50 protein-coding genes (1 of these 50 cut by a window edge) are annotated in these 56,428 nt (G+C 65.2%); 14 read left to right on the top strand and 36 right to left on the bottom strand.

Annotation, left to right across the window (positions count from 1 at the left end; all coding sequences use genetic code 11):
- Positions 1-145, top strand: the 3' portion of a protein-coding gene (locus tag ACP7BL_RS07040; RefSeq protein WP_426257965.1) for a tRNA-binding protein. The gene continues 203 nt to the left of window position 1, outside the view; only the last 145 of its 348 coding nucleotides appear in the window; the start codon falls outside the window, past its left edge; its stop codon occupies positions 143-145.
- Here the strand turns inward: ACP7BL_RS07040 and ACP7BL_RS07035 are convergent.
- The 10 genes from ACP7BL_RS07035 to ACP7BL_RS06990 form a co-directional block, all read right to left on the bottom strand.
- The gene (locus tag ACP7BL_RS07035) at positions 137-1,621 is read right to left on the bottom strand and encodes a hypothetical protein (RefSeq protein ID WP_137902703.1); all 1,485 of its coding nucleotides are present in this window, start codon (positions 1,619-1,621) and stop codon (positions 137-139) included. The two genes, ACP7BL_RS07040 and ACP7BL_RS07035, sit on opposite strands and share 9 nt — an antisense overlap.
- Positions 1,622-1,731: 110 nt before the next feature.
- Positions 1,732-2,151, bottom strand: coding sequence for a hypothetical protein (locus tag ACP7BL_RS07030; protein WP_126845437.1), 420 nt, complete (start codon positions 2,149-2,151; stop codon positions 1,732-1,734).
- Between the two features lie 14 nt (positions 2,152-2,165).
- Positions 2,166-2,702: a demethoxyubiquinone hydroxylase family protein gene (locus tag ACP7BL_RS07025; protein ID WP_137902704.1), complete on the bottom strand. Its 537-nt coding sequence runs from the start codon at positions 2,700-2,702 to the stop codon at positions 2,166-2,168.
- Positions 2,699-3,172, bottom strand: a complete 474-nt coding sequence (locus ACP7BL_RS07020) for a disulfide bond formation protein B (RefSeq protein WP_126845435.1) — start codon at positions 3,170-3,172, stop codon at positions 2,699-2,701. Before ACP7BL_RS07020 ends, ACP7BL_RS07025 begins: the two co-directional genes overlap by 4 nt.
- Positions 3,173-3,175: 3 nt before the next feature.
- A complete protein-coding gene (locus ACP7BL_RS07015) occupies positions 3,176-4,516 on the bottom strand; it encodes a S41 family peptidase (RefSeq protein WP_288045397.1) in 1,341 nt (446 codons plus the stop codon).
- A 93-nt stretch (positions 4,517-4,609) separates the two neighbouring features.
- Positions 4,610-5,791 (bottom strand): murein hydrolase activator EnvC family protein, encoded by a 1,182-nt coding sequence (locus ACP7BL_RS07010; RefSeq protein ID WP_126845433.1) that lies wholly within the window; start codon positions 5,789-5,791, stop codon positions 4,610-4,612.
- 4 nt (positions 5,792-5,795) lie between these two features.
- The gene (locus tag ACP7BL_RS07005; RefSeq protein WP_426257964.1) at positions 5,796-6,218 is read right to left on the bottom strand and encodes a 23S rRNA (pseudouridine(1915)-N(3))-methyltransferase RlmH; all 423 of its coding nucleotides are present in this window, start codon (positions 6,216-6,218) and stop codon (positions 5,796-5,798) included.
- 153 nt (positions 6,219-6,371) lie between these two features.
- Positions 6,372-6,773 carry a ribosome silencing factor gene (gene rsfS / locus ACP7BL_RS07000; RefSeq protein ID WP_126845431.1) on the bottom strand — a complete coding sequence of 134 codons (402 nt, stop codon included), beginning with the start codon at positions 6,771-6,773 and terminating at the stop codon, positions 6,372-6,374.
- Between the two features lie 8 nt (positions 6,774-6,781).
- Positions 6,782-7,447, bottom strand: a complete 666-nt coding sequence (locus ACP7BL_RS06995; protein ID WP_126845430.1) for a nicotinate-nucleotide adenylyltransferase — start codon at positions 7,445-7,447, stop codon at positions 6,782-6,784.
- On the bottom strand, positions 7,411-8,679 hold the full coding sequence (locus ACP7BL_RS06990; RefSeq protein ID WP_033964679.1) for a glutamate-5-semialdehyde dehydrogenase: 1,269 nt from the start codon (positions 8,677-8,679) through the stop codon (positions 7,411-7,413). Before ACP7BL_RS06990 ends, ACP7BL_RS06995 begins: the two co-directional genes overlap by 37 nt.
- A gap of 77 nt (positions 8,680-8,756) precedes the next feature.
- Between ACP7BL_RS06990 and ACP7BL_RS06985 the strand changes: the two genes are divergently transcribed.
- Positions 8,757-9,818 carry a DUF3667 domain-containing protein gene (locus tag ACP7BL_RS06985; protein WP_033964680.1) on the top strand — a complete coding sequence of 354 codons (1,062 nt, stop codon included), beginning with the start codon at positions 8,757-8,759 and terminating at the stop codon, positions 9,816-9,818.
- Positions 9,819-9,917: 99 nt separating this feature from the next.
- Here ACP7BL_RS06985 and ftsH read toward each other — a convergent pair whose 3' ends face one another.
- From ftsH to ruvB, 6 genes are all read right to left on the bottom strand, one after another.
- On the bottom strand, positions 9,918-11,882 hold the full coding sequence (ftsH, locus tag ACP7BL_RS06980; RefSeq protein ID WP_033964681.1) for an ATP-dependent zinc metalloprotease FtsH: 1,965 nt from the start codon (positions 11,880-11,882) through the stop codon (positions 9,918-9,920).
- An 81-nt stretch (positions 11,883-11,963) separates the two neighbouring features.
- Complete coding sequence (gene tilS, locus ACP7BL_RS06975; RefSeq protein WP_426257963.1) at positions 11,964-12,989, bottom strand: tRNA lysidine(34) synthetase TilS; 1,026 nt, start codon at positions 12,987-12,989, stop codon at positions 11,964-11,966.
- A gap of 7 nt (positions 12,990-12,996) precedes the next feature.
- On the bottom strand, positions 12,997-13,998 hold the full coding sequence (locus ACP7BL_RS06970) for a tetratricopeptide repeat protein (protein WP_033964682.1): 1,002 nt from the start codon (positions 13,996-13,998) through the stop codon (positions 12,997-12,999).
- A gap of 58 nt (positions 13,999-14,056) precedes the next feature.
- Positions 14,057-15,028 (bottom strand): helix-turn-helix domain-containing protein, encoded by a 972-nt coding sequence (locus ACP7BL_RS06965; protein ID WP_137902706.1) that lies wholly within the window; start codon positions 15,026-15,028, stop codon positions 14,057-14,059.
- Positions 15,029-15,137: 109 nt separating this feature from the next.
- Positions 15,138-17,408 carry a phosphoenolpyruvate--protein phosphotransferase gene (ptsP, locus tag ACP7BL_RS06960; protein WP_426257962.1) on the bottom strand — a complete coding sequence of 757 codons (2,271 nt, stop codon included), beginning with the start codon at positions 17,406-17,408 and terminating at the stop codon, positions 15,138-15,140.
- Positions 17,409-17,512: 104 nt separating this feature from the next.
- Positions 17,513-18,535, bottom strand: coding sequence for a Holliday junction branch migration DNA helicase RuvB (ruvB, locus tag ACP7BL_RS06955; protein WP_033964683.1), 1,023 nt, complete (start codon positions 18,533-18,535; stop codon positions 17,513-17,515).
- Between the two features lie 59 nt (positions 18,536-18,594).
- On the opposite strand from ruvB, the gene ACP7BL_RS06950 reads away from it, so the two are divergent.
- Positions 18,595-19,497, top strand: coding sequence for a 2-hydroxyacid dehydrogenase (locus tag ACP7BL_RS06950; RefSeq protein WP_137902708.1), 903 nt, complete (start codon positions 18,595-18,597; stop codon positions 19,495-19,497).
- Positions 19,498-19,517: 20 nt separating this feature from the next.
- On the opposite strand, the gene ruvA is transcribed toward ACP7BL_RS06950, so the two are convergent.
- The 5 genes from ruvA to ACP7BL_RS06925 all read right to left on the bottom strand — a co-directional run bounded on the left by ruvA (position 19,518) and on the right by ACP7BL_RS06925 (position 22,523).
- Entirely contained in the window at positions 19,518-20,111 is a 594-nt protein-coding gene (gene ruvA / locus ACP7BL_RS06945) for a Holliday junction branch migration protein RuvA (protein WP_426257961.1), read from the bottom strand.
- Positions 20,112-20,153: 42 nt separating this feature from the next.
- Positions 20,154-20,639 carry a crossover junction endodeoxyribonuclease RuvC gene (gene ruvC, locus ACP7BL_RS06940; protein WP_341204450.1) on the bottom strand — a complete coding sequence of 162 codons (486 nt, stop codon included), beginning with the start codon at positions 20,637-20,639 and terminating at the stop codon, positions 20,154-20,156.
- Between the two features lie 468 nt (positions 20,640-21,107).
- Positions 21,108-21,851: a YebC/PmpR family DNA-binding transcriptional regulator gene (locus ACP7BL_RS06935; RefSeq protein WP_033964702.1), complete on the bottom strand. Its 744-nt coding sequence runs from the start codon at positions 21,849-21,851 to the stop codon at positions 21,108-21,110.
- A 75-nt stretch (positions 21,852-21,926) separates the two neighbouring features.
- Positions 21,927-22,166: a DUF2312 domain-containing protein gene (locus tag ACP7BL_RS06930; protein ID WP_126845419.1), complete on the bottom strand. Its 240-nt coding sequence runs from the start codon at positions 22,164-22,166 to the stop codon at positions 21,927-21,929.
- A gap of 63 nt (positions 22,167-22,229) precedes the next feature.
- Positions 22,230-22,523, bottom strand: a complete 294-nt coding sequence (locus ACP7BL_RS06925; RefSeq protein WP_426257960.1) for a DUF1244 domain-containing protein — start codon at positions 22,521-22,523, stop codon at positions 22,230-22,232.
- Between the two features lie 83 nt (positions 22,524-22,606).
- On the opposite strand from ACP7BL_RS06925, the gene pyk reads away from it, so the two are divergent.
- Positions 22,607-24,061 (top strand): pyruvate kinase, encoded by a 1,455-nt coding sequence (gene pyk, locus ACP7BL_RS06920; protein ID WP_033964700.1) that lies wholly within the window; start codon positions 22,607-22,609, stop codon positions 24,059-24,061.
- 63 nt (positions 24,062-24,124) lie between these two features.
- On the opposite strand, the gene ACP7BL_RS06915 is transcribed toward pyk, so the two are convergent.
- Both ACP7BL_RS06915 and ykgO read right to left on the bottom strand, forming a co-directional pair.
- A complete protein-coding gene (locus ACP7BL_RS06915) occupies positions 24,125-24,781 on the bottom strand; it encodes an HAD family hydrolase (RefSeq protein ID WP_426257959.1) in 657 nt (218 codons plus the stop codon).
- Between the two features lie 9 nt (positions 24,782-24,790).
- On the bottom strand, positions 24,791-24,916 hold the full coding sequence (gene ykgO, locus ACP7BL_RS06910; protein WP_004210176.1) for a type B 50S ribosomal protein L36: 126 nt from the start codon (positions 24,914-24,916) through the stop codon (positions 24,791-24,793).
- A 190-nt stretch (positions 24,917-25,106) separates the two neighbouring features.
- Between ykgO and ACP7BL_RS06905 the strand changes: the two genes are divergently transcribed.
- Together ACP7BL_RS06905 and ACP7BL_RS06900 are read left to right on the top strand one after the other, a co-directional pair.
- On the top strand, positions 25,107-25,730 hold the full coding sequence (locus tag ACP7BL_RS06905; protein WP_033964698.1) for a DUF4136 domain-containing protein: 624 nt from the start codon (positions 25,107-25,109) through the stop codon (positions 25,728-25,730).
- Entirely contained in the window at positions 25,727-26,845 is a 1,119-nt protein-coding gene (locus ACP7BL_RS06900) for a M14 family metallopeptidase (RefSeq protein ID WP_426257958.1), read from the top strand. The genes ACP7BL_RS06905 and ACP7BL_RS06900 overlap by 4 nt, the downstream gene beginning before the upstream one ends.
- Before the next feature lie 177 nt (positions 26,846-27,022).
- Here the strand turns inward: ACP7BL_RS06900 and ACP7BL_RS06895 are convergent, their stop codons facing one another.
- Positions 27,023-27,853 carry a 23S rRNA (adenine(2030)-N(6))-methyltransferase RlmJ gene (locus ACP7BL_RS06895; RefSeq protein ID WP_033964696.1) on the bottom strand — a complete coding sequence of 277 codons (831 nt, stop codon included), beginning with the start codon at positions 27,851-27,853 and terminating at the stop codon, positions 27,023-27,025.
- Positions 27,854-28,083: 230 nt separating this feature from the next.
- Here ACP7BL_RS06895 and gpmA point away from each other — a divergent pair, with 230 nt between their 5' ends.
- Positions 28,084-28,770 (top strand): 2,3-diphosphoglycerate-dependent phosphoglycerate mutase, encoded by a 687-nt coding sequence (gene gpmA, locus ACP7BL_RS06890; RefSeq protein ID WP_033964695.1) that lies wholly within the window; start codon positions 28,084-28,086, stop codon positions 28,768-28,770.
- A gap of 18 nt (positions 28,771-28,788) precedes the next feature.
- On the opposite strand, the gene ACP7BL_RS06885 is transcribed toward gpmA, so the two are convergent.
- Complete coding sequence (locus ACP7BL_RS06885) at positions 28,789-29,439, bottom strand: hypothetical protein (RefSeq protein WP_137902709.1); 651 nt, start codon at positions 29,437-29,439, stop codon at positions 28,789-28,791.
- A gap of 119 nt (positions 29,440-29,558) precedes the next feature.
- On the opposite strand from ACP7BL_RS06885, the gene purE reads away from it, so the two are divergent.
- Positions 29,559-30,062: a 5-(carboxyamino)imidazole ribonucleotide mutase gene (purE, locus tag ACP7BL_RS06880; protein ID WP_052192586.1), complete on the top strand. Its 504-nt coding sequence runs from the start codon at positions 29,559-29,561 to the stop codon at positions 30,060-30,062.
- Between the two features lie 159 nt (positions 30,063-30,221).
- Positions 30,222-31,289, top strand: a complete 1,068-nt coding sequence (locus ACP7BL_RS06875; protein WP_126848987.1) for a 5-(carboxyamino)imidazole ribonucleotide synthase — start codon at positions 30,222-30,224, stop codon at positions 31,287-31,289.
- A 255-nt stretch (positions 31,290-31,544) separates the two neighbouring features.
- Here the strand turns inward: ACP7BL_RS06875 and ACP7BL_RS06870 are convergent, their stop codons facing one another.
- From ACP7BL_RS06870 to ACP7BL_RS06855, 4 genes are all read right to left on the bottom strand, one after another.
- Complete coding sequence (locus ACP7BL_RS06870) at positions 31,545-31,847, bottom strand: hypothetical protein (protein ID WP_126848988.1); 303 nt, start codon at positions 31,845-31,847, stop codon at positions 31,545-31,547.
- 23 nt (positions 31,848-31,870) lie between these two features.
- Entirely contained in the window at positions 31,871-34,681 is a 2,811-nt protein-coding gene (locus ACP7BL_RS06865; protein ID WP_426257957.1) for a M16 family metallopeptidase, read from the bottom strand.
- Between the two features lie 78 nt (positions 34,682-34,759).
- Positions 34,760-36,901, bottom strand: coding sequence for a penicillin acylase family protein (locus tag ACP7BL_RS06860; protein WP_426257956.1), 2,142 nt, complete (start codon positions 36,899-36,901; stop codon positions 34,760-34,762).
- Positions 36,902-37,067: 166 nt separating this feature from the next.
- A complete protein-coding gene (locus ACP7BL_RS06855; protein WP_426257955.1) occupies positions 37,068-39,389 on the bottom strand; it encodes a TonB-dependent receptor in 2,322 nt (773 codons plus the stop codon).
- Positions 39,390-39,605: 216 nt separating this feature from the next.
- Here ACP7BL_RS06855 and clpB point away from each other — a divergent pair, with 216 nt between their 5' ends.
- Positions 39,606-42,185, top strand: coding sequence for an ATP-dependent chaperone ClpB (gene clpB / locus ACP7BL_RS06850; protein WP_426257954.1), 2,580 nt, complete (start codon positions 39,606-39,608; stop codon positions 42,183-42,185).
- A 61-nt stretch (positions 42,186-42,246) separates the two neighbouring features.
- Here clpB and ACP7BL_RS06845 read toward each other — a convergent pair whose 3' ends face one another.
- The 5 genes from ACP7BL_RS06845 to xseA all read right to left on the bottom strand — a co-directional run bounded on the left by ACP7BL_RS06845 (position 42,247) and on the right by xseA (position 51,272).
- Entirely contained in the window at positions 42,247-45,276 is a 3,030-nt protein-coding gene (locus ACP7BL_RS06845) for a TonB-dependent receptor plug domain-containing protein (protein WP_033966642.1), read from the bottom strand.
- A 273-nt stretch (positions 45,277-45,549) separates the two neighbouring features.
- Positions 45,550-48,531, bottom strand: a complete 2,982-nt coding sequence (locus ACP7BL_RS06840) for a TonB-dependent receptor plug domain-containing protein (protein WP_137902713.1) — start codon at positions 48,529-48,531, stop codon at positions 45,550-45,552.
- 192 nt (positions 48,532-48,723) lie between these two features.
- The gene (locus ACP7BL_RS06835) at positions 48,724-49,662 is read right to left on the bottom strand and encodes a M23 family metallopeptidase (RefSeq protein ID WP_426257953.1); all 939 of its coding nucleotides are present in this window, start codon (positions 49,660-49,662) and stop codon (positions 48,724-48,726) included.
- Positions 49,659-49,859, bottom strand: a complete 201-nt coding sequence (locus ACP7BL_RS06830) for a DUF2093 domain-containing protein (protein WP_033966632.1) — start codon at positions 49,857-49,859, stop codon at positions 49,659-49,661. The genes ACP7BL_RS06835 and ACP7BL_RS06830 overlap by 4 nt, the downstream gene beginning before the upstream one ends.
- Before the next feature lie 30 nt (positions 49,860-49,889).
- Positions 49,890-51,272 carry an exodeoxyribonuclease VII large subunit gene (xseA, locus tag ACP7BL_RS06825; protein ID WP_426257952.1) on the bottom strand — a complete coding sequence of 461 codons (1,383 nt, stop codon included), beginning with the start codon at positions 51,270-51,272 and terminating at the stop codon, positions 49,890-49,892.
- Between xseA and purD the strand changes: the two genes are divergently transcribed.
- The gene (gene purD, locus ACP7BL_RS06820; protein WP_426257951.1) at positions 51,272-52,537 is read left to right on the top strand and encodes a phosphoribosylamine--glycine ligase; all 1,266 of its coding nucleotides are present in this window, start codon (positions 51,272-51,274) and stop codon (positions 52,535-52,537) included. The two genes, xseA and purD, sit on opposite strands and share 1 nt — an antisense overlap.
- A gap of 38 nt (positions 52,538-52,575) precedes the next feature.
- Entirely contained in the window at positions 52,576-53,154 is a 579-nt protein-coding gene (locus ACP7BL_RS06815; protein ID WP_033965132.1) for a helix-hairpin-helix domain-containing protein, read from the top strand.
- A gap of 21 nt (positions 53,155-53,175) precedes the next feature.
- Here the strand turns inward: ACP7BL_RS06815 and ACP7BL_RS06810 are convergent, their stop codons facing one another.
- The gene (locus ACP7BL_RS06810) at positions 53,176-53,673 is read right to left on the bottom strand and encodes a PIN domain-containing protein (protein ID WP_426257950.1); all 498 of its coding nucleotides are present in this window, start codon (positions 53,671-53,673) and stop codon (positions 53,176-53,178) included.
- Complete coding sequence (locus ACP7BL_RS06805; RefSeq protein WP_033965125.1) at positions 53,673-53,912, bottom strand: type II toxin-antitoxin system Phd/YefM family antitoxin; 240 nt, start codon at positions 53,910-53,912, stop codon at positions 53,673-53,675. Before ACP7BL_RS06805 ends, ACP7BL_RS06810 begins: the two co-directional genes overlap by 1 nt.
- A 198-nt stretch (positions 53,913-54,110) precedes the next feature.
- On the opposite strand from ACP7BL_RS06805, the gene ACP7BL_RS06800 reads away from it, so the two are divergent.
- Both ACP7BL_RS06800 and ACP7BL_RS06795 read left to right on the top strand, forming a co-directional pair.
- Entirely contained in the window at positions 54,111-55,475 is a 1,365-nt protein-coding gene (locus ACP7BL_RS06800) for a cation:proton antiporter (protein WP_033965123.1), read from the top strand.
- Positions 55,476-55,532: 57 nt separating this feature from the next.
- Positions 55,533-56,327 (top strand): alginate export family protein, encoded by a 795-nt coding sequence (locus ACP7BL_RS06795; RefSeq protein ID WP_426257949.1) that lies wholly within the window; start codon positions 55,533-55,535, stop codon positions 56,325-56,327.
- Positions 56,328-56,428: the final 101 nt, after the last annotated feature.

Here is a 56,428-nt window from a genome sequence, read left to right as displayed (position 1 = left end):
AGTGGCCGCGGTGGTGAATTTTCCACCGCGCCAGATCGGTCCGGTGATGTCCGAAGTGCTGACGCTGGGCTTTCCCGACGAGGATGGCGAGGTCGTCTTGATTCAGCCCACGCTGCCCGTGCCCAATGGCGGCCGCTTATACTGACCCCGTACGCTGCCGATCCCGCTCCGCGCGCCGCGTCCACCACAGGATCAGCGCCAGCGTCGGCAGCGCGACGTCGAGATACAGCGCAAAACCGAACCACGGCTGCCACCCCCAATAGACATTGGCCAGTGTATTGAACTTGCCGTGCGCGAACAGGCCGACAAAATTGCGCGTCCACACCGGCATCGCCATGTTTTCGGGCGCGAAGATGTCGGTCGATGCGATCACCAGATTGACGATCATCGACAGCGCGAGCAGTGCCGCCGCCGAGCGCTTGGCCGCGCGCGAGCGCAGCGATACCCAGAATGGAGCGAGGCCGAGCGCGAGAAAGGGAATCGCTGGCACCGAATGGCGCGGCCCGGTTGACGCGCCGCCATCCCAATAAGCGTAGGACGCATTGAGCGAGAGTACGATCACGATCACCGCGACCGCCAGCACGCCAAGGTCGCGCGTCGCGCGATCGCGCAGCAATAGGATCACGCCCGCCGCACCCATTGCGAGCGCGGGTGCCACCCAGAACAATCCACGCCGGAGTCCCAGGGTAATGCCAAGCAGCGCTTCCGGTTTTGGATAGGTCAGGCCGAACAGCCCCTGGTTCATCCCGCTAAACCCGACCACGCCGCGATAGCCGGTCATGAACGGGGTTCCGAAGGCAAACTGATTATAGGCCAACATCGGCAGCACCGCGACCACGGCCGCCGCGACCGCCAGCGCGTACAATCGCCACCGCATCGGCCACACCGCCCCCCGGCTGCGCCACAAGGCCCATAGCCCGATGGCAATGCCGCCCAAGGCCGCCTGAAATTCCACCGCAACCGCCCAGCCAAGCGCCAACCCGGCCATCACCGGATAGCGCCAGCGCCCAAGCTCCTTCGCGCCCGAAGTGCCGCGCCAGATCGCCCAGGTCGCGATCAGAAACAGCGCCGCGACCGAAGCGTGGCCGAACATCGTGGTCGACCAGCCCCATATCACCGATCCCAAGGCATAGCCCAGCGCCGCAAACAGCCCGGCGGCTGGGCTGCCAGTGAGTCCGGTGCCGAAATCGAACAGCAGCACGGTGGCAAAGGCCGTCAACACCGCCGCCCCGAATGCCACCGCCAGCCACAAGCGAAGCCGCAGGAAATTCGCGAGCCGGAGATTGGTGATGTCGATCACCTCGTCATAGGACTGCGCTCCCGCCAAATGGTCGGCCGCCCAAACCACCGGTGCCGCCATCAGCGTCATGCCGGGGGCCTTGTCCATATAGTAATGCGTGCCCGTCTTGGTCGCGAACTGCGCTTTGTCGATCGTCAGCGTCTCATAGCGATCGATCGTCGCCTCACCGCGTTCGACCAGCGCGAGTGCGCCAAACAGGCGTGTGGCGTTGTTGGGATTGAGCTCGAACGAGCCGAACCATATGCACGACAGCCACACCAGCGCGAACAGCAGAAGCGCCGCCGCATGGGGCGCGCGAACGGTCGTGTCAGGCTCTCTCATGTAATCAGGCGAACAGCCATTGGCCGAGCGAGCGGCCCAAGGGAAGTGCAGAGCAACTCCCAATCAGCGACGCCCCCGTTCGCATCTCGCGCACTTGCACGCTCAACCCATTACGGCAAAGAGGCTTCTATGGCGCGCTGGTCAGCTTTGGCGTCCTGCTTTTCGCGCTTATAGCGTTGGCCGGCCTGCGCGAAGCAGCCGGTCGATCCGCCGGCACCTACCGTCGAGCAACTGCCGATTCCCGTCGCACCAACCCGATCATTGGCCGCTGACTTGGCCGCCCAGCTCTCGTTTTCCGGCGTGACCTTCAATTCGCGCAATTCCTTGGGGATGCGGAACTGCTCGCCAGGCTTGCGGCGGACGCACACCACGATTTCATTGCCATCGGCATCGGTCGGGCACTTTTGCGTGCCGTAGATCACCAGCGTAGGTACCGGCACGTTCTGCGCCGCGAGCGGCGCGAAACCGCCCAGGCCAATGCCCGTAAGCAATGTCGCCGCCAGCGCTGTCTTCGTCGTCAGGTTCGCCATGATCCTGTCTCCCGTCAAATCCGTTTCGCGGTCGCGATGGCAACCTTGCACCCCAGCCGGATGGCCGCGCTGAGCAACGGATACCCGACAGCGTTTTCCGCACCTGCCGCCAGCGCCGTTTCGCGATGTTCGACCTCTTCGGCCTGAAAATCGCGGATGGCGGCCGAAAGCTCCGGATCGCTGTCACCTAGCACATCGAGTTGCTCGGCATAATGCTTGTCGATCTCGGTTTCGACGGCGGCAGTGCAGGCCATCGCGGCTTCAGGGCCCATCGCCGCCGTTACCGCCCCAAGCGCGAAACCGGCGACATCCCAAAACGGTTGCAGCACGGTCGGGCGCACACTGCGCCGCGCCATCATCGAATCGAAAAACGCACGGTGGCGTTCTTCCTGATTGGCCATGCCGGCAATCGCGCGCGCCGCCGGGCTGCGATCGCCCAGCACCGCAAGCTGACCCGCATAGATGCGCGTCGCGCCATATTCGCCTGCTTGATCGACCCGTACCATCGATGCGGTTGCACGCTTCGGGTCGCCAGGTTTCCAACGAGTCATGCTGCCTTCCTCCGCATCAGCGCGAAGATGGCGAGCGCGCCCGCACTCGAAAAGAGCGCATTGTATCCGGCGAGCGAAATATGGAACAACGTCCATTGCGCCACGTCGCAGCGGATGATCGGCGCGTTCATGATGCTGTCGAGCGTGATTGGGCCCGATACGGTGGAGGTGCAGGCAGTAACGCCCGCCCACCAATGATATTCGACCCCGGCATGATAGACGCCGATCAGGCCACTCAGCAAAATCGCCAAAGCTGCCAGCCCGACGAGCGCGGTCCGCGCCGCCCGTCCCGGCACGACGAACGCCAGCGCCGCCAGCACAAGCGCCGCGATGTGCGGATACCGCTGCCACCAGCACATCTCGCACGGATAGAGCTTGCCGATATATTGAAAGGCCAGCGCACCGCCGAGCAACGCCAGCGGAATCAGCAACGCGAGCAAGCGTGCGGCGCGAAAACGGTCCCGGATCATCGCTTATTTCGCCGCGGTCACGGATTGCTGGGTCGAGGACAGCCGCGCGAGCGTTTTCAGCGCGTAGCTAAGCTGGAAATCGTCGACCCCCTTGGCCTTCAACTCTTCCGCCGTCGCGGCAAAGCGCGGATCGACCTTGCCGTCCTCCTCCAGCGCCCCGTTATTGGCCTTCACCTCGTTGATGAGATGGCGCCGCAAATCATCCTCGCGGAACACCGGGCGCGATTTGTAATCGGGGTCGGAAAGCTGCGGCACCGCGATATCGGGCTCGATCCCGCCCTCCTGTACCGATCGGCCGGACGGGGTGTAATACCGCGAAGTGGTCAATCGCAGCGCGGCATTGTCGCCAAGATCGATCACCGTCTGCACCGACCCCTTACCGAACGAGCGTTCGCCCATCACCAGCGCGCGGTGGTGATCCTGCAGAGCCCCCGCGACGATTTCCGACGCGGACGCGGTCCCGGCGTTGGTCAGCACGATGATCGGCACGCCATGCGCCAGATCGCCCTTCACATAGGATTCGGCGTAAAACGGCTCGATATCGGCCTTGTCGCGACCGCGCTGCGAGACGATTTCACCGCTGCTGAGGAAGTTGTCGGCAACGGCGATCGACTCGTCGCGCAAGCCGCCGCCATTGTCGCGCAAATCGATGATGTAACCGAGCGGATCATGGCCGAGTTGCTTGACGATGCCCCGGATCGCGCCCGTAACCGCCTCCCCGGTATGTTCCGAAAAGGCGGTGATGGTGATGACGCCGACGCCGTCCTTTACGCTCCATTTGACCGGCTTCTGCACGATCTTCTCGCGCACCAGCGTGACCTGGATCGGCTTGTCGCGACCTGGACGCAACAGCGTCAGCGCGACCTTGGTGCCCGGCGCGCCGCGCATCTTCTGGATCGACTCATCAAGCGAATCGCCGAAGATCAACTTGCCATCGATGTGGGTGATATAGTCGCCCGACTTGATCCCGGCGCGCGCGCCCGGCGCATCGGGCTGCGGCGACATCACCTTGACCGCGCCATCCTCCATCGTGACGGTGAGCCCGAGCCCGCCATAGCTCCCCATCGTCTGGATCTTGAGGTTGTCATAGTCGAGCCCGGTCTCATAGGCGCTATGCGGGTCGAGCGCGGCGAGCATCCCCTGGATCGCCCCCTTGACCAGCACCTTGTCGTCGACCTTGTCGACATATTCCGCCTTCACGCGGTTGAACACGTCGAGGAACACCGACATTTCGCGGTACGTGCCGGTGTCGACCGCCGCCATCGCACTGGTGCCGATCGGCACCATGGCCAGCACCGCGGCAATCGCGGAGGCCTGAAACAGCGAGGTGGTAAAGCGCGACATCGTTTCGATACTCATACGAGCAAGAGGGTATCGCCACACCGTAGCGGGGTTTCGTCGCAGATCAAAGCATGCTGGCCCTGAACGCAGCGTGACTCAGCCGATCAGCGCGGTCATGTCCACCGCGCGATCGCGCCGCCGCAGTTCGACGGTCACGCGCGGAGCCTCGCCACGCTGGGCCTGACCGATCGGCGCGCCCTGCCCGACGGCTTCGCCGATCCGCACGCTGACGCTGCCGAGCCCTGCCACCAGCGACGTCCAGCCGCCGCCATGATCGATAATGACGATCGCCCCATAATCCCGAAACGGCCCGGCAAAGGCGATGCGTCCGGCAGCGGGCGCGACGACTTGCGCACCCGCGAGTGGCGCAAGCGTCAGCCCGCGCGACCGCACGCCCGCCGCCGACACTTCGCCAAGGCCGGTTACGATTTTGCCCTGGACCGGCAGACGATAAGGCGGGGCGGCGGACGACCAGTGCCCCTGGTCGACCGGTGCCGCGACTTCCCCCGGCCGCGGCGGACGCGGCAACGGTCCCGGGAGCGATTCCAGGCTCTCCCGCGTCGCCGCCTGATTGCCGATCGTATCCATCAGATCGACGATGTCGCGGGCCTTTTCGCCGAGCGCGATGGCCCGGTCGGATTCGAACAGCGCATCGCGCCCCAACGTGCGCGAGCGCAAGCGGTGTTCCGCCTCCAACCGCGTCAGCGCCAGCCGCTGTGCCTCCAGCCGTGTGCGACTTTCGGCCAGCGCGCGCGTCGCCAGCGCAGCCTGTTCCTGCAGCGCCCGCGTGTGCGCAAGATCGGCGCGGACATCGGCGGTGCGCGCGCGGATGACCGGCAGCGTGCTCGACAGCACCGCGCGGACGTGAACCAGATCGTCGACCGAACCGGGCTGGACCATGCTGATCACCGCGGGACGCCGCGCGAGCGATTGCAGCGCCGCCATCAGGCGCGCGACCGGCGCTTGCTTCGCGGCGAGCCGCGCGCGCTGATCGGCCAGCAACCGGTCAATGATCGCGATCCGCGCTTGACCGGCGGCGATGTCGGCCTCGGCCTGTTGAATCCGCGCGGCGACGGCGGCCTCCTGCGCGCGCGCCTGCGCGGCCTGGTCGCGTTCGATGGCGGCGGCGCGTTCCAGCCCGGCCGAACGCGCGGCAGCGGCAGCCGATTGCGCCTTGGCCTCGGCCAGTCGCTGGCGCTGGTCGGCGGTATCCTGCGCCGGTGCTACACTCGCACCCGCCAGCGCCAGCGCCCCGATCAAAAAACCCCGCCCCCGCATCCGCTCACCCCTCGCGGTGATAGGGATGGTTGGCGAGAATGCTGGTCGCGCGGTACAATTGCTCCGCCAGCATCGCGCGCGCCAGCAAGTGCGGCCAGGTCGCCCGCCCGAAGCTCAGCAACACATCGGCCTCGGCGCGCTGCGCATCGTCAAAGCCATCCGCCGCCCCGATCAGAAAGCGCGCCTCGCGCACGCCGCCATCGCGCCATTTTTCGAGCGTCCCGGCAAGATCGCGCGAGGGCAGCACCTGCCCGGTCTCGTCAAGCATCACGACGCGCGTGCCCGGCTCGACCGCAGGCATCTTGCCGCCGGTATCGGGCAGTTCGGTCATCTTGAACGGCCAGGCCAGCCGCTTGACATAGCGCTCGACCAATTCGGCCTCCGGCCCGCGCCCGATCCGACCACGGGCAACGATGTGGAGCAGCATTGTTGACTCCGTTGCGAGAGGTCTTAGCCCACGCCTGCCCCGGCGAAGGCCGGGGCCCAGTCGCAGAGACCGCTGCTCGTAAGCGCTGCGCGCACCATCTCACCGCTCACGACTGGGGCCCGGCCTTCGCCGGGGAGGCAGAAGATCGTGCGATCAATCCGCAATCGCCGGGGCGACCGGCGGCGTCGGCGCATCGCCAAACGCCCACATCCGTTCGAGATTGTAGAAGGTGCGCACTTCGGGACGGAACAGATGCACGATCACGTCGCCCGCATCGAGCAGCACCCAATCGGCGGTCGGCAGACCTTCGATGCGGGTCGGGCGGCCAAGCTCGGCCTTGATCTTTTCGGCGAGCTTCTGCGCCATCGACGCGACCTGGCGAGTCGAACGCCCACTGGCGATGACCATGTAATCCGCGATGCTCGATTTGCCCGCGAGCGGGATCGAGATGGTGTCGACCGCCTGATCGTCGTCGAGCGACGCGAGCACGAGCCGATGCAGCGCCTCGACCTCATCGGGTTCGGACGCGCGATAAACAGGAGAAGATGAGGCCAAGACGATTCCTATGCAGAAGGTGGGGACGGTTCATCTGGCAGGAAATGCCGCTGCCAGGCGGGGTCGGCAGCACGAAGCTGCGTCGCGGAGTGCGGGTCGGGGCGGAAGCGCAACAGCACGAGTGCCGGCAATCTCCACTGCGTCCAGTTCTTCGCCTGGTGTGCGGGCCGACGTGCGCGCCGCAACCAGCCCATCGCGGGAGCCGCGAGAGCAGCATGTTCATACCCCGGACGCGCGATAACCGCAATCGGAACCTCACGCGCGATCCGGCGCCACCCTTTCCACTGGTCGAACTGCGCGAGATTGTCCGATCCCATCAGCCAGATGAACTGCTTCTTGGGGAAGAGTCGCCGCAATTTGGTGACCGTATCGACGGTGTAGCGGGTGCCGAGACGCTGCTCGATCGCACTCACCCGGATCGGCGCATGCCGCGCCACGCGCGCCGCCGAGGCGAAGCGCGCCGCGAACGGTGCCATGTCCCCGCTCTTCTCCTTCAACGGATTGCCGGGCGACACCAGCCACCACACTTCATCAAGCGCGAGCGCCTCCAGCGCCGCCAAGCTGATCGCGCGGTGCCCCGCATGCGCTGGATTGAACGAACCGCCGAGAATGCCGATGCGCGTCCGTGTCGCCGTCTTCAACCGCGCACCTGCCCGGTGCCATAGCCGACCCATTTGTAGGTCGTCAGGCCCTCGAGCGCCACTGGGCCGCGCGCGTGCAAGCGCCCGGTGGCGATGCCGATTTCGGCACCGAGCCCGAATTCGCCGCCATCGGCAAATTGCGTCGAGGCGTTCCACAGCACGATCGCACTGTCGACTTCGGCGAGGAAGCGCGTCGCGACGCGTTCGTCATTCGCGACGATCGCGTCGGTGTGGTGCGAGCTGTGGCGCGCGATGAAACGCAATGCACCGTCGAGGCCGTCGACCAGCCCCGCCGAGGCAATCGCCTCGAGATATTCGGTGTCCCAGTCGGCATCGGTCGCGGACACCAGATCGGGCACCAGCGCGCGCAGGCCGGGGCCGCCGCGCACCTCGCAGCCAGCATCGCGCAAAGCGGAGACCAGCCCCACCGGATCGGGATAAGCGCGATCGATCAGCAACGTCTCCATCGCACCGCACACGCCGGTGCGCCGCATCTTGGCATCGACCACGATCGACCGGGCCATCGCCGGATCGGCCGAGGCATCGACATAGATGTGGTTGATGCCGTCGAGATGCGCGAGCACGGGCACACGCGCCTCGGCTTGGACGCGCGCTACCAGCCCCTTGCCGCCGCGCGGTACGATCAGGTCGATCGCGCCTGCGCCCGCCGATCCGTCGGCCGCCAGCATCGCGCCGACGGCGGCCCGGTCGGTGGTGGGCACCAGTTGCGCGGCATCGGCGGGGATGCCTTCGGCCACCAGGCCCGACACGAGCGCGGCGTGGATCGCGCGGTTGCTCTCGATCGCCTCCGAGCCCCCGCGCAGAATCACAGCATTGCCCGCCATCACCGCGAGCGCGGCGGCATCGGCGGTCACATTGGGGCGGCTTTCATAGATAATGCCGATCACGCCGATCGGCACGCGGACGCGGCGCAGGCGCAGGCCGTTGGGGCGCTCGCTCTCGTCGATGATCGCGCCGACCGGATCGGCCAGTCCCGCAACGGCGGCAACGCCGTCCGCCATCGCCGCCACGCGCCCGCTATCGAGCTTCAACCGGTCGAGCATCGCGTTCGACAGACCGGCTTCCGTCGCCTTGGCCATATCGGTGGCGTTGGCGGACAGGATCTGCGGCGCGGCATCGCGCAGCGCCTGCGCGGCCGCACGCAACGCAGCCGCCTTGGTCGCTGTCGGCAGCGTCGCCAGCGTGCGGGCAGCGGCGCGAGCGCGGTTGGTCATGTCGGCGAGCAGAATCGTGGCATCGTTCATGAAACCGTCGCTATCACGAGCAAGGCCGCCCCCGCAAAAGCTATCGCATTCGCAAAAGCCGCTGCTATGCTCCGCGCATGTCGGGGGAAATCGGGGCAGCGGGCGATATCGCAACGGGCATGCTGGTCGGCCGTGTGGCCGAACCGCATGCTGGCGAAATCGTCCATCGCGCACATGAGCATGGGCTTTGCCTGAATTGCGGAACGTCGCTGCACGGCGACTTTTGCCATGCCTGCGGCCAGGCCGGGCATGTCCACCGTTCACTGCACTCGATCGGCCATGATCTGCTGCACGGCGTGTTCCACTTTGAAGGCAAGATCTGGCGCACCTTGCCGATGCTGGCATTCCACCCCGGTGCACTGACGCGACGCTATATCGCGGGTGAGCGCGCACGCTTCGTCTCGCCGCTGGCGTTGTTCCTGTTTTCGGTGTTCCTGATGTTCGCGACGATCCACGCGATCGCGGGGGAACTCGGCATCGGCATGCCGCCCGAGGCGCGCACCAGGGCGGTGCAGAACATCGATGCCAATATCGCCAAGAACACGGCGCGGCTCGCCGAGCTGCAAGCAACGCCCAATGCGCCCGGTGCCGCGGAAAAAATCGCTGAGTTGAAGGACGATATGACCTCGCTCACCGCAGCGCGCAATGTGATGTCGGGCAAGGCAATGCAGGACATCCCGCTTAGCTTCGACGACGTTCACACCAGTTGGCACGCGCTCGACAAGGGGCTGGCCAAGGCGAGGGAGAACCCGGGACTGGTACTCTACAAACTGCAGTCGAGCGCGTACAAATATAGCTGGGCGCTGATCCCGATCTCAACGCCGTTCGTGGCGTTGCTGTTTCTGTGGCGGCGACGCTTCCAGATGTACGACCATGCGATCTTCGTGACCTATTCGATCGCCTTCATGATGATGCTGGTGGTGACGCTGACGCTGCTATCGACCGCAGGCGTATCGTCGTGGCTGATCGAGCGGGCGGCGCTGATCATTCCCCCCGTCCACATGTTCGCACAATTGCGCGGCGCTTATGGGCTGCGCAAGCGGTCGGCGCTGTGGCGCACTGTCGCCCTTCTGATCTTTGCCTGGGTCGCGTTGCTCGCCTTTGCCGCGATGCTGCTCGTTATGGGGCTGATGGAATAGCCGCTTGGCGGCAGCGGATTTCGGCTGCGGCTTATCCCATAAAAAAGGCCGCGCCCGATGCTTCGGACGCGGCCTTTTCTTGCCTCTTGGTGCCTGGCATCAGGCCCCGGCGGGTGCCGGATTGCCGAAGCCGCTGCCGCCCTTGGGCTTCCGCGTCTTGGGGATCGACGTGCCCGCCCCCGGCACCGATGGCGATTTGGGGCCGTCGTCGCGACTGATGCTGCCCTCGGCGACCAGCTTCAGGATCTCATCGCCCGACAGCGTCTCATATTCGAGCAAGGCCCCTGCCAGCAGGTGAAGCTGGTCGATATGCTCGGTCAGCAGATGCTTGGCACGGTCGAGACCGCCCTGGACGATCGCCTTGATCTCGTCGTCGATCAATTGCGCGGTCTGGTTGGACATGCGCACCGGTTGCGAATTCGAATAGCCAAGGAACGATTCGCCCTCGGGCTGGGCATATTCGACCGGGCCGACCTTGTCGGACATGCCCCATTTGGTGACCATGTCGCGCGCCAGGCCGGTGGCATATTGAATGTCCGACGAAGCACCCGACGACACCTTGTCATAACCGAAGATCACTTCCTCGGCGACGCGCCCGCCCATCGACACAGCGAGGTTGGCGTACATCTTGTCGCGGTGATAGCTGTACGAATCGCGCTCCGGCAGGCGCATGACCATGCCCAGCGCGCGACCGCGCGGGATAATCGTCGCCTTGTGGATCGGGTCGGAGGCGGCTTCGTGGATCGAGACGATCGCATGGCCGGCCTCATGATAGGCGGTCATGCGCTTTTCTTCGTCGGTCATCACCATCGAGCGCCGTTCGGCCCCCATCATGACCTTGTCCTTGGCTTCCTCGAACTCGCTCATCGCGACCAGCCGCTTGCCTTTCCGCGCAGCCAGCAGAGCGGCTTCGTTGACGAGATTGGCGAGATCGGCACCCGAGAAGCCGGGCGTACCGCGGGCGATGACGCGCGCATCGACGTCGGGTGCCAGCGGCACCTTCTTCATATGCACTTCGAGGATCTTGACGCGGCCTTCAATGTCGGGCCGGGGCACGACGACCTGGCGATCGAACCGGCCCGGACGGAGCAAGGCTGGATCGAGCACATCCGGCCGGTTGGTGGCGGCGATGATGATGATGCCTTCATTCGCCTCGAACCCGTCCATCTCGACCAGCAACTGGTTGAGCGTCTGTTCGCGTTCGTCATTGCCATTGCCGAGGCCGGCACCACGATGGCGGCCGACCGCGTCGATTTCGTCGATGAAGACGATGCAGGGGGCCGACTTCTTGGCCTGTTCGAACATGTCGCGCACGCGGCTGGCACCGACGCCGACGAACATCTCGACGAAATCGGACCCCGAAATGGTGAAGAACGGCACGCCCGCCTCACCCGCAATCGCGCGGGCGAGCAGCGTCTTGCCGGTGCCCGGCGAGCCGACCAGCAACGCGCCCTTAGGAATCTTGCCGCCGAGGCGGGCAAACTTGGTCGGGTCCTTGAGGAACTCGACGATCTCCTGCAACTCCTCGCGCGCTTCGTCGATACCGGCGACATCATCGAAGGTCACGCGGCCTTCCTTCTGCGTCAGCATCTTCGCGCGGCTCTTGCCGAAGCCCATCGCGCCCGAGCCGGTGTTCTTCTGCATCTGGCGCAGCACGAAATAGCCAAGGCCGAGGAACAGGAAGAACGGCAGCGAATTGACCAGCAGGATCTGCCAGATCGGCGCGCCCTCTTCGGGCTTGGCGCTGATCACGACGCCCTTTTCGCGCAGGCGATCGGTCAGGCGCGGGTCCTGCGGCGCGAAGGTGCGGAATTTGGTGGTGTCGTTGTACGTTCCGGTAACAACCTCGCCCGCGATATTGACGTCATGGACCGCACCGCTCTCGACCTTGTCGAGGAACGCCGAATAGGGGATCTGCGCCGCTGCGGGGCCAGGCTCGCGATTGCCGATCAGCGTGACGAACAACGCCAGCGCGACGAGGATGCCAACCCAGATGAGCAGCGACTTCATCCACGGGTTGGGCCCGCCAGTGTTGGAGCCGGGCTGCTTGTCGTTGTCGTTCATGCGGAAACGTACCTTTCTCGATCTCTCAAGATAGGCGCATGAGGATTAATGGCAATGGAATGCGCCAAGCAAATTCGCCGATCAGAGTGAGCGACGCGGCGGTTGCGGGGCGAAACGCCACACTTTTCCCCGCACCGACACCATGATTCCGGCCTGGGTCGTGGTCTTGCCCGCCGCAAGTGCGTCTAGCAGCGGTTCGATATTGGTCGAGTCGTCGAAGGACGGGCGGACAATGCCATTCACCGCGCGCACCGAATGGATTGCGGAGCGGCACATCCGGCGTTGCACCTCGCGCGGAAGATCGGTCAGGTCGAGCCAGCTTTGCAAGTCTGGATCGTCAACCCCTTCGGGCGTGACCTTTCGCGTCGTCCACAGCCACGCCTCGATCTCGCGCAGCGTCGCATCGGCCTCGGCGACGTAGCCAGCCGACCGTGCAAGCTGCGCAGGATCAAGCCATGGCGTGTCGCGGAGCAGCGCGCGAAAACGCGTGCGGTCATAATGCGGATCTGCATTGCTGGGGTCATCGACGAAGGGCATCGCCGCTGCGACCACCAAAGCCCGCAATTCCGCCACGCGCCATCCGAGGAGCGGGCGGACCAAATCGACCCCGCCGCATCGGCCGGGAGCAACCACTTCGCGCCGCTGTCGTGCGCGGATGCCCGCCAGCCCTGCCACACCCGACCCGCGTGCGGCGCGCATCAGGAAGGTTTCGGCCTGATCGTCGGCATGATGCGCGGTAGCAAGGCAGCTCGCGCCGATCTCGGCCGCCCAGCGCAGCAGCAGCTCATAACGTACAGCCCGGGCGCGCGCCTGCACCGACCCGGGTCCAATCGGCTCTGCCACCACGAGTGTGGTGTGTGGCACCCCGGCGTTGGCACACCAGGCGGCGACCATCCGCGCCTCGGCGGCAGCGGCGGCGCGCAAGCGGTGATCGACCGTGGCCGCGTGAACTTGCCCCGGAAACGCCGCAGCCGCGAGCGCGAGCATCGCCATGCTGTCGGGCCCGCCCGACACCGCCAGCGCGATCGGCGCATCGGGCGGGACGGCACCCCCCAGCACATGCGCAAGATCACCGCCGAACCGCTCGACCGCTGCCCGGTCGAGCATGCTCATCTCACGAACAATTGGCCGCCGCGCGGCCCTTGGCGACGCCGGCCTTCATCTTGGGGTCGGCATCGACCTTGGCACCGTAGGTCCGCGTAAGCTCGGTATAGACCTTGCACACTTGGGCGGCGGGCTTGTCGAGTTTCACCAGTGCCTGGGCCAGATAATAAAGGCTTTCGGGCGCGCGGTCGCCATCGGGCCATTTCTTGTAATTGTCGTAAAAGGCAAGGCTGGCAAGCGACGGCTTGCCATCTTCCAGATACGACCGGCCCAGCAGATTCTGCGCATAGCTCGCGCGCTTGTGGGTCGGGAATTTGGTGGTGACGATGGTGAACTGCGCCTCGGCCTCGGGGTAGAGCTTCGCCGCCCACAGCCGATAGCCGTAGAGATAGGTGTCTTCGGCAGCGTCCCCAGTGTCCGGCCGATCGATCGCGGCGAGCTTCGCCCCACGTTCGGGGTCCTTCGCAACAACCGTGCGCACGACCGGCGGCGGGGTCACGCCGCCCTTGGTCGGGGCCGGCTTGGCCGCCGTCGGCTTGTCGGAGGGCCGGTCCGCTACGGGGCGTACCGGAGTGGGGCGATCATCGGCACCGGGCGACTGGATCGGTGCGGGCTCTGCTGCGGCTGCGGCCGCCGCTGCCGCAGCCGCTGCATTCGCTTCGAGCGTCTTCAATCGCCCCTCGACCAGTTGCAGGCGATGCTGATTGGTTTCGATTTGCGCGGTCATGCCGCGCAACTGCGTTTCCAGCGAATCGACGCGCGCGGTCAGGTCCGCGACCGGGCTGGTGGGCGAGCCCGACAGGATCGTGTCCGGGTTGGTCGGCTGGTTCTCGGGCTGGACATATTGCCCGCTTCCGCCCGGAAACACCTTGCGCTGCACCGCGCGCATCTCGCCTTCGAGCCGGTCCACCCGCCCCTCAATTGCAGCGCCGGTCGTGCGCTGGGCAAATGCTGGCTGGGGGGCCAGGGCAGTTCCAGCCACGACCAGTGCAGAGATCAGATAAGTGCGCATTCGACACCCCCCGGTGTAAATAGAAATCGCGCAACGAACCTCGCCATTGCGCAGACGATCATGGTTTCGGCGTCGCGCCCGGCGTGGGCCCGGTCGGCTCCGGGGCGACGGGAGCGGCGATGTTGAGCGGCGGTTCGACCGAGGCCGAACCCGCACGATCGCGATGCGCGGCGGGGCTTGCCGTGCTCCGCGATGCCGCACGCGTCGGGGCGGCGGGCGTCGGGGGTGCGGCAACGGCCGGATTAGGCTGTGCTGCCCCGCGTGCCCCGAGCGTCGCCGCGTCGATCGGCACGTCCTTGATCGCAACCTTGCCGTCACCAAGCGGCGCGACCTGCGTTCCGCCCACCGTCACCTGCAATTTGTCGGGACGCCCGACATTGATCATCGGGCCGACAGCATCGCCGGGCACCGCATAGGTGTCCCCGGCCTTCATTGTGCCGATGAACAAGGTCTTTCCGGCCTTGTCATAGACTTTCAGCCACACCTCGTCGGTCGCGGTCAACACCACGGCACCCGTCGGCGCGGCAGGCGTGGGTGCAGCCGTCGGCGCGTCCGCGACCGGTGCGGTTGGCTCGGCAGCGGGCGTCGTGGCCACGCTCTCCTCGCCGCGAAACAGGTTGGTCCCGTAAAACACCCCGACCCCAACCAGCAGTATGATCGCCACCAGCAGCGTCACCATCGCCAGACCGCGCGTCGGCACGCGCGACGGCTCGTCGATCTGATAGGCCTCATATTCGGTTCGCCGGACCGCATTGGGCTGATCGCTGGCACCGCGCACCTCGCGCGCGATCGCGACTTCGTCGATCCCGACCGCACGGGCATAGGCTTTGGCGAAACCCACCGAATAGGTGATCGACGGCAAGGTCGCGTAATTGCCGAGTTCGATCGCTTCGAGCTGGCGCACCGGTACGCGAGTCCGCGCAGCGATCTCGGCGAGGGACAAGCCCTGCGCCTCACGCGCCTCGCGCAGCTTTTCCCCGGCAGTCTTGGGGAACAGCGTTGCCTCTTCGGACGGTAACGGATCGGTCATGCGTCTCTCCGGCAGGATGGGTGCGGCCCAATCTTTGTCCTGCCCTGCGATCGTGTCTCACAAAGGGGGGCAGACAAGTCAACGGCCTGTCGCATCCTCCATCGCCCGATCACGCCAGTTCAACGCCGTTTTCGGTCGCCCAAGCCGAAAGCGCGCCGCGCATATCGCGCGGAGGTGCCTTGAGCAGCGCTGCCATATGCGCCGTCAATGCCGCCCGATCGAGCGAGCGCACCATCGCCTTGATCGGCCCGACCGCCGCCGGCGTGATCGACAGACGATCGATGCCGAGCCCGATCAGCGCCATCGCTTCCAACGGACGCCCGCCCATTTCGCCGCACACCGTCAACTGCACGCCCGCCGCCCGCGTCGGTTCGACCAGCTTGAGCAGAAAGCGCAAGATCGCGGCGCTCAACCAGTCATAACGTTCGGCGAGCTTGGGATTGGCGCGATCGGCGGCGAAGAGAAATTGCGTCAGGTCATTGGTGCCGACCGACAGGAAGGCAATATTGGGCAGCAGCACGTCAAGCTGCTCGGCAAGCGCCGGCACTTCAAGCATCGCGCCATAGCGGATGTCGGTCGGCAGCTTCTTGCCGCGCGCGCCCAGCCAGTCGCGCTGCGCTTCGAACAGTGCACGCGCTTCGTCAAACTCCCACGGCTCGCTGACCATCGGGAACATCACGTTGAGCGTGCGCCCGGCCGCCGCCTCCAGCAGCGCGCGCGCCTGCACCTTCATCAGCCCGCCGCGTTCGAGTGCGAGCCGGATCGCGCGCCAGCCCATCGCCGGATTTTCTTCGTCGGCATCTTCCTTGTTGAGATAGGGCAGCGCCTTGTCGCCGCCGATGTCGACCGTGCGGAACACCACGGGCCGATCGCCCGCTGCGTCGAGCACATCGCGGTACAAACGCTGCTGGCGCTCGCGCGAGGGCAAGGTGGCGGAGACGAGAAACTGGAATTCGGTGCGGAACAGGCCGATGCCGTCGGCACCGGTCACATCGAGCGCCGAAACATCGTCGCGCAGCCCGGCATTGACCATCACCGTCAACCGGTGGCCGTCCTTGGTGACCGGGGCCTCGCTCTTCAGTGCAGCGAACACCGCACGGCGTTTCTGGCGCAATTCCAGCGCGGTCTGGAACGCTTCCTCCATCGCCGCCGATGGCCGCGCAAAGACGTTGCCTGCGGTGACATCGAGCAGCAGCAAATCGCCCTCGCCCACCAAACGCCGCACGTCGCGCACGCGGCCGAGCACCGGCACCCCCATCGCCCGGGCGACTATGGTGACGTGCGCAGTGAGCGACCCTTCTTCGAGCAGCACGCCCTTCAGCCGTCGCCGATCATATTCGAGCAGTTCGGCCGGCCCCAGATTGCGCGCGATCAGGATCGTGTCCTGCCGCAAGCCCATTTGCGCGGCGGTGCCCATTTGCCCCGACACGATCCGCAACAGCCGGTTCGACAGATCCTCGAGATCGTGCATCCGGTCGGCGAGCAAGGGATCGTCGATCTGGCGCATCCGCATCCGCGTGCGTTGCTGGACACGCTCGATCGCCGCTTCCGCCGTCAGCCCGGAATCGATCGCCTCGTTGATGCGCCGCGCCCAGCCCTCGTCATAGGCGAACATCTTATAGGTCTCGAGCACTTCCTCATGCTCGCCACCGACGCCGAATTCGGCTTGTGCGGCGATCCGCTCGATCTGTTCGCGCATCTTGTCGAACGCGGCGTAGACGCGGTGACGTTCGGCCTCGGTATCCTCGGCGACGATATGTTCGACATGCACGCGCGGCTGGTGGAACACGGCATAGCCGCTCGCCATGCCGTCGACGAGTTTCAGCCCGGCGATTCGCATCGGCGCGGTCGATTGCGGGCGCATCGTCGCGGCACCGCTGGCATCGACCAGTTCGGCATTGGCGATCAACTCGCTCAGCACCATCGCCACGGTCTGCAGCGCCTCGATCTCGACATCGTCATAGCGGCGCGGATCGACATGCTGGACCGACAACACCCCCACCGACCGTTCGCGCCGGATGATCGGCACGCCGGCGAAGCTGCGGAAGCGCTCCTCGCCGGTTTCGGGATTGTGGACGAAGTCGGGATGGCTCGCCGCTTCGTCGAGATTGAGCATCTCGACGGTCTGCGCGATCGTGCCGACCAGACCTTCGCCCAAGGCCAGCTTGGTGACGTGCACCGCCTCCTGCGCCAGCCCGCGCGTGGCGTAAAGTTCCAGTACGCCCTCGCGCAGCAGATAGATCGAGCAGACCTCGCTCGCCATCGCTTCGCCAACGATGTTGACCACCGCATTGAGCTTGGCCTGCGCAGGCGTGCGCGAGGCCATCACGTCGTGCAGACGGCGGAGGATTTCGCGGGCGGAGGCGGCGGCGCTTGGCATGGTACCCGGCTAACAGATTGGTGCAGGGCTTGGCTATCGTGCGACGCACAAGATTTGTTTGGGGGGCTCTTTCTTATTCCCTTCCCGCTTGCGGGAGGGGAGTTTTACACGTCGAACAAGCTCTCCTGCGCGCCTTCGGGCGGGGTCAGGCCAAGATGCTTCCACCCGCCCGCATTGAGGCAACGCCCGCGCGCGGTGCGCGCGATCAGGCCGAGCTGGATGAGATACGGCTCGATCACTTCCTCGACCGTGTCGCGCGGTTCGCTTAAGCCCGCCGCAAGCGTCTCCACGCCGACCGGCCCCCCGCGATAAATGTCGGCGATCATCATCAGATAGCGCCGGTCCATCGCGTCGAGCCCGAGCCGGTCGACTTCCAACCGATTGAGCGCGGCATCTGCGGCGCGCGCATCGACCAGATCGTGCCCTGCCGCATGCGCGAAATCGCGCACCCGCCGCAGCAACCGCCCGGCGATGCGCGGCGTGCCGCGCGAACGCCGCGCCACCTCGGTCGCGCCATCGGGCGAGATGGCGAGGCCGAGCAGCCCCGCCGCGCGCGTGACCACGCTGGTCAATTCCTCGACCGTATAGAAAGACAGCCGCACCGGAATGCCGAAGCGATCGCGCAAGGGGGTCGTCAGCAAACCCTGCCGCGTGGTTGCGCCGATCAGCGTGAAGCGCGGCAAATCGATCCGCACGCTGCGCGCGCTTGGCCCCTCGCCGATCATCAGATCGAGCGCGCGGTCCTCCATTGCGGGATACAGCACTTCCTCGACCGCCGGTTGCAGCCGGTGGATCTCGTCGATGAAGAGCACGTCGCCATCTTCGAGATTGGTGAGCAGGGCGGCGAGATCACCCGATTTGGCGATCACCGGCCCCGAGGTGGCGCGGAAGCCAACGCCCATTTCGCGCGCGACGATCTGCGCCAGCGTCGTCTTGCCAAGGCCGGGGGGCCCGAAGAACAGCACATGGTCGAGCGCATCGCCCCGCGCCCGCGCAGCCGTAATGAAGATCCGCAGATTCTCGCGCGCAGCCTTCTGCCCGACGAAATCGTCGAGCGACTTCGGACGCAGCGCGGCGTCGACGTCCTCGGCGGTGCGGGCGGGGGTGAGGAGGCGATCGTCGGTCATGACGCGGCGATAGCGTGCCGGGGCTGGGCGCGGCAAGGCACAGGCGCTAGGATACCGGCATGACTGTCCTGCCCGAGCTGTTCGTCGCCTCGTCGCTTGCGCCCAGCCTGATCGCAGCCCTGGAAGAGCGCTTCACCCTGCACCGCCATGCCCCACCGCCGAGCACGCGCGCGATCGTCGGTGGCGGGATGACACGGCTCGATGCGGCCCTGCTCGACCGGCTGCCCGCGCTCGAAATCGTCGCGATCCACGGTGTCGGGCATGATCGCATCGATCTGGCGGCAGCCAAGGCGCGCGGCGTGCGCGTGACCACCACGCCCGACGTGCTGACCGAGGATGTCGCCGACCTCGCCATCGCCCTGTGGCTGGCGGTCGAGCGCCGGGTGGCCGCCAACGATGCGGTGGTGCGGCGTGGCGGCTGGGGCGTGCCGCTCGGCAGGCGGGCGAGCGGGCGCACGATCGGCATCTTCGGGCTGGGCAAGATCGGCCAGGCGATCGCGCGGCGGGCCGCGTCGTTCGGGGGCGAAATCCTCTATACCGCGCGCCACGCCAAGCCCGAGCTGCCGTGGCGCTTCGTGCCCGACATCGCCGCGCTGGCGCAAGCGAGCGACGTGCTGATCCTCGCCGCGCCGGGCGGGGCCGAGACGGAGCGCAGTGTCGATGCGGCGGTGCTCGAACGGCTTGGGCGCGGTGGCGTTTTGATCAATATTGCGCGCGGCAGTCTGGTGGACGAAGCCGCGCTCATCGCCGCGCTGGAGCAGGGCGTGATCGCGGGCGCAGGTCTCGACGTGTTCGCCGACGAACCGCGGGTGCCGGACGCCTTGAAAGCGATGCCGCACGTGGTGCTCGCCCCGCATCAGGGCAGCGCCACGATCGAGGCGCGCGCGGCGATGGAGGCGCTGGTGCTGGCGAATCTCGATGCGCATTTTGCGGGCGAAGTATTGCCGACGGCGATCGTGTAGCCGCCCGCATCGGCGGGGGGTCACTTCGCCGCCTTCCTGAGCGCGAGGCGCACCAGCGCGTCGAGCGTCGCACCGCCGCCCAGTTCCTCCTCCGCCGCGGCGACCGCGCCGCTGGCTTCGGCCGGGCGGAAGCCGAGGTTGAGCAGCGCCGACACTGCATCCGCGCCCGCGCCGACCGGGGCCACCGTCACGCCCGCGCCGCCGATGGCGACGCCTCCGATCTTGTCCTTCAATTCGCGCACGATGCGTTCGGCGAGCTTGGGGCCAACGCCATTGGCGCGAGCGACCATCGCCTTGTCCTGCGCGGCAATCGCGCGCGAAAGATCGGCGGGTTCGAGCGCCGACAGGATCGCCAGCGCGACGCGCGCACCCACGCCCTGCACGCCAGTGAGCAAGCGGAACCAGTCGCGCTCCGACGCGGTCGCGAAGCCGACCAGGCGGATGAAATCCTCGGCGACCAGCATCTCGGTGTGGAGCATCACCGCCTCGCCGACCGGGCCGATCGCACTGAGCGTGCGCGACGACGCGCCGACCAGATAGCCGACCCCGCCAACATCGACCACGGCATGGTCGAGTCCCGTCGCGTCGAGGCGGCCTTTAAGATGGGCGATCATCCCCGGTACGTAACAGGAACGCGCCGCCCGAGGAAAGCAAAATCAGGGGATGCGCCGCGCGCTCGCCAAATGATGCGCGTGGCAAATCGCTACCGCCAGCGCATCGGCGGCATCGGGCCCGTCGATCTTCACGCCGGGCAGCAAGCGGCTGACCATGGCATGCACCTGCACCTTTTCAGCACCCCCGACGCCGACCACCGCCTTCTTGATGAGCCGCGTGGCATATTCGCCAACATCGAGCCCAGCGCGCGCGCCAGCGCATAGCACCACGCCGCGCGCTTGCCCCAGCTTCAGCGTCGATTGCGGGTTGGCGTTGACGAACACTTCCTCGACCGCGCACGCATCGGGCGCGCGGTCGATCAGCAATGCGCTCAACATCGCGTCGAGATGCGCGAGGCGCCGCGGGAGGGGCGCGGCGGTATCGGTCTTGAGCTTGCCATTGGCGACATGGCTCAGCCGGTTGCCCTCGGCGCGGATCAGGCCCCAGCCGGTGATGCCGAGACCAGGGTCGAGGCCGAGGATTAGCATTTTTTTTGGTCCACGCGAAGGCGCGAAGGCGCGAAGCAGGGAGTTCGCGCGGAGACGCGGAGACGCGGAGGAGAAGGGGGTAGGACCGCGGGCGCGGCGTCACCCCGGGCTTGTCCCGGGGTCCACCGATCGCTGAGACCATCGGCCACAGGATAAGCGGCACGGTGGATGCCGGGACGAGCCCGGCATGACGTAGGGAGTGTGTCGGTCGATACGGGGCGCAACATCTCCGCGCCTCCGCGGCTCCGCGCGAACCGGATCCCGCTTCGCCGCTTTGCGGCTTTGCGTGAACAGATCGGGCGACTGTCGAAGATCAGCATAAAATTCCCTCTCCCCTCGGGAGAGGGAAGGAGGAGCGGAGCGACGGAAGAGTGAGGGTGACTGGGTGTGCGACGTCGCCCTCACCCTTCCCCCTTGGCTTCGCCAAGCGGGCCCCTTCCCTCTCCCGAAGGGAGAGGGAGTTGAAGTTCATCCCAGTTTCTCGAGGATCGCGTCGGACACTTCGTAATTGCCCCACACGGTCTGCACGTCGTCGTCATCGTCGAGCACGTCGATCAGCTTGAATAGCGTCGCGGCATCCTCCTCGCTGACTTCGACCATGGTCTGCGGCCGCCAAGCGAGCTTCGCGCCTTCGGGTTCGCCCAGCACGGGGGTGAGCGCCGTCACGACTTCGTGCAGCGATTCGTTCGAGGTCCAGATCTCATGGCCCTCCTCGCTCGACTGTACGTCCTCGGCACCTGCCTCAAGCGCCGCTTCGAACACCTTTTCGGCATCGCCCGCCGACGCCGGATAGGAGATCAGGCCCATCCGGTCGAACGCATGACTGACCGAGCCCGATGCGCCGAGATTGCCGCCGTTCTTCGCCATACCGGTGCGCACGTTGGTGGCGGTGCGGTTGCGATTGTCGGTCAATGCCTCGATGATCAGCGAAACGCCGCCGGGGCCGAAGCCTTCATAGCGGATTTCCTCGTAATTCTCGGTATCGCCCTTCGACGCCTTGTCGATCGCGCGCTGGATATTGTCCTTGGGCATCGACTGCGCCTTGGCGGCGTTGATCGCCATGCGCAGGCGCGGGTTCATGTCCGGATCGGGCAAGCCCATCTTGGCGGCGACGGTGATTTCGCGGCTGAGCTTGGAAAACATGCCCGAGCGCTTCTTATCCTGCGCGCCCTTGCGGTACATGATGTTCTTATATTTGGAATGGCCTGCCATGCTTACCCCGCAAAGTGGTACTTTGCGGGGACCCCTTAAGGCGTTTGTGGTCCCCGCTCAATGTTTGGTGATCGGTCAGTCGAGGCCGAGCGCCTGCTTGTACGTCTCGAGCAGCGCCTCGGCCTCGTCGCGGTGATGCTTTTCCATCTTGCGCAGGCGGACGATGGTGCGGATCGTCTTGACGTCGAAGCCGGTCGACTTGGCTTCGCCGTACACGTCCTTAATGTCGTCGGCGATGCCCTTCTTTTCCTCTTCGAGGCGCTCGATGCGCTCGATCAGCAGGCGGAGTTGGTCGGCGGCGATGATGTCGCTCACGGCGTTGTTCCCTGAATGTGAATCACTGAAAGGCGCGCGCTTTAGGACAGCGCGCGTCTGCCGTCACGCATTCTTCGCGACGCTTTGCCGCATGCGCTCGAGCTGTTCGGGCGTCGCCTCGCTCTGATGCTCGGCTTTCCACTGCGCATAGGGCATGCCGTAAATAATTGCGCGCGCGGCATCTTTGGTCAGCGTACCGTCGGCTTCCTCGACCCAGTCCGACAGGCAATTGCGACAGAAACCGGCAAGCCCCATCAAATCAATATTTTGCGCGTCGTCGCGGTGGCGCAGGTGCCGCACCAGCCGCCGGAACGCAGCCGCCGCCACGGCATCGTCGAGAGTCTCCAAATCGGCCATTATCGTTGCTCCACGGTTGATCGGGCGGAAATAGGGGTTAGAGCAGCACGCGCACAAGCCATCCCCAGGGCGAGAATTATTTCATGATACAGGCAATAGCCCCGCGTTCGCGCAAGGTCCGCATCCTCGCGACGCTCGGTCCCGCAAGCAGCAGCCCCGAAATGATCGCAGCATTGTTCGAAGCCGGTGCCGATGCGTTTCGCGTCAATATGAGCCATGGCGACCAGCAATCCAAGGTCGCGGTGATCCAGGCAATCCGCGCGCTGGAACAAAAATACGGCCGCCCGTCGACCATCCTCGCCGATCTGCAAGGCCCGAAACTGCGCGTCGGCAAGTTCGAGGGCGGGCGCGTAACCCTCGAAAAAGGCCAGACCTTCACGCTCGACCGCGACACCACGCCGGGCGACGCGAGCCGCGTCGAATTGCCGCACAAGGAAATCTTCGCCGCGATCGAACCCGGCGCGCGGCTGCTGCTCGACGACGGCAAATTGGTGCTGCGCGTCACCAGCCACACCCCCGACACGATCGTCACCGAAGTGGTGGTCGGGGGCGCGCTGTCCAACAGCAAGGGGCTGAACGTCCCCGACGTGGTGCTGCCGATGGCGGCGCTGACCGAGAAAGACCGCAGCGACCTCGCCTTTGCGGTCGACCAGGGTGTCGATTGGATCGCCTTGAGCTTCGTCCAGCGGCCCGAGGATCTGGCCGAGGCGCGCAAGCTGATCGGCGGCAAGACCGCCTTGCTCGCGAAAATCGAAAAACCGTCCGCAATCGAGCGGCTCGAGGAAATCGTCGAAGCGTGCGACGGCGTGATGGTCGCGCGCGGTGACCTGGGCGTCGAACTGCCGCCCGAAAGCGTGCCGCCGCTGCAGAAGCGCATCATCGAGGTTTCGCGCCGTCTCGGCCGCCCGGTGGTGGTGGCGACGCAAATGCTCGAATCGATGATTACCTCGCCCTCCCCCACCCGCGCCGAAGTGTCCGACGTGGCCACCGCCATCTATGACGGGGCAGACGCGATCATGCTGTCGGCGGAAAGCGCCGCAGGCGCGTGGCCGACCGAATCGGTCGCGATGATGAACGCGATCGGCGAGGCGGTCGAACGCGATCCGACGCATGGCGAGCGCATCCACTTCACGGTGATCCGGTCCGACCCGACCACCGCCGACGCTTTGTCGGAAGCCGCCAAGAACATCGCGCACACCGTCGATGCCGCCGCGATCATCTGCTTCACTGCCTCGGGCTCGACCGCACGCCGCGTCGCGCGCGAGCGGCCAGGCGTGCCGCTGATGGTGCTGACCCCCAATCTCGAAACCGCGCGTCGCGCCGGGCTGCTGTGGGGGGCCTATGCCGTCCACACCAAGGACGTCGAATCGTTCGAGGAAATGGTCGCCAAGGCGAAGCGCATGGCGCTGCGCCACGGGCTGGCGGTGGCGGGCGACCGTGTCATCATCATCGCGGGCGTGCCGTTCAAGACGCCGGGATCGACCAATGTGCTGCACGTCGTGCGGATCATCGGCGACGAGTTGAGGGATTATATTTAACGTTGGACCGCTCCCCCGCGAAAGCGGGGGAGGGCCAGGGTTACAAGCGAACCGCTCGGTGCCCTAGGCTTCTGCTTCCGCAGGAACGCGGACCGCCTGTTCACAATCAACCGACAGACCAAGCTTCGCGAGATCGGCGCGCAACGTCTCCGCGTCGGTGAACAGCAAACCGGTGATGCCGAGTGCATTGGCCGCATCGATATTGGCGGCGCTGTCATCGATGAAAACCGCGTCCTCAGCCGCGACGCCGAAGCGATCGAGCGCGAGCGTGTAGATCGCCGGATCGGGCTTGATCCGCTTTTCCTCGCCCGACACGACGATGTCGCGGAAGCGGCCGAACACGTCGGGTCGGCTCGCGCGGAAGGCGGCGAAGAAGTCGTCATGGAAATTGGTGATTGCGAACAGCGGTACGCCCGCTGCATCGAGCGATTCGAGAATCGCGACGACGCCGGGCACTTCGCGTTGCAGCGAATCATTGAAGCGCGGACCGTAGAGGTCGATCAGCGCGGCATGCTGCGGGAAACGCGCGCGCAGCTCCGCCGACGTCTCGGCGAAGGAAACGCCGAGATCGTGCTGGGCATGCCAGTCGAGCGAGACAACATCGTCCACGAATGCACGAAGCGCCTGATCATCCTCGATCAGGCGCTCATAGATCGCGTGGCGATCCCAGTGGAACAGCACATTGCCGACATCGAAGATGACGGCCTTCGTGCTACCCATGGCGGGCGATCAGCCCTGGCGTGCCTTGAAGCGACGGTTGGTCTTGTTGATGACGTACGTACGCCCACGACGACGGATCACGCGGTTATCGCGGTGACGGCCCTTGAGCGACTTCAGGGAATTGCGGATCTTCATGATCGATTCGCTTTGCAAATTCTGGAATGTGGAAAAGAGCGGCTGCGCATATGGTCGGGATGCCCCCAAGTCAAGTATAGAGCGCGCCGGACATATGCGGGACACCGCTATGGAACATCGATCCAACGGAACACGGGGGCCGGGTCGAAGCGTTACACCCCTGCAACAAGCGCGTACGAGGAAAACTGGCATGAAGCGGACTATGGGTTTGGCATTGGCGGCGACGGTGCTCGGCGCGGGCGCGCTGGCAGGCTGCACGACGACCGGCAAGGCCGGCCCTGTCGAAGTGACGCGCTTCCACCTCGGCGCGCCGCTGGAAACCGGCACTCTTACCGTAGAGGCGATGCCGGGCCGCGATCAGGACAGCCTGGAATATAAGACCTATGCCGCAGCCGTTGAAACCGAGGCGCTGACCCACGGCTTCACCGTGCCCGCGACCGGGGCCGGGCCGCAATATGCCGCCGTCGTCAGCTTCACGCGCACCAACCGCCCGGCCCCCTCCCCCAATGGCAGCCGTAGCGGGGTGAGCGTCGGCCTGGGCGGTGGCGGCGGCGGCTATGGCGGTGGCGTCGGGCTGGGCGGGGCGATCTCCTTCCCGATCGGCAAGCCGCGCTATCGCACGATCGTGCTGACCGATCTCGCCGTGCAGATCCGCCGCCGCAGTGATGGCACGGTGATTTGGGAAGGCCATGCCCAGACCACCGCCGATGGCCAAGCGCCCGACGCGCAGACCGGCCCGGCCGCGACGAAATTGGCGCGCGCGCTGTTCCTGGGCTTCCCCGGCGAATCCGGGCGCACTATCACGGTCAAATGAGCATCACCGTCAACGCCGCCTTTGACAGCGGAAACATCCTGGTCGCCGGCATTGACGGCGACCAGGTGAACCTCACCATCGCGCGGGATCACCTGTCCGACTTCTTCCAATGGTTCCACTTCCGCGTGGCCGGAGCCAAGGGGCGGACGCTGACCTTCCGCATCCTGAATGCGGGCGAATCGGCCTATCCGTTCGGCTGGCCGGGCTACAAGGTGCGCGCCAGCACCGACCGCCAGAACTGGCGGATGATCCCGACGCGCTATGCGGGTGGCGTGCTGGAATTCGAATGGACCGGCAGCAGCGAGTTGGTGTGGTTCGCTTATTTCCAGCCCTATACGCTGGAGCAGCATGACGCGCTGGTCGCGCGGATTGCGCTGGCCGACGGCGTCACCCACCGCGAGCTCGGCCAGTCGCTTGACGGGCGCGCGATCGATTGCCTCGAGCTTGGCACCGGCCCCAAGCATGTCTGGCTCTATGCCCGCCAGCACCCGGGCGAGAGCATGGCCGAATGGTGGATGGAAGGCGCGCTGGAATGGCTGACCGACCCGGCCAACGCGACCGCGCAAGCGCTTCGCGAAAAGGCGACCTTCCACTGCGTGCCCAATATGAACCCCGATGGCAGCTTCCGCGGCCATTTGCGCACCAATGCGGCAGGCGTGAACCTCAACCGCGAATGGGACACGCCAACGCCCGCGCGCAGCCCCGAAGTGCTGTGCGTTCGGAACGCGATGGACGAGACCGGCGTCACCTTTGCGATGGACGTGCATGGCGACGAAGCGATCCCCGCCAACTTCCTGGCAGGCTTTGAGGGCATCCCCTCCTGGACCGATGCGCTGGGCGCGAAATTCTATGATTTCGGCCAGCGGCTGGCGGCGCACACGCCCGATTTCCAGACCGAAAAGGGCTATGACAAGGCGGCACCCGGCCGCGCCAACCTGTCGATGTCGACCAACCAATTGGCCGAGCGCTTTGGCGCCGTGTCGATGACGCTGGAAATGCCGTTCAAGGACCATGATGCCAATGCCGATGCCGAATTCGGCTGGTCCGGCGCACGGTCGAAGACGCTGGCGCATGCGTGTTTGGACGTGCTGGCGGAGATGATTGACGGGATTTGAGGGGGGCGACGGCACCGCCCCCCGACCTTGGCCTTGGCGCTTCCCCGGTGAGGGCGGAGCACAAGCAGCGATAGTCCCCAGCCTGCCTCCGACAGCGCGCGGATCTCGCTAGATGTTTTCTTCGCCGCCTGCAGCGCGGCAATTCCTCGTTTGGCGAAGGGCCGATGCGGTTTTCTTTTAACCGCCCAGCCAATCGGTGATGATCTCGCCTTCATGCCCCTCGGGTGCCAGCGTGGCGCGCAGGGCTTCCAGCAGCGGCGGCAGCGCTTGCGTGAAGGCGTAAGGCGGATTTACGATATACAGGCCGGCACCATTATAGAGGCCCGGCTGATCGCTATCGTACAGCCAATGCTCCACCCGCAGCAGTTTCGGGATGCCGAGCCCCCGCATCTGCTCCCGCCACTGCCCATGCGTCGCGCGGTCTTTTAGCGGATACCAGATCACCGTCACGCCATGCGCCCATTTGCGGTGTGCAGCGCCAAGGGTGGCGGTGATCCGGTCGCGTTCATCGGTCTGCTCGAACGGCGGGTCGACCAGCACCACGCCGCGCGCTGTGCGGGGCGGCAACATCGCCAGCCAAAGCTCGTAGGCGTCGCGCTCATGCACGGCAGCGGAGGTGCCGCGCATCACGCCGCGCAAGGTATAGGCGTCTTCAGGATGTTTTTCGTTGAGGATCAGAAAATCCTGCGGGCGCAGAAGCTGCGCCAAAATCCGCGGCGAGCCGGGGTAGAAGTGGAGCTCGGCCCCGACATTCACCGCCTGTACGGCGGCGCGATAGTCGTTCAACAAAGGGTTCGGGTCGGCAAAGGCCCGCAGCACGCCCTGCGTGAACTCGCCGGTACGCCCGGCCTCCTCGCCGTCAAGGTCGTACAGCCCGCAGCCGGCATGGGTATCGATCAGGGTCAGCGCGCCCGGTTTTTGCTGCAAGGCCCGCACGAGGGCGATCAGCAGGCTGTGCTTCACGACATCGGCGCTGTTGCCGGCATGGAAGGAATGGCGATAATTCATTGCGACACAAAATCCCGACGATCTGCCTTTTATCCGAAGTGCCGGGCGCGGTGGCCGAGCGCGCGGCGGTGGAAGGCACCAATCCGGTGCGCGTATAAAGTCGGGCGGAAACCTTCAACGCCCTTCTGCGCGGGTGGCATCAAACCCGCCTGTTGATCGCGCCGCCGTGAGCGGATACCCGGCGGGGCATGTTGCGCCCGGCCTGTCGCCGGGTAAGGAGACCGCGCCTTATGCCTAGCCTCGTCCTGATCCGCCACGGCCAGTCCGACTGGAACCTCGAGAACCGTTTCACCGGCTGGTGGGATGTCGACGTGACCGCCAAGGGGGCCGAGGAAGCGCGCGCGGCGGGGCGGTTGATGGCGGAGAAGGGGCTCGATTTCGACCTCTGCTTCACCTCGCTGCAGACGCGCGCGATCAAGACGCTCAATCTGGCGCTGGAGGAAATGCAGCGGCTGTGGCTGCCGGTCGAGAAGGACTGGCGGCTGAACGAGCGCCATTATGGCGGGCTGACCGGGCTCAACAAGGCCGAGACCGCCGCCGAATATGGCGACGCGCAAGTGCATATCTGGCGCCGCAGCTTCGACGTGCCGCCGCCGCCGATGGCACCGGGCAGCGCCTATGACCTGTCGCAAGACCGCCGCTACGCCGGGATCGACATCCCCGCGACCGAAAGCCTGAAGGACACGATCGCGCGCGTGCTGCCCTATTGGGAGGGGCGAATCGCGCCCGCTTTGCGCGCCGGGCAGCGCGTGCTGATTTCGGCGCATGGCAATTCGCTGCGCGCGTTGGTGAAGCATTTGTCGGGCATTCCCGATGACGAGATCACCACGCTGGAAATCCCGACCGGGCAGCCGATCGTCTATGAGCTCGACGACAGCCTCGCCGCCACCGATCGTTACTATCTGAACGAGCGGTAGCGGCGGGCCGCCCCCGGCTTACTGGCCGGTGGTGACGGTGGTGGTGGTCTTCTCGGTCGCGCGCGGCGCGGGGCGTTTGGCGGTGTGGCGCACGGTCTTGCGCACCACCTTGTGCGTCGTCGCGGCGGGGGCCGGGGTAGCGGTCTTGGTGGTTTCGGTCGTCACCGTCATCGTCGGTGGCGGCGTCGGCGCGGCGGGTGCAGCGATCACCACCGGCGTGGCGCGCGCAGCGGCGGCATCGGCCGCTGCGGAGGCTGCGGCCTGTTCGGCAGCGGCCGCACGGGCGTTGGCGGCAGCGGCTTGGGCCTGTGCGTCGGCGGCGGCATCGCGCGCATTCTCGGTCACGGCGCGGGCAGTCTGGGTGCGCGCACGCTGCGCCTCGCCCAGCGCGGTGTCGGCGAGCTGGCTGGCATGATGCGCGGCGGCGATCGCCTCTTCCTTCTTGCCGCTGGCGAGATCTTCCTGCGCGGTGCGCAAGGCGGCCTGTGCCTCGGCCTGCAGGCGCGGGGTTTCTGCAGTTGCACCGACCTTGGCCGACGCATCGATCTTCGCGCGCGCCTCGGCGATGGCGGCCTCGGCGCGCTCGTGTTTGCCTTCGGCAAAAGCGGGGCTGGAGAAAGCGAGTACCGCGGCAAGGGCGGCGATCGACGCTGTAGACTTGCGGTTCATTGGGTTTCTCCTTGGGATCTGTTCTCGTGCACCCCCAACCCCTGCCGAGACGCACAAGTTCCACGACGAGCCGTTTGCGAGAGTTGCCCTGCCCAGCGCGGGCCGCTAGTCCCGACGGCATGGCCACGCCCGAAACCCCCGCCGCGCGCCCTGTCGTCGGCATCATCATGGGAAGCACCTCCGATTGGGAGACGATGCACCATGCCGCAGAGCTGCTCGCCGAGCTGGGGGTCGCGTATGAAAGCAAGGTGGTGTCGGCGCACCGCACGCCGCAGCGGCTCTATGATTATGCGGGCAGTGCGGCTGCGCGCGGGATCAAGGTCGTGATCGCCGGCGCAGGCGGCGCTGCGCATCTGCCGGGCATGGCGGCGGCGCTGACGCATGTGCCGGTGCTGGGCGTGCCGGTGGAAAGCAAGACGCTGAAGGGCGTCGACAGCCTCTATTCGATCGTCCAGATGCCGGCGGGGATTCCGGTGGGGACGCTGGCGATCGGCAAGGCCGGGGCCAAAAATGCAGCGCTGCTGGCGGCAGCGATCCTGGCGCTGTCGGATCCGGGCTTGAGCGAGCGCTTGCAGGCTTGGCGCGCGGCGCAGACCGAGAGCGTGGCGACCGATCCGGCGTGAGTTTAACGTTTCTCCCCTCCCTGGAAGGGAGGGGCTGGGGGTGGGTCGGCTGATGGCGAACGGCACGCCCGACTACGGGCCGACCCACCCCCGCCCCCTCCCTTCCAGGGAGGGGAGGAAACGCAGTCGATTTTCTCTTCACCAAGCGGACGGACCAGCATGACCCCCCTTCCCCCCGGATCGACCATCGGCATCCTCGGCGGCGGCCAGCTTGGACGGATGCTCGCGGTGGCGGCGGCGCAGCTTGGCTATCACACGCGCATCCTCGCGCCCGATGAGGAAGCAGTGGCGGCGCAGACCGCGTCCAGCTTCACTCGCGCCGATTATCACAGCCGCATCGTGCTCGATGAATTTGCAGCTGCCGCCGATGTGATCACCTACGAGTTCGAGAATATCGCGCTCGATCCGGTCGAATATTTGGCGGGCAAGGTGCCCGTCCACCCCGCCCCCGCCGCACTTGGCATCGCGCAGGATCGAGCGGTCGAAAAAGCCTTTGTCCGCGACATTGGCGGACGCACCGCGCCCTGGGCCAAGGTCGAAACGCTCGCCGAACTGCAGGCGGCGGTTGCGGAGATCGGTACGCCCGCGATCCTCAAGACGCTGCGCATGGGCTATGACGGCAAGGGCCAGATGCGCATCACCTCGCCCGCCGACATCGCGGTGGCGTGGGATGCGATCGGTCGACGCCCCGCCATTCTCGAAGGCTTCGTGACGTTCAGCCACGAATTCTCAATCCTCCTGGCCCGACGTGGCGATGGACAGATGGTCAGCTATCCGCCGCCGTGGAACGAGCATAAAGACGGCGTGCTGGCGCGATCGACCCTGCCCGCCCCCGCCGAGGTCGCCGCGCACTGGGGCGAAGCGGCGGCACTGGCCGGGCGGATCGCCGACCAGCTCAATTATGTCGGTGTGCTGGCGTGCGAATTCTTTGCCGGGGCCGAGGGGCCGGTGTTCAACGAAATGGCCCCGCGCGTGCACAATTCCGGGCATTGGACGATCGAGGGCGCGGTGTGCTCGCAATTCGAGAACCATATCCGCGCGATTTGCGGGCTGCCGCTCGGCGACACCGGCCTGACCGCGCCGACCGTAGCGATGGAAAATCTGATCGGCCATGATGCCGACCGCTGGGCCGAAATCCTCGCCGAGCCGGGCGCGCATCTGCACCTGTATGGCAAGGAGACGCGGCCGGGGCGCAAGATGGGGCATGTGACGCGGCTGGGGCGGTAAGGTCGGCATTCCCAGCCCCCGTTCGTTTCGTGCGAAGTCGAGAAACCTGCGCCCGGTGTGACGGGTTTCTCGACTTCGCTCGAAACGAACGGGAGGGTGGTGGTGCTGAGCGGTTTCTGCGGCAGAGGCTGCGCGCGTGGAGCGCCCCCTCCACCATGCGCTTTGCGCATGGTCCCCCTCCCGGGGCCGGGAAGGATTAAAAAAGGCCCGCGATCCTGGTGGAGCGCGGGCCTCTTTTCGTCGGGATCGAACGGCTCAGGCCGCGCGCGTGCCCGTCATCGGGAAGCTGCCGAACGCGCCCGCGCCGACCGAGCCGGTGAGCGTGTCGCCATCGGCGGTTGCTTCGCAGGTCAGCGTCATCGGCATCGGCACGACGATCGACATCGTCCACTTGATCGTCTCACCCTCGACGATGCCGTCGGTGATTTCGGCGCTGCCCTGCGCGCCGACTTGGCTTCCGGTCCAGCTATTGCCGTCGGTCTTGACCGTCAGCACGGCCTTCTGGTCGCCCAGCGGCGACTTGACGATGGTATCCCAGGTTCCGTCGATTGCAGCCATTGTCTCTCTCCTGACAAGAATCTTCAACGCGCATCCGCGACGGATGCGGCGGGCACCACCTCAACCGGCAACCCGATGCTGTCAAGCTGGCCGCGGACCTTGGCCGCATCGCCGACGACGATCCAGACGGTCTTGGCCGGGTCGATTGCCGTGCGTGCCGCAGCGTCAAGCTCGGCTGCCGTCATCGCGCGATATTTTTGCGGCAGCGTCGCGTAATAATCGTCGGGGCGACGATACAGGTCGTTTTGTTGCAGTGCGCCCAGCACGGCACCCGACGTTTCGAAATTGCCCGGCAGCGAGCTGATCGCATCGGTGATGGTGCGATCAAACTCGTCCTTGGTAATGCCCTTGGTGGTCAGGAACTCGGCAAAATCGGTGCGCAGCGATTTGATCGATTCGCCGGTCTTGTCGGCCTGCACCCCGGTGCCGAGCAGATAGGGCGTGTCGTGCTGGGCGCGGCGGAAGGAGCCGTTGACGCCGTACGACCAATGCCGCGCCTCGCGCAGGTCCATGTTGACGCGCGACAGGAAATCGCCGCCGAGCGTGTCGTTGGCGGTGATCACCGGCAGCAGATCGTCAGTGCCGACCAGCCTCGTTGGAATCCCGGCGATGATGAACGACTGCGGCGAATCGGGCCGGTCGATCAGCACTATCTTGGGAGCCGAAGGTGCTGCCTTGACGTTGAAATCCTTGACGCCGGCCTGGCCGGTCGGCGTCCAATCGCCAAAGCGCGCATCGAACGCCGCCTTCACCTCGGCCAGCGGACGATCGCTGACGACGAAGATCTTGGCCTTGTCGGGCCGGATCCAGGCTTGCTGGAAGGCAATCAGATCGTCGCGCGTCAGTGCCGCCACCGCCTTGGCGTCGCCGCTGCCGAACGACTTGGCATAGGGATAGGCCGCGCCGTAGATCAGCTTGGGATAGACGCGCGTTGCCAGGCCCTGCGGGCTGGTCAGCTCAGCCGAGATTCGCGAAAGCTGCTGGTTCTTGACGCGGGCGACTTCCGCCGGATCGAACTTCGGATGCCGCACGATATCGGCAAGCAATTCGGTCGAGGCCGCAAGGTTCGCGCTCGGCGTGAACAGGCCGACAACGGTGCGGTCAGCCCCCGATCCGCTGGTAATGTTCGCGCCCAGCCGCTCTTTCGCTTCGGCAATCGCGATCGAATCGCGCGTGAGCGTGCCCTCGTCGAGCATGTCGAGCGTCAGTGTCTGCGTGCCGAGCTTGCCCGGCGCATCGGCGGCGACACCGGCATCGAAGCTGATCGACGCCTGCGTGATCGGCACGGCGTTGCGATAGGCATAGATAAGTTCGATGCCGTTCTTAAGCTTGGCGTGCTCGACCTTGGGGAAGTCGAGGCTCGCCAACGTCCCGACCGGCGGCAGCGCACCGCGCGTGCCCTTGAATTCAGGCTCGGGTGCCGCCGCGACCTTGGCCGGCGGGGTCGCCTCGACATAGGCATCGCGCGCGCCGGGCACGACGGTCAGCGCATAGACCGGGCGCGTCAGCCATTTCGCGCTGGCCGCTTTGACTTGCGCGGGCGTCTGCGCGGCGAGTTCGGCAAGCTGCTTTTTGTAGAAGCCGGGGTCGTTCTCATACAGCGCGCCTTCGGCAAGCGCGACCGCCTTGCCGCCGAAACCACCGGTCGATTCGAGCCCGGCAATGCGTGCCGCCGCATCGCGCGTCGCAACGCGCTGCACTTCATCCGCAGTCGGGCCGTTGGCGATGACATCGGCGATGATCTCGTCGAGCCGCTTGGCGACCAGCGCCGGATCGACCCCCGGGCGCACATCGGCGCTGACCACGAACATGCCGACCTGCGCGAAGCTCTCATTGTTCGCCGACACGCGCACCGCGAGCTTTTCCTTGCGCACCAGCGCATTGTCGAGGCGGCTGCTGGCAAGGCCACCGAGCACTCCGGCGGTGACGTCCAGCGAGACCGCTTCGGGGTTGTTGAGGCCCGGCACCGCCCACATGCGATAGATGCGCGTGGTGGCGACACGGTCCTTGATCGTCTCAACCTTGGGCGCGGCCAAAGTCGGCACATCGGCGGCGGGGACGACGCTCTCCGGCCCCTTGGGGATCGCGCCGAAATACTTTTCGACCAGCACTTTCGCCTTGGCGGCGTCGATATCGCCCGACAGCACCAGCACCGCATTGTTGGGGCCGTAATGACCTCGGAACCACGCCTTCACATCCTCGACGCTCGCCGAATCGAGATCGGTCATCGATCCGATGGTGGTGTGGCCATAAGGGTGCGTGGTGGGGAACAGTGTCTCGGTCTGCTTGTACTGCACCAGACCAAAGGGCTGATTATCGCCCTGCCGCTTCTCATTCTGCACGACGCCGCGCTGCTCATCGACCACGCCGGGGGTGATCGCCCCGAGCAGATAGCCCATGCGGTCGCTTTCGAGGAACAGCGCGCGATCGAGTGCTGCGACGGGCACCGTCTCGAAATAATTGGTGCGATCGAAATAGGTCGTGCCGTTGAGATCGGTCGCGCCGATCGCCTTGGTATAGGTGAAATAGTCCTTCGGCGCATTCTCGGAGCCGTTGAACATCAGATGCTCGAACAGATGCGCAAAGCCGGTCTTGCCCTTGGGCTCGAACTTCGAACCGACATTGTACCACACGCTGATCGCGACGACCGGGGCCTTGCGATCGGTATTGACGATCACGCGTAAACCGTTGGCGAGGCGGAATTCGCTATAGGGAATATCGACTTGCTTGACCAAGTCCGCGACCGGAACGGGCTTGGGCGCGGTCTGCGCGACGGCGGGCATCGCCAGCGTTGAAAGGGCCACGCCACACAGCGCGAACAGCTTGACGGTCATTGATGGTTCCCCTGGCGATGTCGTTGGTAAACGACTGTACTGATTAGGTATAGCAGTGGCCGGTTTCGTTACAATACGTCACGGCCGATACACACGCTCGACGCTGGTCCGTAAGTCGTCGCGCCAGAACAATACCGGCTTGGTTTTATGCGCGACGAACAGCGGGGCCTGGTCGGCATAATGCGGTGACCGCGGCCGAGTCGTCGCCGCACCATAAGGCTGCACCGATTCCGAGCTGACGCGGCCTGCCTTGTCCCACGTCATGAACATGATGAAGCTGTCGCCATGCTTCACCACCAGCCGCCCGTCATCGGCTTCGTCCCAGGTCGAGGCCGCGCGGAGCACATCGGGGCCACCGTCGAGCGGCAAGTCGACCGCGCCATGCCGCAGGCGCAACACCGTGCCGAGTGGGGGATCGAGCGTGCCGAAATGCCGTTGCAGATACCCCGCCGCCTTGGCCAGCGCATCGCGCGGGTCGAGTTCGGGGCGACGCGGATAGTGCCATTTCTGCCCCGTGCGCAGCAGGATCGCCGCCAGCGCCTGCCCCGCATGATGGCCGTCGAAATCCCAATTCCAGCGCTTCAGCAACGCTTGCGCCTGCATCAGTTGCGCATCGCCGCGCGGGTCGACGCGCGCGATATCGCCGTACCAGCGCGCCGCCCAACTCAGGCGGCTGATGCCCGTGTCATATTTGATGCGCCGCAGATCGTCGGCACTGATCGAGGGATGCGCCCCCATCAGCTCGACCGCGCGCGTACCGCGATTGGTGGTGTCGGTTTCGATGCCGAGCAGTGGCGAATAGTCGCCGGGCTTGAGTTCGGCCCCTGCCCCCGCCGCCTGGAACGGGGTGTTGTTGGCGTTGACCAGGAAACCCGAGGCCGGGTTCACATTGCGCGGCACCTGCGCGAACGGCACTGTGCCCAAGGCGAAATCGCGCGAGGTGTCGCCGGGCAGGACATGAAGATAGTCGAATCCCGGCTTCCGGTTGGGGAAGCTCGCATTGTAGAAATAGGCGATGTTGCCGTGCGCATCGCCGTACAGGAAATTGGTCGCAGGCACGCCCTGGATCGCCAGCGCCTTCTGCCATTCGGCAAAGTCGCGCGCGCGCGTCAGGCGGTAATATTCCTCGATCATGCGGAGCTGGTCGGCCCCGGCATAACGGATCGCATAGGCACCGCTCTTGTTGACGATCACCGGCCCCTGCACCGCACGATACGCCATTTTAGGGATCGGCAGCACGAACGGGCCGAAGCGCACCTTCAGCCACACGCGCTGCGCTTGCAGCGGACGCCACGCACCGTCGAAGCGATAGTGCGTACCGTCGGCATCGAGCGCCAATTTGTAGACGTCGGTCAGATCGGGGCGGTTGACGGTGTTGGTCCAGCCGAGATGTTCGTTATGCCCCAGCACCGGAAACGGCACGCCGGGAAAGGTCGCGCCCGAAAAGTGCCAGCCAGTGCCCGATTGCACGCTCAGTTCATACCAGGCGACCGGGCCGCTCCACGGCTGGTGCGAATTGGCGATGACGCGGGTGAAGCCATCGGCCGAACGCTTCGGGCCGACGACAAAGGCGTTCGAGCCATTGGGCATGGCTTCGCCCCTCGCCGGTAACGCCGCCGGATCGGCGCTGTCGGGCACCGCGCCCGCGCTTTCGCGCGGCAGCGGCGTATCGCCCGACAGCGCCCCGAGCGTCTGGTCGAGCCCGAAGAAGAACGGGGTGCGCAGCACGAAGCCGGTCGCAATGTCCTCGCCATTGGCCGGGAACAGCCGCGCGAGGCGGATCTCGCCCGGATGCCGCCGCGCATACGCGTTGAGCCCGCTGGCATAGGCATCGAGCAAGGCGCGCACGTCCGCCGGCTGCTTCTGATAATCGCGCTCCGCAGTTTCGCGGGCACCGAGCAGACGGAGCGTGTAATCGACCTTGGCCCCGTCCGCGCCTTGGAGCGCGCCGAGGCGTCCCCGCGCCATCGCGACCGCCTCCTGCAGCGTCGCGAAATCATCCTCGGCATGGGCATAAGCCACGCCATAAGCGACATCGGGATCGGTCTTGCCGAAGATATGCGGCACACCGAAACGATCGCGGGCGATGACGCTGTCATAATGGTGGACGGGTGGTGGCGTGACGCGGATCGCGACCAGTGGCTCCCACACGGCGAGCCCGACACCCACCACCAACACCAGCACGCCCAACCCGGCCAGCACCCGCCGCAATCCCCGCATCCACCCTGCCCTCTTATCGTTTGCGGCAAGATGTAGCCGGGCGATCCGGCCGAGACGAGGGGATTGTTTCGCGAGGCTCGTGCCGTTTTCCCGCAAAAGCGCGGATCCAGGGTTACAAGCGAAGCGCCTGCAACCCTGGGCTCCCGCTTGCGCGGGAGAACGCGCGTTAGAACCCCGCCTTGATCGTCACGAAATACTGGGCGGGCGCGCCCGCCAGCAGCGTCTGGTTGTCGCCCGAATAGCCGAAGCCGTTCGACCCGATCGTCGAGATATATTTCTTGTCGAACAGGTTGGTGGCGTTGCCCTGGATCTCGAACTTGCGATCGGCGATCGTCACCCGTGCGCCGATCGTCGCGTCGACCAGCACGCGTCCGGGCACCGATTGATCGTTGGTGTAGGTGAAATAGCGGCGGCTCATATAATCCGCGCCGATGCGACCGAAGAACATGCCCTTGTCATAGGTCAATTCGCCCTTGGCGAGATGCTTGGGGGTGTCGACGGTTTGCTTGCCCTTGATGTTCTGCACCAAGCCGCCGACCGTCACGTTGTCGCGATAGGTCGAGTCATTGTAGCTGTACGAGGCGAATACGCCGAAGCCATAGCCAAGCTTGGCCTCCAGCGCGGTTTCGAGGCCATAAGCGCGGACCGAGCCCACATTCGACAGAATCGGCGGGTTGCCGACGATGCCTGCGCCAACCGTCTGGGCGAGCGTGCGGTTCTGGAAATCGACATAATAGCCGGCCAGCAGCGCGTTGATCCCGCGATAATGATAGCGCGCGCCGACTTCATAGGTGTCCGAGGATTCGGGCTTCAGCTTGTTGGTCGTCAGCAGGGCGTTGAACCCGGCTTGCGTGGTAGCGAACGGTCCGCTCGTCGCCGCCGCAACGAATGCGCGGGTCACTTCGGTGAAATCGCCGAACAATTCGACCTGATTGCCCAGCTTGTAGTTGAGCCCGGCGTGCGGCTGGAAGAAATCCTTCACCTGGATGCGGCCCGAGGCGAGCCCGCCCGACACGATCGGCGTGGCCTTGTTGGTGACCGAGAAGCCCTTCCAGCCGAGATCGACCGTCAGATCCCCGAGCGCGATCTTGTCCTGCACATAATATTGCACGGTGTCGGTTTCGTAGGTGTTGTACCACTGTGTCGCGAACGGCAGATATTGGAAGTGCAGCGCATCGCGCGTCGGCGTGGTGCGGCTGTCGAGGCCATAGAAACGCCGTGCCTGGCGGAAGTCGTTCACCTCGTACCAGCCGCCAACGGTGATGTCGTTAAAGGCGAGCTTGGTGCCAAGCGAGCCGAACACGCCCTTGCGATGAATGTCATATTCGGTGGTGCGCACCGAGATCGGCACGCCCGACGGGGAAGGAACATAAGGCGTGAACCAGATGCCCTGGCCGTGGTTGGAATGGTAATAGCCCTTCAATTCGCCATGCACCGTTGCGCCCTTGGCGGTCTCGATCCCCAGGGACGCGAGATAATCCTGCCGCAGGCCGGCGGCGTCGTAATAAACGTCATCGGCATTGGCGTAGGGCGCGGGGGTTACCGTGCCCGCCGCCGGATTGAGCTTGGGTGCGCCGGTATAGCCGCTGTTTGCCCCGGTGTCGGCGATCAGCACCGCCAGCGGGAAATTGTTGGAAATATTGTCGTTGCGCAGCCCGAGGCGCTTGATCATGTCGAGCGACAGATCCTGATAGTCATTTTCCCGGCGATCCGAAAAATCGAAGGTGCCGACCAGCCGCACCGGGCCGACGGGCGCGATGAACTTGGCGTTGACCTGGTTCTGGCGCTGCACGCCATAGCCCTTCCACTTGTCGGTATCGAGAAAGCCGTAAGAGACATAGGCGCTCGGCCCGTTCTCTCCGAGGACACCGGTGTCGAGGCGACCGAAGGCGCGCACGGTATTGGCGCTGCCATAGGTGCCGTTCAGCGTCAGCCCGAAGGTCGGTTTCGGGTCGCTCGAGAAAAACTCGATCGTACCGCCAAGGTTGTTGGTCGCTTGTGTCCCGATCGAACCCGCACCCTGCGACACTTCGGTACGGCCAACGTTTTCGGGCGAGATCGCGCGGCTGATATGCAAGCCGTTGGTGTTGCCATAAGAGCCGTCGCCGAGCGGAATGCCGTCGAGCGTGAAGCCGATCTGGTTCTGGTTGAAGCTGCGGATCGAGACGCGCTCGGACCATTCATACGCGCCAAAGGCGTCGGCCGACTGGAAGTTGACGTTGGGCAGCTTGGCGATGGCTTTGAGCGGGCTGGTGCCGGGAGCCAGAATCGCGAGATCGGCCTGGCTGAGCTGCTGCACTTGCCGCGTCTGGCCCTTGCCGACGATAATGATGTCGCCGCCCGCATCATCCACGGCAGGCGGAGCCTCGGGTGCCGGGGCATCGGGAGCTGGTGCGGGTGCTGGTGCGGCAGGGAGGTCTCGGGCCGAGGCGGCGAGCGGCCACGCCAAGGCAGCACCCGCGAGTAGGCAAAGCGTAAAGCGACGCATGGTCGGTCCCCTGAAAAGAGTCTTTTTTGCAGGGCACTACTCCCCGCGCCCAGTGCCGCGCCTAGCCATGCTGCGTTGCGGAAATACGTAAAATCCGCGTCAAGCGGATGACGTTTTCTGCTGGTACATCGGGCACTTCAGAATCGTGCGCGAGTCACTCTTGTGTTGCAAAAGTGCAACACTACATCGGGACGGAAGAAGGAGGGATACTTCCATATGAATATCGAAAAATTCACCGATCGCGCCAAGGGTTTCCTGCAATCGGCGCAAACCGTCGCGATCCGCATGAGCCATCAGCGCATCGCCCCCGAACATATCCTCAAGGCACTGCTGGAAGATGAGCAGGGCATGGCCTCGGGCCTGATCGCAGCGGCGGGCGGCGACGCCAAACGCGCGGCGACCGAGACCGACCTCGCGCTGTCCAAAATTCCCGCAGTGTCGGGGAGCGGCGCGCAACAGACGCCGGGGCTCGACAATGATGCGGTGCGGGTGCTCGACCAGGCCGAGCAGATCGCGACCAAATCGGGCGACTCCTTTGTCACGGTCGAGCGGCTGCTGGTCGCGCTGACGCTGTCGCTCAATACGGCAGCAGGCAAGGCGCTCAAGACCGCAGGCGTTACGCCCGAGGCGCTCAACACCGCAATCGATCAGGTTCGCAATGGCCGCGTCGCCGACAGCGCCAGCGCCGAGGACAAGTTCGACGCGCTGAAGAAATTCGCACGCGACCTGACCCAGGCGGCGCGTGACGGCAAGCTCGACCCGGTGATCGGCCGCGACGAGGAAATCCGCCGCACGATCCAGATTCTGGCGCGGCGCACCAAGAACAATCCGGTGCTGATCGGCGAACCGGGCGTCGGCAAGACCGCGATCGCCGAGGGCCTCGCGCTGCGCATCGCCAATGGCGACGTGCCCGACACGCTGAAGGACCGCCGCCTGATGTCGCTCGACATGGGCTCGCTGATCGCGGGTGCCAAATATCGCGGCGAGTTCGAGGAGCGGCTCAAGGGCGTGCTCGACGAAGTGAAGGCCGCCGAGGGCGACATCGTCCTGTTCATCGACGAGATGCACCAGCTGATCGGCGCGGGCAAATCCGAAGGCGCGATGGATGCCGGCAATTTGCTGAAACCGGCGCTTGCGCGGGGCGAGCTGCACTGCGTCGGCGCGACCACGCTCGATGAATATCGCAAATATGTCGAGAAGGACGCAGCCCTCCAGCGCCGTTTCCAGCCGGTGTTCGTCGGCGAGCCGACCGTGCCCGACACGATCTCGATCCTGCGCGGGCTCAAGGAGAAGTATGAGCTGCACCACGGCGTGCGCATCACCGATGCCGCGATCGTTGCGGCAGCGACGCTCTCCAACCGCTACATCACCGATCGGTTTTTGCCCGACAAGGCGATCGATTTGATGGACGAGGCCGCCAGCCGCATCCGCATGGAAGTGGAGAGCAAGCCCGAGGAAATCGAAATCCTCGACCGGCGGATCATCCAGCTCAAGATCGAGCGCGAAGCGTTGAAGCGCGAGAGCGACGAAGCGTCGCGCGACCGGCTGGTGAAGCTCGATGGCGAACTCGCCAATCTCGAACAACAATCGAGCGAACTGACCACGCGCTGGCAGGCCGAAAAGGACAAGATCTCCGCCGAGGCCCGGCTGAAAGAGCAACTCGACGCTGCCCGGCTCGAACTCGACCAGGCGCAGCGCAGCGGCGATCTCGCCAAGGCGGGCGAGCTGTCCTACGGGCGCATCCCCGAACTGCAACGGCAACTGGACGCGGCAGCGGGCGCGACCAAGGGCGCGATGCTGCGCGAGGAAGTGACCAGCGAAGACATTGCCGGGGTCGTCGCACGCTGGACCGGCATCCCGGTCGAGCGGATGCTGGAAGGCGAACGCGACAAATTGCTGCAGATGGAAGCGACGATCGGCAAGCGCGTGATCGGCCAGCAAAATGCGATCCGTGCGGTCTCCACCGCCGTGCGGCGCGCGCGCGCGGGGTTGCAGGACCCCAACCGCCCGCTCGGTTCGTTCCTGTTCCTCGGGCCAACCGGCGTCGGCAAGACCGAACTGACCAAGGCGCTCGCCGAATTCCTGTTCGATGACCCGACCGCAATGGTGCGCATCGACATGAGCGAGTTCATGGAAAAGCACGCGGTTGCCCGGCTGATCGGTGCGCCTCCGGGCTATGTCGGTTATGAGGAAGGCGGCGTGCTGACCGAGGCGGTACGGCGGCGGCCCTATCAGGTGGTGTTGTTCGACGAGGTCGAGAAGGCGCATGGCGATGTCTTCAACATCCTGCTGCAAGTGCTCGATGACGGGCGGTTGACCGACGGCCAGGGGCGCACCGTCGACTTCACCAACACGATCATCGTGCTGACCTCCAACCTCGGCAGCCAGATCCTCACGACGCTGGGCGAAGGCGAAGACGTCGCGAGCGTCGAACCGCAAGTGATGGAGATCGTGCGCGGGCATTTCCGGCCCGAATTCCTCAACCGGCTCGACGAGATCGTGCTGTTCCACCGGCTCGGGCAAGCGGAGATGGCACCGATCGTCGACATCCAGGTGCAGCGGATCGCGACGCTGCTGGCCGAGCGCAAGGTCTCGCTGGAGCTGACCGATGCTGCGCGGGCGTGGTTGGGGCGGGTTGGGTACGATCCCGTCTATGGCGCGCGGCCGCTGAAGCGCGCGGTGCAGCGCTATCTGCAAGACCCACTCGCCGACCTGATCCTGCGCGGCAGCGTGAAGGATGGCGCGACGGTGCGGGTCGACGAAGGCGACGGCAGACTGGAGCTGACCGTCGAGTGACAAAAAAAGGGGCGGCTCCTTTGCAGGAACCGCCCCTCCGCGTTGGTGTGATGCGGTTGGCTTACCAGTCGATCTTCGCGCCGAAGCGGACGAAGCGGCCGATGAAGCCCTGGCTTTCCCATGCCACGTTGTAGCCGAAGCCCGTGTCATAGGTCTGGCCCGGGTTGAAGTCGGGCTTCACGTCGAACACGTTGAGGACGTTTGCATAGAAGGTGAAGCGGTTGCCCACCTTGATGCTCGCGCTCATGTCCACATCGATGAAGCGGCGTGCACGGCACTTGAACGGCGAACCATCCGAATAGGTGTAGACCGAAACACCGCCATTGTTGGCGCAATCGCCCGGTACGCCACCATAGTCGACCGAAGCCATGTCATAGCCGCTGGTGTAATATGCCGTCGCGCTCAACGTACCCTTGCCGTTGAAGTCGAGCGTATTCTGCCAGCTGCCGCGCCACTTCGGCGCACCCGAGCACGAGGTGATGTTGCACGGGCTGAGCGATCCGTCGAAGCGCTGAACCGTACCGTTCGGCTGAACCTGCTCGAGATTGATCAGATAGGTCGCATCAACGCGGCTGGTCAGGTTGATGCCGTTGCCCAGCGGGATCCGCGCGGTACCCGACATATCGAGCCCCGACGTGGTTTCCGAAGTCGTGTTGATGAAGCTGTACTGGATGAAGCCCAACTGCGGCAGCGCGTTCGGGAAGTTGGGATCGGCGACGCCCGGCTTTACGGTGATGCCGGGAACATTCACGACGCCGTTATTGGCATAATAGGCCGCAGCCACGCCCGAATAATCCGGTGCCCCGATCAGACCCTTGATCTTGATGTGGTAGTAATCAAGCGTGAAGGTCAAGCGGCGGGTCGGCTCGAAGACGATGCCGCCGGTGATGCTGGTCGACTTCTCGGGCTTCAGATTGGGGTTGCCCGCCGAGGTCAAACCATAGCTGTACGGCAGCGTCGCGTAGGAGTCGCCGCCATGCGCGGCGATGTATGCCGCACCGCCGGCCTGGGTCGGCGAAACCGTCGACGTGATATAACCGGTCGTCGGCTGGCCATAGGCTTCCTGGAAGCTCGGGATGCGGAAGCCGCGCGACCAGGTTCCGCGGATCCGCAGCTGCTCGATTGGCTTGAAGATCGCGGTGACCTTCGGCGAGAAGTTGCTCTGCCCCGACGAATAATCGTCATAACGACCGGCACCGCTCAGCGTCAGCATATTGAACAGTGGCGCATCAATTTGGAAGAAGGCCGACTTCACGTTGCGGCTGCCCGCCGTACTCACCGAGTTGATGCTGTAATAGCGGTCGGCAGGATTGATCTCATTCGGCGCGTTCGCACTCGGATTGTTGACCGATTCGTAGCGATACGCGCCGCCGACCGCCGCCGTCAGCTCGCCACCGGGCAAGGTAAAGAACGACTTGGAAACCGACGCCTGGACTTGCCACAGCTTCGATGTCGACAGATTGTTGTTGGTCGGCGCGATATAGTCGCGCGTTGCCTGCGTGTTGAGCGACGGATCGACGAAGTTGAACGAGCCGTCGTTGATCACGTTGATCAGGCGCTGCGGATTTAGGTAGTTCTTGTTGGTAACCTTCAGATCGACCTCGGAATAGGTCGCATCGGCATTGTACTTCCAGCCTTCGCCGAACGTGCCCTGGATCCCGCCTGCGAAGCGATAGGTTTTCGTGTCGGTTAACGAGATACGCGGCTGATCGTAGCGATAATTGACCCGCGCCTGCTGACCAAGTGCCGCAAACGGATTGTTCGGGTTGAGCGTGCCATTGGCCGCGGTGCACGCCACGGTCGTGCCGCGCGGACAGACGTAAACCGGCAAGAGAACCGGGCTAAGGGTGAACTGCGTCCCGCCCGCTGCGGTCTGGCCGGCGAAGCTCAGCGGCGAAATGCTGCTGTTGGTCTGCGTCTCGTAGAAATTGCCCATCAGATAGGCCTGCGCCTTGCTGCCGACATTGACGGTCAAATGCGCCGTCGCCCCGAAGCGCTGCTCCTCTGGAATTTCCAGCAGATAATCTTTGACGTTATCCTGCGAGCAGACCAGCGAGCCGGTCGGCGTACCTGCCGCTGCCGCTTGCGCTTGCTGCGCCGGGGTCAGGGTGATCGCGGTAAGGTCCCGACAGCCAGCGGCGGGATTGAGCAACTGGAACTGCGAGCCGGCAACCGGGCTGCCGTTCAGATAGGGCCGCGCAACCGGCACGCGCGTCGAGCCAAGGCCGCCGAAGCTGCCATCGCCCTGAATGCCGTTGATCGTCTCGTTGGGCAGACAAGTGCCGCCCGCCTTACAGATCGCGCTGTAATTGTTGGTGTTCCACGGATAACCACGGTCGCGCGCGTAGATCGGGTTGTCGTGCTGGAATTCGGCATTGACGTAGAAGTTGAAGCCCTGCTCGCTGAGCTTGCCATAGCCATAGGTCAGATCGGCGCGCGTTTCGCCGCCGTCCCCGCGCTGCGAGATGCCGGCCGATGCGTTGGCGTGCAGACCGACGATCTCCTTCTTCACGACGACGTTGACGACGCCCGCGACCGCATCCGCACCATAAGTCGCGGAGGCACCGTCCTGCAGGACGTCGACCTTCTCGACGACCGACTGCGGAATGGTGTTGAGATCGACGAAGCTGCGCTGGCCGTCATCGCCGAGCGGGTAAATTGCCGAGCGCAGACCGTCGAACAGGGTCAGCGTGTTACCGGTGGTGAGGCCGCGCAGCGAGACAGCGGTCGCGCCGGTGGCGAAACCGAAGCTGTTCCAGGCACGCGTCATCGTGCCTGCACCGTTGGCGGGAATGGTCTGCAGCGCTTCGGCAATGGTGTTCTGACCGCGATTGGCAAAGTCTTGCGCGGTCAAGGTGTTGATCGGGGCGGCCGTCGCGGCGGCGCTGTTACGGATCAACGAACCCGTGACCACGATGTCCTGGCCCTGGCTGCCCGTGTCGGGCTGCGCCTGCTCGGGCACTGGCGCGGTCGACGGTGCGGCGGGTTGCTGGTCCTGCGCAAATGCTGGCACTGCAGCAAGCAGTAGCGCAGTGGATGCGGCCCCCGTCAGCAGCCGTGCCTTGCGAGCGATGAAGTCTGTTCCGATCACGTCTTTTCCCTTGCTGACCGCACGCATCTACGAAAATTCGCACCGCGGCGTTGTTTGCAAGTCTCGTGACCGAACATGTGCTCGGCCCCCCGAGACATGCGCATGGGATGAAGCGCCCAAGGCACGCTGTAAAGTGAGCCGCGCACGCCCGACTACGCTTTCATTTCACTCTGTTACATAAAAACAACAACTTCGTTACGCGTTTGCAACAGGTTAACGAAAAAGGGCGGCCCCTTCGCAGAGACCGCCCCCTTCCAACAAATACGCCGTACCTTAGAACTTAAAGTGTGCGCCCGCGCGGAACGTGCGACCAACGATGCCGGCCATGTGCCAGGTCGGCAGATAGTTGGCACCCGAATACGACGCTGGAGCAAGCGGTGCCTTCTCGCCGGTGATGTTGCCGACGAACAGGTTGAACGTGAAATTGTCGTTGACCTTGAAGGCCGCACTCACGTCAGCATAGATGAAGCGCTTGATGTAGCAGAACTGATCCGATCCGTTGGCGGCAACGTACAGCGCTGCCGAGCAAGAGTGGCTCGTATCCCCTTCGTCAGCCGCCACTTCCTTGATCCGCGACACGTAATAGGTCGTCGCGGTCAGCGAGAGCGGGCCATATTCAATCGTGTTCTGCCAGTTGCCACGCACGCGCGGCGTACCGGCACCCGACGACAATTCGTAAGGTCCAAGCGTACCGGCATAACGCTGGACGGCAGCGCCGCCGCCGGGATTGAGGTCATACTGGATCAGATAGGTGAGATCGAGGCGGCTGCTGAACTTGACGTCGTTGGTGATCGGCAAGCTCACATTCGCACCGAAGTCGAGGCCCGAGACCGTAACGGCACCAGCGTTGACGTAAGGCACGTTGACGATCAGCACGCGCGGCAGGGCGTTCGGGAACAGCGGATCGGGCGCATCGATGGCCGAAACCGAATAACCCGCCGGCAGTGCCGTGCCTGCAAAATAAGCCGCACGGGCAGCGCCCGCATCGGGTCCGGTTACGATCACGTCGGTCTTCTTGATGTTGTAGTAATCGACGGTGAAGCTGACGTTGCGGACTGGCTCGACCACTACACCTGCGGTGAAGCTACGCGATTTTTCCGGCTTCAGATTGGGGTTGCCGGTCGCGCCCGAACCAAGGCTGTACGGCTGGATATACGGATTGGTGCCGGCATTGCACGACGTCAGCGTACCCGTACCGCCATGTGCGAGGATGAAGCTGCACGGCGGGGTGAAGGTCACGAAACCGGCATAGCTCGAACGCGGATTGTTTTCGGCGAAGGTCGGCGCACGGAACCCGTTCGAATAGGTACCGCGGATTGCGATCTGCTTGATCGGCGTCCACTTGGCACCAACCTTGGGCGAGAAGTGGCTGAATCCTTCCGAATAATGGTCGTAACGTCCCGAACCGTTCACCTCGAGGGTCGGCAGGATCGGCGCGTTGACTTCGAAATAGCCAGCATAGACGTCATGCGTACCAAAGGCTGCCGACGTGTTGGCATATTTGGTGAGACCGACGTCAACGCCATTGTTCTCTTCGGTTTCGTGGCGGAACTGGCCGCCGACCGCAAACTGCAGGTCACCACCCGGAAGCGCGAACAGATCCTTGGCGATCGACCCGTCAAGCGAGATCAGCGAAGTGTGCGAGGGCACCGAGTAGGTCGGCGCGATCAAGTCGCGAACAGCCTGAGAATTGAGCGACGGATTGACGAAGTTGTAGGCACCGGTGTTGACCGCTTTCTTCAGCCCGGCAATGTCGATGACACCATATTCGGTGATCGAGAAATTGTCGCGTGCGCCGACTGCGTCAATTTTCCAATGATAGCCGCCAGCGATGTCGCCGTTAAAGCCGACCGCGCCACGGAACACTTCGTTGTTGCGCACGGTGCCGACGGGAATGTCGCCAAAGGCATAACGGATGCTAGCGGCATTCGCCATCGCGTCCGCTGCGGTTGCCGCGGTATTCGTGGCATAGGGATTGTTCGGGTTGAGGGTACGGTCGGCCGCCGTGATGCAGTTGATGCCAGCCGCGCAGACGAAGTACGGCAGCACGATACCCGGGTTGTTCGACGACAGCGCCGGTGAAGAACCATAAGGCTGGGTCTGCCGGATCGAAGACGGGGCACGATTGATCGTCACCTGGCTATGCGAGTAGCTGCCCGTTGCATATCCTTCGATCGCGTCGCTGACGCGGAAGCTCAAGCGACCCGAGACGTTGTAGCGTTCCTGCGCCGGCTGGATGTCGTTGTAGCGGGTGCCATATTCCTTGCCATAGTCGTGCTTACAGCCCGTGCCGCCAGACGCGCCGGCCACGGTGAAGGTACCGTTCACGCACTGCGCGGTGCCGCCGAGCAGCGTGTAGGTTCCCGATGGCGTGCCGCCGGTGAACGGATCGTTGAGGTTGCTCTGCGATGCGCGGCGCACGACAGCATTGGTCGATGCCGTCGTTAGCGAGCTGTCGGCGGAATTGTTGTCGTTGCCGCCGATCGAACTCAGATCGTTGGTATTATACGGGAAACCGCGCGTAGTCGCGCCAATTGGACGGTCCTTCTGATATTCACCGTTAATGTAAACGTTCCAGCCTTTTTCCTGATAATCACCATAGCCGGCGGTCAGGTTGGCACGGTAACGGGCACCGTCACCCTTTTCGGTCACCCCACCTTCGACGTTGCCGTCGATACCGGTGAAATGCTTCTTCATGATGATGTTGACCACGCCGCCGATCGCGTCGGCACCGTAGCTCGACGATGCGCCGTCCTTCAGCACTTCGATCCGCTCGACCGCGCTGAACGGGATCGAGTTGAGATCGACATAGGCGTTGTGGCCGTCATCGTTGAGCGGGAAGTTGGTGCTGCGAAGACCGTCGATCAGCACCAGGGTCGACGAAACGCCGAGACCGCGCAGCGACACAGCAGCACCGCCGGCCGAGAAGCCGTTGGTGAAGCCGGTCGAGATCGACCCCGCGCCATCGGCCGAAATCGAACGGACGGCGTCATTGATGTTGGTGATACCGGCCCGCGCCAGCGTCTCGCTGGTCAGGACGGTGACCGGCGAAGGAGTCTCGGTGTTGGTACGCCGGAAGATCGACCCGGTGACGACGATGTCCTGATTCGCCTCGGCAGTGGCCGGTGCCGGCTCGCTTGCCGGTGCGGGCGCGGTCTGCGCAAATGCCGGGCCGGCCGAAAGCGCGATCAGCAGCGCGACGGGCGCGGCACTTGAACGAAGGCGCGCAAATGCGCGAGCTTGCGTGGTCTGCATCAATGAAAAACCCCCAGATGGTGCGCAATGGCGCAGCGTTGCGTCGGCGATCCCGAACCCCCGGGATCACCGCAATGATGCTAGACTGTAACGATCCCACAGCATTGTAAAGAGGCCGACACGGAACTTTCGCCAAGTGTCGCTGCGGTGCAACACTCTTGCGTTACCCGCCTTACGCCCGCCGCAAACGCCTCACTCGCTGCGCGGCATCGGCCCTGCGACGAGCAGTGGATCGATCTTCGCATCGTGCCATTTCAGGCTCCAGTGCAGATGCGGTCCGGTCGCGCGGCCGGTCATGCCCGAGAGCGCCACTGGCTGCCCGCGGCGAACACGCTCGCCCACGCGCACGTCGATGCGCGACAAATGCAGGAAGGCGGTGTTGAGGCCCATGCCATGATCGATCATCAGCAAATTTCCCTCCAGCGTGAAGGGATGGTCCGCCGCCAGGACTACTACGCCATCGGCGGGAGCAAGGATGACCGAACCTTGCGGCTTGGCGATATCGACACCTGAATGATACGATCCCGCCTCGCCATTCTTGTAGATGCGCTGCGATCCGAACAGCGTGGAGATGCGGCCGGTGGTTGGCCACAGGAAGGTCTGCCGCCACCCTTGCGAGTCCGACGAAACGCGCCGCGCGGCGTTGATCTGCGCCAGTTCGGCCGGGCGCAGCCGATCGAATTCGGGTTGCGGCAACGGAATCTTGGGCAAGGAATTCAGCCGCGAAATGTCCCAGCCACGCGGTGCGATACTGAGGGTATCGCGAACCACGCGCCCGTCATCGAGCGTCGCGACGAGGCTGGCGCTTGGCTTGGCGTCCCGGTCGAAGGCGATCAGGAAACGCCCGTCGGGCGCGACCGGGACGGTTTCGCCGTCGAAGGACAGCAAACTGGTATTGGACGGCGCGATGCCGATCACCAGCCCACCCTGGATCAGGCTGCCCGAATAGCTGAAGCTGGTCCGCTGCGGCTCGCGCTGCGGCTGCGGGGTGGCGCGGCGCGCGACCGGCGGCGCGCTGACCGGCTGAACCGTCGGGCGTTCGGGCGCGGTGGTACAACTGCCCAAGGCAACCAGAGCCACCGACCCGATTGCCCCCCAAACCGTTCGCGCCAGCCCCCCGCGCCGCGTCATTCCGATGCCATCGCCTCGGTCGCGATTTCAGCGCTGGCATAGGCCTCCTGCCGCGCGACGCTCCAATAGCGCAAATCGTCGAGCGCGATCCGCGCCCCCGATACCGCGCACAGGACATGATCGCCGGGGGCGAGCACGCGAAAGCCATTGGCCATGAAGTGCAGGCGCGCGGGGCGATCGGTATTGGACATCAGCATAAGGCGCGCTTTTCAAACAGCGATGGCGGATCAGAGCAGCGTCGGCTGCTCGGGCTTGGGCGCACCATAGGCTTTGGTGCCCGCGCGCTCAACCTTAGCGTCAACCTGACCGTCCCGAAAATGGAGCGTCACATTGGTGGCAGCGCGCGCCGCATCGGCCGAGCCGACCACCGCACCCGATGGCCGCGCCGAGACGAAGGCATAACCGCGATCGAGAATGGCATTGGGGCCGAGCGATTCGACCAGCCGCCACGTCGCCGCCAGCCGATCGCGCGCGCGCTCCAATTGGCGATCGAGCGTCGAAAGACGGAGCGCGCCCGCCGAGCGATCGAGCTGGCCGCGCGCCACCACCACGCGGCGTTCCAGCCCGCGATCGAGCCGCGCGCCGAGGTCGTCCGCTTTCTGCCGCTGCGGCCCGAGCAACGCATCACGGCGCGGCAGCACGCGCACCAATGCGGTGAGCTGCTCGCGTCCGCGATCGGCATAGCGCCGCGCGCATTTCTCGGTGCGGGTGCCGTAGCCCGCCAGCGTCAAACGCAGATCGGCGAGTACCGGCACCGCCATCTCGGCCGCCGCCGTGGGCGTCGGCGCGCGCAGATCGGCGGCGAAATCGGCGAGCGTGGTGTCGGTCTCGTGGCCGACCGCCGAGATGATCGGGATGCTGCACGCCGCGATCGCGCGCACCACCACTTCCTCGTTGAACGACCACAGATCCTCGATCGAGCCACCGCCGCGCGCGACGATGACGAGGTCGGGGCGCGTTTCGGGCGACATCGCGTCGAAGCCGCGCACGGCGGCGGCAACCTCTTCCGCCGACCCGACGCCCTGCACCTTGACCGGCCACACCAACACATGCGTCGGGCAGCGATCCTCCAGCCGGTGGAGAATGTCGCGGATGACAGCGCCGGTCGGCGAAGTGACCACGCCGATCCGGCGCGGCAGGAACGGCAGGCGCTTCTTGGCGGAAGCGGCGAACAGCCCCTCGCCTGCCAGCTTGGCCTTCAATTTCTCGAGCAGCGCCATCAGCGCGCCCTCGCCCGCCAGCTCCATGCGATCGATCACGATCTGATATTTGGAGCGGCCGGGATAAGTGGTGACCTTGCCGGTCGCGATCACCTCGGCCCCATCCTGCGGGGTGAAGCCCAATTGCGCGACATTGCCCTTCCAGATCACGCCGTCGATCACGGCGCTGTCGTCCTTGAGGCTGAGATAGGCATGGCCCGAGGCGACGCGCTTATAGCCCGAAATCTCGCCGCGCAGTCGGACGAAGCCGAACTCGCTTTCGACCACGCGCTTGAGCTTGCCTGCCAGTTCGCCCACACTCATTGGCGCGGCGTTGTCCCCTGCGACCGGCTCGTCTAGGAGCGCGCCTACGCCCTCTCGCCGGGCAATCTCTAGAAAAGGGTCCGCCATTGAATGTCCTGTTGATCGGCTCGGGTGGTCGCGAACATGCGCTGGCATGGAAGCTCGCGCAATCACCGCGCCTCGGTACACTGTTCGCCGCACCCGGCAATCCGGGCATTGCAGCGCATGCCGAAATCGCAGGGCTGGATGTGACCGACCACGGCGCCGTCATCGCCTTTGCGCAGGGAAATGCGATTGAACTGGTGGTGATCGGCCCGGAAGCGCCGCTGGTCGATGGCCTGGGCGACAGCCTGCGCGCCGCCGGGATTGCCGTGTTCGGGCCGAACCAGGCCGCAGCCCAGCTTGAGGGATCGAAAGCCTTTACCAAGGCACTGTGCGACCGGGCCGGGATTCCGACCGCAGGCTATGTCCATGCGACGAGCCGGGCCGAGGCGCGCTTTGCGCTCGATCGCTTCGGCGTTCCGGTGGTGGTCAAGGCCGATGGCCTTGCCGCGGGCAAGGGCGTGACCGTGGCGACGACGCGCGAGGAAGCAGAGGCAGCGCTGGCCGATCTGTTCGGCGCGCGCGGCGGCGAAGCGGTGATCGAGGAGTTTCTCGAGGGCGAGGAAGCCAGCCTGTTCGTGCTGACCGACGGCAAGGACATCCTGTCCTTCGGCTCGGCGCAGGACCACAAGCGCGTCGGCGAGGGCGACACCGGCCCCAATACCGGCGGCATGGGTGCGTATAGCCCGGCGCGGGTGCTGACCCCCGAATTGGAACAGCGCGCGATGGACGAGATCGTCCGCCCGACCGTGGCCGCGCTGGCGGAAGCGGGCACACCCTTCTCCGGCGTACTCTATGCCGGGCTGATGCTGACCGCGGATGGCCCCAAGCTGATCGAATATAATGCGCGCTTCGGCGACCCCGAATGCCAGGTGCTGATGGCGCGGCTCGACGAGGATCTGCTCGAGGTGCTGCTGGCGGTCGCCAATGGCACGCTCGGGCAGCGCGGGGCCGCCAAATGGGTCGAGCAGACTGCGCTGACGGTGGTGCTCGCCGCCAATGGCTATCCCGGCACGCCCGAGAGTGGCGGGAAGATCGATGGTATCGCCGAGGCCGAAGCGACCGGCGCGACGGTGTTCCAGGCGGGAACGCGGCTGCAGGACGGGCACATCGTCGCCAGCGGCGGGCGCGTGCTGGCGGTTACCGCGCTGGGGGCCGGCATTGCCGAGGCGCAGGCCGCCGCTTACCGCGCGGTCGATGCGATTGCCTTTCCCTCGGGCTTTCACCGCCGCGACATCGGTTGGCGTGAGATTGCACGCGACGCGCGCTGACCGGTTGCGCTAACCTTCCGAAAACACAGGAGACCATGATGGCTAGCGGCCCGCAAAACCCGAACCAGGCGATCGACGTGATGGGACCGATCACCACCGTTCATATCGTCCTGATGGCGGCGCTGGCGATTGCGGCGGTCCTCGCCATCTGGTGGGGGACGGTGTTGCGCCGCCGCCGGGCGGAGGCAGAAACCCAAGTCGACGAAGACTTCGCGATCGCCGAGGAACATGGCGCAACCACGCCCGCCACCGTGCAAGGTATGGACGAAACGCCGTTGCCCGACCCCGCTTCGTCGCCCGAAGCCGTCGCCCCGCCGGTGCCCGCTCAGCCTCCGGTGCCCGCGCCGACACCAAGCGCGCCCACTCCACCGGTCGCCACCAACCTCGTCCAAATCAAGGGGCTGGGTCCGAAACTTGCCGCCGCACTTGGCGAACACGGCATCACCAGCGTCGAACAGATCGCCGCGCTAAGCCCGTCCGCCGCCGCCGACCTTGACGCAAAGCTCGGCACCTTCAAAGGCCGCATGACGCGCGACCGCTGGGTTGAACAGGCAAAGCTGTTAAACGCTGGCGACCGCGCGGGCTATGAGGCGGCATTCGGAAAATTGGGCGGCTGACCCGACCGCATCCGCTGGCAATCACGATCGTACGAACAGATTCCGCAGCCAGACCGCCCCGTCACGCCCGGCGGTGCGCCAATCGGCGTCCTCCGCCACCTCCTCGGCTCGATAACCGGTCGGATCGAACAGCTTGACCCGCGCGGTCTTGACGGCGGCGGTATTGCGGGTCACCAGCGTCAGTCCATGTTCGAGCGCGGTCGCCACAAGCAAGGCGTCGCGCATATCCGCCAATGTTACCTGACCGCGCCGTTGCGCCACCGCAGTGTCGATGGGCAGGATATTGCCGTCAAAGGCGGGAATCACCCGATCGTCAATCCAGCGGCGCAGCGCCGCGCCCGCAGCCTTGTCGCGCCGCGCAGCCTGGGTCGCCGCGGCCTCCAACTCGATCACGGTCAGCGCCGACACGAACAAGCGCTCGCGCGCGACCTCCCCGGCCCAAAGCGCAAGGCCCTGCTCGGTGTCCGGGCTTCGCGCACGGCGAAGATCGAAGACGATCGGCGTGTCGAGGAGAAACATTAGGAGACCTCCCGCGCGGCCCAGCGCCCCGGCGGTGGCAGCTCGTCGTCAGAGGCTCCCGGCATGGCGAGAAGATCGACGATCGAGTCGCACTGCCCGCTCATCTGGCGAAACGTTTGGAAGCTCATCAACACATGTGTCGGGCGTCCGCGGTCGGTTATGAACACCGGTTCGGTACGGGCCAAGCGCTTTGCCGCGCTGACATCCTGGTTAAACTCCCGGCTTCCGATGACCTTCATATGTGCCTATGTCGCTATTTCGAGCATGCTCTTATGTAGCGATGTTACTACATTGTTGACCCCGCGCAACACAAGGCACGATGTGGCGGAAAAAACGCGGCGTCGACCCGCTACGGTGTTGCACACATCGGAATAAGCGCGCTTTTCTAAACGTTGCGACGGCGGGGACGCAGCTGCGCGAGACGATGGGGAGAGTGCATGTTTGAACTGTTGACCAGCGCGTGGCACGCGCTGACGGGGGTCCTAGGTCCGCACGGTCCGGCGGTGAATGCCGCAAAGAGCTATGTACCTGGCGACTTCAGCATCCACTTTTTCCTGCAGCTCGCCGTCATCATTTTCACCTGTCGCGTGGTCGGATGGCTGGGCAAGAAACTGCTGCACCAGCCGCAAGTCGTCGGTGAAATGATCGCCGGCGTGATCCTTGGGCCTTCGCTGTTCGGGCTGCTGCTTCCCGATCTGCAGCTCACTGTCTTCCCCAAGGAAACGCGCAACGTGTTGTACGTGGGCGCACAGCTGGGCGTCGGCCTGTATATGTTCATCGTCGGGCTGACGCTGAACCTTGATCACTTCAAATCCAAGGCGCGCAGCGCGGCAATGGTATCGGGGGCGGGAATCGCGGCACCGTTCCTGTTTGCAGTGCTGATCACGCCCTTCCTGTTGACCGTCCCCGGCCTGTTCGCGCCGGGCATCGACCGGGCGAGCGCGACCCTGTTCATGGGCGCGTGCATCGCGCTGACGGCGTTTCCAATGCTGGCGCGGATCATCAACGAGCGCGGGCTCGCCAACTCGTCCCTGGGAACCTTGTCGCTGACGGCCGGTGCCTTTGACGATGCCGCATCGTGGTGCGTGCTGGCGATCGTGCTGGCCACCTTCGGCGCGGGGGCCGGGGTGGCGGTGCTCGCGATCGGCGGTGCGGTGCTCTACACCGCCTTCATGCTGGGGTTCGGGCGGCGCTTGCTCGCCCCGCTCGGCCGCATTGTCGAGCGAGAGGGCGCGATGAGCAGCGAGATGCTGGCGATGGCCATGCTGCTCTTCTGCCTGTCGGCCTTCGTGATGGATGCGATCGGGATCCATGCCATTTTCGGCGGCTTCCTGATGGGCGTGTGCATGCCGCGCGGGCTGTTCGTCGAGGAGCTGAAGCGCAAGGTGGAGCCGCTTGCGGTGGTGCTGCTGTTGCCCATGTTCTTTACCTATTCCGGGCTCAACACGCGCCTGGACATGGTCAACTCCGCCACGCTGCTGGTCATCGCGCTGGGCATCCTCATCGTATCGATCCTCGCGAAATTCGGGGCATGTTACGCGGCCGCGCGTTTGTCGGGCGAGGACAATCGTACGGCGCTCGGCATTGGGGCCTTGATGAATTCGCGCGGGCTGATGGAACTGATCATCATCAATATCGGCCTTCAAAAGGGCATTATCGGGCCGACGCTGTTCTCGATGCTGGTGCTGATGGCGATCGTCACGACCGTCATGGCCACGCCGTTGTTCGAGGCGGTCTATGGCCGCAAAGCACGCGCACGCGGCGAACTGGGCGCGCTCGACGCACCGCTTGCAACCATCTGATCCTGCGCCCCGCCGCCAAGGCGGTGGGGCCAAAGCTTTTCCTTTCGGAGAACGCCCATGAAGACCGCGCTTGCGATAGCGGCCGGCCTGTCGTTGGGGGGTGTCGCCCATGCCCAGGAGGTTACGGTTACCCCCAGCGCCGATGTGCGCCTGCGCTACGAGCATATCGACCAGGAAGGATTGCCCCGCGATGCCGATGCGGTGACGCTGCGCATACGCCCCGGTGTCACCGCCAGCTGGAACGGCTGGTCCGCCCTCGTCGAGGGCGAGGGCGTGCTGGCGCTGGCCGACGGCTATAATGACGGATTGAACGGCAAGACGCTCTACCCGCTGGTGGCCGATCCGGAGAATATCGAGCTCAACCGCGCGCAATTGCGCTATGCGGGCAAGGATGGCCTGGCGCTGACGACGGGACGGCAACGCCTCGCCTTTGTCGACGAACGCTTCGTCGGGTCGGCCGGATGGCGGCAAAGCGAGCAGACCTTCGATGCCGCACGCTTCCAATGGGGCAAGGCGACCGGACTCACCGCGGACCTCGCCTATAGCTGGAACGTGCAGACCGTGAACGGTAGCCACGGGACGGGCGCGCGGCCGCGCTACATCGGCGGCAACAACCTCTTCGCGGTACTTGGCTATGCGACCGGCATCGGCACGGTCAGCGGCTTCGCCTATCTCGTCGATCAGGATGCCAGCGCCGTGCAGGGCTTTCGCCTGTCGAGCCAGACCTATGGCGTGCGCTTTGCCGGCAAGGCTGCGCTCACCCGCGACATCTCGCTTGGCTATAGTGCGAGCTGGGCGCGGCAAAGCAACTGGCATCGCAACCCCAATCGTTATGGGGTCGGTTCCGGCTGAGGGCGGAATGACACCCTAAGCATCGGCATCCTTGGGCCAGAGGTATTCGCCGGTGAGGAGGATATGTGCCCATCCGAGCGGGGAGATATGGGCGAGCAGGT

Source organism: Sphingomonas sp. DC1600-2 (assembly GCF_049897605.1).
In the GTDB taxonomy this organism is placed as follows: Bacteria; Pseudomonadota; Alphaproteobacteria; order Sphingomonadales; family Sphingomonadaceae; genus Sphingomonas.
The sequence above is the reverse complement of the archived record's forward strand: the minus strand, read 5'-3'. Positions and strand labels throughout refer to the sequence as shown.

What these genes read in the sequence shown, in the direction of transcription:
- ACP7BL_RS07035 (WP_137902703.1), bottom strand. Translation starts at nt 1,621, where the DNA reads ATGAGAGAGCCTGACACGACCGTTCGCGCGCCCCATGCGGCGGCGCTT.
- ACP7BL_RS07030 (WP_126845437.1), bottom strand. Translation starts at nt 2,151, where the DNA reads ATGGCGAACCTGACGACGAAGACAGCGCTGGCGGCGACATTGCTTACG.
- ACP7BL_RS07025 (WP_137902704.1), bottom strand. Translation starts at nt 2,702, where the DNA reads ATGACTCGTTGGAAACCTGGCGACCCGAAGCGTGCAACCGCATCGATG.
- ACP7BL_RS07020 (WP_126845435.1), bottom strand. Translation starts at nt 3,172, where the DNA reads ATGATCCGGGACCGTTTTCGCGCCGCACGCTTGCTCGCGTTGCTGATT.
- ACP7BL_RS07015 (WP_288045397.1), bottom strand. Translation starts at nt 4,516, where the DNA reads ATGTCGCGCTTTACCACCTCGCTGTTTCAGGCCTCCGCGATTGCCGCG.
- ACP7BL_RS07010 (WP_126845433.1), bottom strand. Translation starts at nt 5,791, where the DNA reads ATGCGGGGGCGGGGTTTTTTGATCGGGGCGCTGGCGCTGGCGGGTGCG.
- ACP7BL_RS07005 (WP_426257964.1), bottom strand. Translation starts at nt 6,218, where the DNA reads ATGCTGCTCCACATCGTTGCCCGTGGTCGGATCGGGCGCGGGCCGGAG.
- ACP7BL_RS06995 (WP_126845430.1), bottom strand. Translation starts at nt 7,447, where the DNA reads ATGGGTCGGCTATGGCACCGGGCAGGTGCGCGGTTGAAGACGGCGACA.
- ACP7BL_RS06990 (WP_033964679.1), bottom strand. Translation starts at nt 8,679, where the DNA reads ATGAACGATGCCACGATTCTGCTCGCCGACATGACCAACCGCGCTCGC.
- ACP7BL_RS06985 (WP_033964680.1), top strand. Translation starts at nt 8,757, where the DNA reads ATGTCGGGGGAAATCGGGGCAGCGGGCGATATCGCAACGGGCATGCTG.
- ftsH (WP_033964681.1), bottom strand. Translation starts at nt 11,882, where the DNA reads ATGAACGACAACGACAAGCAGCCCGGCTCCAACACTGGCGGGCCCAAC.
- tilS (WP_426257963.1), bottom strand. Translation starts at nt 12,989, where the DNA reads ATGCTCGACCGGGCAGCGGTCGAGCGGTTCGGCGGTGATCTTGCGCAT.
- ACP7BL_RS06970 (WP_033964682.1), bottom strand. Translation starts at nt 13,998, where the DNA reads ATGCGCACTTATCTGATCTCTGCACTGGTCGTGGCTGGAACTGCCCTG.
- ACP7BL_RS06965 (WP_137902706.1), bottom strand. Translation starts at nt 15,028, where the DNA reads ATGACCGATCCGTTACCGTCCGAAGAGGCAACGCTGTTCCCCAAGACT.
- ptsP (WP_426257962.1), bottom strand. Translation starts at nt 17,408, where the DNA reads ATGCCAAGCGCCGCCGCCTCCGCCCGCGAAATCCTCCGCCGTCTGCAC.
- ruvB (WP_033964683.1), bottom strand. Translation starts at nt 18,535, where the DNA reads ATGACCGACGATCGCCTCCTCACCCCCGCCCGCACCGCCGAGGACGTC.
- ACP7BL_RS06950 (WP_137902708.1), top strand. Translation starts at nt 18,595, where the DNA reads ATGACTGTCCTGCCCGAGCTGTTCGTCGCCTCGTCGCTTGCGCCCAGC.
- ruvA (WP_426257961.1), bottom strand. Translation starts at nt 20,111, where the DNA reads ATGATCGCCCATCTTAAAGGCCGCCTCGACGCGACGGGACTCGACCAT.
- ruvC (WP_341204450.1), bottom strand. Translation starts at nt 20,639, where the DNA reads ATGCTAATCCTCGGCCTCGACCCTGGTCTCGGCATCACCGGCTGGGGC.
- ACP7BL_RS06935 (WP_033964702.1), bottom strand. Translation starts at nt 21,851, where the DNA reads ATGGCAGGCCATTCCAAATATAAGAACATCATGTACCGCAAGGGCGCG.
- ACP7BL_RS06925 (WP_426257960.1), bottom strand. Translation starts at nt 22,523, where the DNA reads ATGGCCGATTTGGAGACTCTCGACGATGCCGTGGCGGCGGCTGCGTTC.
- pyk (WP_033964700.1), top strand. Translation starts at nt 22,607, where the DNA reads ATGATACAGGCAATAGCCCCGCGTTCGCGCAAGGTCCGCATCCTCGCG.
- ACP7BL_RS06915 (WP_426257959.1), bottom strand. Translation starts at nt 24,781, where the DNA reads ATGGGTAGCACGAAGGCCGTCATCTTCGATGTCGGCAATGTGCTGTTC.
- ykgO (WP_004210176.1), bottom strand. Translation starts at nt 24,916, where the DNA reads ATGAAGATCCGCAATTCCCTGAAGTCGCTCAAGGGCCGTCACCGCGAT.
- ACP7BL_RS06905 (WP_033964698.1), top strand. Translation starts at nt 25,107, where the DNA reads ATGAAGCGGACTATGGGTTTGGCATTGGCGGCGACGGTGCTCGGCGCG.
- ACP7BL_RS06900 (WP_426257958.1), top strand. Translation starts at nt 25,727, where the DNA reads ATGAGCATCACCGTCAACGCCGCCTTTGACAGCGGAAACATCCTGGTC.
- ACP7BL_RS06895 (WP_033964696.1), bottom strand. Translation starts at nt 27,853, where the DNA reads ATGAATTATCGCCATTCCTTCCATGCCGGCAACAGCGCCGATGTCGTG.
- gpmA (WP_033964695.1), top strand. Translation starts at nt 28,084, where the DNA reads ATGCCTAGCCTCGTCCTGATCCGCCACGGCCAGTCCGACTGGAACCTC.
- ACP7BL_RS06885 (WP_137902709.1), bottom strand. Translation starts at nt 29,439, where the DNA reads ATGAACCGCAAGTCTACAGCGTCGATCGCCGCCCTTGCCGCGGTACTC.
- purE (WP_052192586.1), top strand. Translation starts at nt 29,559, where the DNA reads ATGGCCACGCCCGAAACCCCCGCCGCGCGCCCTGTCGTCGGCATCATC.
- ACP7BL_RS06875 (WP_126848987.1), top strand. Translation starts at nt 30,222, where the DNA reads ATGACCCCCCTTCCCCCCGGATCGACCATCGGCATCCTCGGCGGCGGC.
- ACP7BL_RS06870 (WP_126848988.1), bottom strand. Translation starts at nt 31,847, where the DNA reads ATGGCTGCAATCGACGGAACCTGGGATACCATCGTCAAGTCGCCGCTG.
- ACP7BL_RS06865 (WP_426257957.1), bottom strand. Translation starts at nt 34,681, where the DNA reads ATGACCGTCAAGCTGTTCGCGCTGTGTGGCGTGGCCCTTTCAACGCTG.
- ACP7BL_RS06860 (WP_426257956.1), bottom strand. Translation starts at nt 36,901, where the DNA reads ATGCGGGGATTGCGGCGGGTGCTGGCCGGGTTGGGCGTGCTGGTGTTG.
- ACP7BL_RS06855 (WP_426257955.1), bottom strand. Translation starts at nt 39,389, where the DNA reads ATGCGTCGCTTTACGCTTTGCCTACTCGCGGGTGCTGCCTTGGCGTGG.
- clpB (WP_426257954.1), top strand. Translation starts at nt 39,606, where the DNA reads ATGAATATCGAAAAATTCACCGATCGCGCCAAGGGTTTCCTGCAATCG.
- ACP7BL_RS06840 (WP_137902713.1), bottom strand. Translation starts at nt 48,531, where the DNA reads ATGCAGACCACGCAAGCTCGCGCATTTGCGCGCCTTCGTTCAAGTGCC.
- ACP7BL_RS06835 (WP_426257953.1), bottom strand. Translation starts at nt 49,662, where the DNA reads ATGACGCGGCGCGGGGGGCTGGCGCGAACGGTTTGGGGGGCAATCGGG.
- ACP7BL_RS06830 (WP_033966632.1), bottom strand. Translation starts at nt 49,859, where the DNA reads ATGCTGATGTCCAATACCGATCGCCCCGCGCGCCTGCACTTCATGGCC.
- xseA (WP_426257952.1), bottom strand. Translation starts at nt 51,272, where the DNA reads ATGGCGGACCCTTTTCTAGAGATTGCCCGGCGAGAGGGCGTAGGCGCG.
- ACP7BL_RS06815 (WP_033965132.1), top strand. Translation starts at nt 52,576, where the DNA reads ATGGCTAGCGGCCCGCAAAACCCGAACCAGGCGATCGACGTGATGGGA.
- ACP7BL_RS06810 (WP_426257950.1), bottom strand. Translation starts at nt 53,673, where the DNA reads ATGTTTCTCCTCGACACGCCGATCGTCTTCGATCTTCGCCGTGCGCGA.
- ACP7BL_RS06805 (WP_033965125.1), bottom strand. Translation starts at nt 53,912, where the DNA reads ATGAAGGTCATCGGAAGCCGGGAGTTTAACCAGGATGTCAGCGCGGCA.
- ACP7BL_RS06800 (WP_033965123.1), top strand. Translation starts at nt 54,111, where the DNA reads ATGTTTGAACTGTTGACCAGCGCGTGGCACGCGCTGACGGGGGTCCTA.
- ACP7BL_RS06795 (WP_426257949.1), top strand. Translation starts at nt 55,533, where the DNA reads ATGAAGACCGCGCTTGCGATAGCGGCCGGCCTGTCGTTGGGGGGTGTC.